At 69.0% G+C, this 53,860-nt stretch carries 65 protein-coding genes and 1 pseudogene (1 of these 66 cut by a window edge); 43 read left to right on the top strand and 23 right to left on the bottom strand.

The window, feature by feature from the left end; all coding sequences use genetic code 11:
* From ABZ453_RS31155 to ABZ453_RS31085, 15 genes are all read left to right on the top strand, one after another.
* Window positions 1–71, top strand: partial view of a phage major capsid protein gene (locus ABZ453_RS31155; RefSeq protein ID WP_359020036.1) — the end only. Its footprint begins 838 nt before the window's first position; the window shows 71 of its 909 coding nt (coding positions 839–909); the start codon falls outside the window, past its left edge; its stop codon occupies window positions 69–71.
* A 62-nt stretch (window positions 72–133) separates the two neighbouring features.
* The gene (locus ABZ453_RS31150; protein ID WP_359020034.1) at window positions 134–538 is read left to right on the top strand and encodes a hypothetical protein; all 405 of its coding nucleotides are present in this window, start codon (window positions 134–136) and stop codon (window positions 536–538) included.
* Between the two features lie 2 nt (window positions 539–540).
* A complete protein-coding gene (locus tag ABZ453_RS31145) occupies window positions 541–984 on the top strand; it encodes a hypothetical protein (RefSeq protein ID WP_359020032.1) in 444 nt (147 codons plus the stop codon).
* Window positions 984–1,313: a hypothetical protein gene (locus ABZ453_RS31140; protein ID WP_359020030.1), complete on the top strand. Its 330-nt coding sequence runs from the start codon at window positions 984–986 to the stop codon at window positions 1,311–1,313. Before ABZ453_RS31145 ends, ABZ453_RS31140 begins: the two co-directional genes overlap by 1 nt.
* Before the next feature lie 72 nt (window positions 1,314–1,385).
* Window positions 1,386–1,757 (top strand): hypothetical protein, encoded by a 372-nt coding sequence (locus ABZ453_RS31135; protein WP_359020028.1) that lies wholly within the window; start codon window positions 1,386–1,388, stop codon window positions 1,755–1,757.
* Entirely contained in the window at window positions 1,754–2,218 is a 465-nt protein-coding gene (locus ABZ453_RS31130; RefSeq protein WP_359020026.1) for a hypothetical protein, read from the top strand. Before ABZ453_RS31135 ends, ABZ453_RS31130 begins: the two co-directional genes overlap by 4 nt.
* Complete coding sequence (locus ABZ453_RS31125; protein WP_359020025.1) at window positions 2,218–2,439, top strand: hypothetical protein; 222 nt, start codon at window positions 2,218–2,220, stop codon at window positions 2,437–2,439. The genes ABZ453_RS31130 and ABZ453_RS31125 overlap by 1 nt, the downstream gene beginning before the upstream one ends.
* The gene (locus ABZ453_RS31120; RefSeq protein WP_359020023.1) at window positions 2,436–2,624 is read left to right on the top strand and encodes a hypothetical protein; all 189 of its coding nucleotides are present in this window, start codon (window positions 2,436–2,438) and stop codon (window positions 2,622–2,624) included. The genes ABZ453_RS31125 and ABZ453_RS31120 overlap by 4 nt, the downstream gene beginning before the upstream one ends.
* A gap of 3 nt (window positions 2,625–2,627) precedes the next feature.
* Window positions 2,628–3,188, top strand: a complete 561-nt coding sequence (locus ABZ453_RS31115; protein ID WP_359020021.1) for a hypothetical protein — start codon at window positions 2,628–2,630, stop codon at window positions 3,186–3,188.
* Window positions 3,189–3,228: 40 nt separating this feature from the next.
* Window positions 3,229–3,636 carry a hypothetical protein gene (locus tag ABZ453_RS31110; protein ID WP_359020019.1) on the top strand — a complete coding sequence of 136 codons (408 nt, stop codon included), beginning with the start codon at window positions 3,229–3,231 and terminating at the stop codon, window positions 3,634–3,636.
* A 68-nt stretch (window positions 3,637–3,704) separates the two neighbouring features.
* On the top strand, window positions 3,705–4,022 hold the full coding sequence (locus ABZ453_RS31105; RefSeq protein WP_359020017.1) for a hypothetical protein: 318 nt from the start codon (window positions 3,705–3,707) through the stop codon (window positions 4,020–4,022).
* Between the two features lie 192 nt (window positions 4,023–4,214).
* Window positions 4,215–8,654 carry a hypothetical protein gene (locus ABZ453_RS31100; protein WP_359020015.1) on the top strand — a complete coding sequence of 1,480 codons (4,440 nt, stop codon included), beginning with the start codon at window positions 4,215–4,217 and terminating at the stop codon, window positions 8,652–8,654.
* Window positions 8,654–9,868, top strand: coding sequence for a hypothetical protein (locus ABZ453_RS31095; protein WP_359020013.1), 1,215 nt, complete (start codon window positions 8,654–8,656; stop codon window positions 9,866–9,868). The genes ABZ453_RS31100 and ABZ453_RS31095 overlap by 1 nt, the downstream gene beginning before the upstream one ends.
* 3 nt (window positions 9,869–9,871) lie before the next feature.
* Window positions 9,872–12,730 (top strand): hypothetical protein, encoded by a 2,859-nt coding sequence (locus tag ABZ453_RS31090; protein WP_359020011.1) that lies wholly within the window; start codon window positions 9,872–9,874, stop codon window positions 12,728–12,730.
* Between the two features lies 1 nt (window position 12,731).
* Entirely contained in the window at window positions 12,732–13,280 is a 549-nt protein-coding gene (locus ABZ453_RS31085; RefSeq protein ID WP_359020009.1) for a hypothetical protein, read from the top strand.
* A gap of 60 nt (window positions 13,281–13,340) precedes the next feature.
* On the opposite strand, the gene ABZ453_RS31080 is transcribed toward ABZ453_RS31085, so the two are convergent.
* A complete protein-coding gene (locus tag ABZ453_RS31080; RefSeq protein WP_359020007.1) occupies window positions 13,341–13,475 on the bottom strand; it encodes a hypothetical protein in 135 nt (44 codons plus the stop codon).
* Window positions 13,476–13,515: 40 nt separating this feature from the next.
* On the opposite strand from ABZ453_RS31080, the gene ABZ453_RS31075 reads away from it, so the two are divergent.
* Both ABZ453_RS31075 and ABZ453_RS31070 read left to right on the top strand, forming a co-directional pair.
* Window positions 13,516–14,346 (top strand): hypothetical protein, encoded by an 831-nt coding sequence (locus tag ABZ453_RS31075; protein ID WP_359020005.1) that lies wholly within the window; start codon window positions 13,516–13,518, stop codon window positions 14,344–14,346.
* A 21-nt stretch (window positions 14,347–14,367) separates the two neighbouring features.
* Window positions 14,368–14,598 carry a hypothetical protein gene (locus ABZ453_RS31070; RefSeq protein WP_359020003.1) on the top strand — a complete coding sequence of 77 codons (231 nt, stop codon included), beginning with the start codon at window positions 14,368–14,370 and terminating at the stop codon, window positions 14,596–14,598.
* A 10-nt stretch (window positions 14,599–14,608) separates the two neighbouring features.
* Here the strand turns inward: ABZ453_RS31070 and ABZ453_RS31065 are convergent, their stop codons facing one another.
* The 11 genes from ABZ453_RS31065 to ABZ453_RS31015 form a co-directional block, all read right to left on the bottom strand.
* Window positions 14,609–14,848, bottom strand: coding sequence for a hypothetical protein (locus tag ABZ453_RS31065; protein ID WP_359020001.1), 240 nt, complete (start codon window positions 14,846–14,848; stop codon window positions 14,609–14,611).
* Entirely contained in the window at window positions 14,845–15,078 is a 234-nt protein-coding gene (locus ABZ453_RS31060; RefSeq protein WP_359019999.1) for a hypothetical protein, read from the bottom strand. Before ABZ453_RS31060 ends, ABZ453_RS31065 begins: the two co-directional genes overlap by 4 nt.
* Window positions 15,075–15,302: a hypothetical protein gene (locus ABZ453_RS31055; protein WP_359019997.1), complete on the bottom strand. Its 228-nt coding sequence runs from the start codon at window positions 15,300–15,302 to the stop codon at window positions 15,075–15,077. Before ABZ453_RS31055 ends, ABZ453_RS31060 begins: the two co-directional genes overlap by 4 nt.
* A gap of 199 nt (window positions 15,303–15,501) precedes the next feature.
* The gene (locus tag ABZ453_RS31050) at window positions 15,502–16,134 is read right to left on the bottom strand and encodes a glycosyltransferase family 2 protein (protein ID WP_359019995.1); all 633 of its coding nucleotides are present in this window, start codon (window positions 16,132–16,134) and stop codon (window positions 15,502–15,504) included.
* Window positions 16,118–16,987: an NAD-dependent epimerase/dehydratase family protein gene (locus ABZ453_RS31045; protein WP_359019993.1), complete on the bottom strand. Its 870-nt coding sequence runs from the start codon at window positions 16,985–16,987 to the stop codon at window positions 16,118–16,120. Before ABZ453_RS31045 ends, ABZ453_RS31050 begins: the two co-directional genes overlap by 17 nt.
* Entirely contained in the window at window positions 16,972–17,634 is a 663-nt protein-coding gene (locus ABZ453_RS31040; protein WP_359019991.1) for a methyltransferase domain-containing protein, read from the bottom strand. Before ABZ453_RS31040 ends, ABZ453_RS31045 begins: the two co-directional genes overlap by 16 nt.
* Window positions 17,627–18,322 carry a hypothetical protein gene (locus tag ABZ453_RS31035; RefSeq protein WP_359019989.1) on the bottom strand — a complete coding sequence of 232 codons (696 nt, stop codon included), beginning with the start codon at window positions 18,320–18,322 and terminating at the stop codon, window positions 17,627–17,629. The genes ABZ453_RS31040 and ABZ453_RS31035 overlap by 8 nt, the downstream gene beginning before the upstream one ends.
* Window positions 18,319–19,395 (bottom strand): glycosyltransferase family 4 protein, encoded by a 1,077-nt coding sequence (locus ABZ453_RS31030; protein ID WP_359019987.1) that lies wholly within the window; start codon window positions 19,393–19,395, stop codon window positions 18,319–18,321. Before ABZ453_RS31030 ends, ABZ453_RS31035 begins: the two co-directional genes overlap by 4 nt.
* Window positions 19,392–19,793: a hypothetical protein gene (locus ABZ453_RS31025; protein WP_359019985.1), complete on the bottom strand. Its 402-nt coding sequence runs from the start codon at window positions 19,791–19,793 to the stop codon at window positions 19,392–19,394. Before ABZ453_RS31025 ends, ABZ453_RS31030 begins: the two co-directional genes overlap by 4 nt.
* Before the next feature lie 100 nt (window positions 19,794–19,893).
* Window positions 19,894–20,682 (bottom strand): hypothetical protein, encoded by a 789-nt coding sequence (locus ABZ453_RS31020; protein WP_359019983.1) that lies wholly within the window; start codon window positions 20,680–20,682, stop codon window positions 19,894–19,896.
* Window position 20,683: 1 nt separating this feature from the next.
* Window positions 20,684–21,706, bottom strand: coding sequence for a hypothetical protein (locus ABZ453_RS31015; RefSeq protein ID WP_359019981.1), 1,023 nt, complete (start codon window positions 21,704–21,706; stop codon window positions 20,684–20,686).
* A 184-nt stretch (window positions 21,707–21,890) separates the two neighbouring features.
* Between ABZ453_RS31015 and ABZ453_RS31010 the strand changes: the two genes are divergently transcribed.
* The 8 genes from ABZ453_RS31010 (at window position 21,891) to ABZ453_RS30975 (ending at window position 28,498) form a co-directional block, all read left to right on the top strand.
* Window positions 21,891–22,832, top strand: coding sequence for a hypothetical protein (locus ABZ453_RS31010; protein ID WP_359019979.1), 942 nt, complete (start codon window positions 21,891–21,893; stop codon window positions 22,830–22,832).
* 2 nt (window positions 22,833–22,834) lie between these two features.
* Window positions 22,835–23,692, top strand: a complete 858-nt coding sequence (locus ABZ453_RS31005; protein WP_359019977.1) for a peptidoglycan-binding protein — start codon at window positions 22,835–22,837, stop codon at window positions 23,690–23,692.
* A gap of 24 nt (window positions 23,693–23,716) precedes the next feature.
* Window positions 23,717–24,073: a hypothetical protein gene (locus tag ABZ453_RS31000; RefSeq protein WP_359019975.1), complete on the top strand. Its 357-nt coding sequence runs from the start codon at window positions 23,717–23,719 to the stop codon at window positions 24,071–24,073.
* A 13-nt stretch (window positions 24,074–24,086) separates the two neighbouring features.
* On the top strand, window positions 24,087–24,431 hold the full coding sequence (locus ABZ453_RS30995; RefSeq protein ID WP_359019973.1) for a hypothetical protein: 345 nt from the start codon (window positions 24,087–24,089) through the stop codon (window positions 24,429–24,431).
* 635 nt (window positions 24,432–25,066) lie between these two features.
* Window positions 25,067–25,516: a hypothetical protein gene (locus ABZ453_RS30990; RefSeq protein WP_359019972.1), complete on the top strand. Its 450-nt coding sequence runs from the start codon at window positions 25,067–25,069 to the stop codon at window positions 25,514–25,516.
* Window positions 25,516–26,763, top strand: coding sequence for a hypothetical protein (locus tag ABZ453_RS30985; RefSeq protein ID WP_359019970.1), 1,248 nt, complete (start codon window positions 25,516–25,518; stop codon window positions 26,761–26,763). Before ABZ453_RS30990 ends, ABZ453_RS30985 begins: the two co-directional genes overlap by 1 nt.
* A gap of 5 nt (window positions 26,764–26,768) precedes the next feature.
* Window positions 26,769–27,047, top strand: a complete 279-nt coding sequence (locus tag ABZ453_RS30980; protein WP_359019968.1) for a hypothetical protein — start codon at window positions 26,769–26,771, stop codon at window positions 27,045–27,047.
* A 545-nt stretch (window positions 27,048–27,592) separates the two neighbouring features.
* Window positions 27,593–28,498: a phage antirepressor KilAC domain-containing protein gene (locus ABZ453_RS30975; RefSeq protein ID WP_359019966.1), complete on the top strand. Its 906-nt coding sequence runs from the start codon at window positions 27,593–27,595 to the stop codon at window positions 28,496–28,498.
* A 593-nt stretch (window positions 28,499–29,091) separates the two neighbouring features.
* Here the strand turns inward: ABZ453_RS30975 and ABZ453_RS30970 are convergent.
* Window positions 29,092–29,289, bottom strand: a complete 198-nt coding sequence (locus ABZ453_RS30970; protein WP_359019964.1) for a hypothetical protein — start codon at window positions 29,287–29,289, stop codon at window positions 29,092–29,094.
* Window positions 29,290–29,417: 128 nt separating this feature from the next.
* Here ABZ453_RS30970 and ABZ453_RS30965 point away from each other — a divergent pair, with 128 nt between their 5' ends.
* The 3 genes from ABZ453_RS30965 to ABZ453_RS30955 all read left to right on the top strand — a co-directional run bounded on the left by ABZ453_RS30965 (window position 29,418) and on the right by ABZ453_RS30955 (window position 31,564).
* Window positions 29,418–30,668 (top strand): helix-turn-helix transcriptional regulator, encoded by a 1,251-nt coding sequence (locus tag ABZ453_RS30965; protein ID WP_359019962.1) that lies wholly within the window; start codon window positions 29,418–29,420, stop codon window positions 30,666–30,668.
* 89 nt (window positions 30,669–30,757) lie between these two features.
* Window positions 30,758–31,108 carry a hypothetical protein gene (locus ABZ453_RS30960; RefSeq protein ID WP_359019960.1) on the top strand — a complete coding sequence of 117 codons (351 nt, stop codon included), beginning with the start codon at window positions 30,758–30,760 and terminating at the stop codon, window positions 31,106–31,108.
* A gap of 300 nt (window positions 31,109–31,408) precedes the next feature.
* Window positions 31,409–31,564 (top strand): hypothetical protein, encoded by a 156-nt coding sequence (locus ABZ453_RS30955; protein ID WP_359019958.1) that lies wholly within the window; start codon window positions 31,409–31,411, stop codon window positions 31,562–31,564.
* 241 nt (window positions 31,565–31,805) lie between these two features.
* On the opposite strand, the gene ABZ453_RS30950 is transcribed toward ABZ453_RS30955, so the two are convergent.
* Complete coding sequence (locus tag ABZ453_RS30950; RefSeq protein WP_359019956.1) at window positions 31,806–32,042, bottom strand: helix-turn-helix transcriptional regulator; 237 nt, start codon at window positions 32,040–32,042, stop codon at window positions 31,806–31,808.
* 657 nt (window positions 32,043–32,699) lie between these two features.
* Between ABZ453_RS30950 and ABZ453_RS30945 the strand changes: the two genes are divergently transcribed.
* The gene (locus tag ABZ453_RS30945; protein WP_359019955.1) at window positions 32,700–32,948 is read left to right on the top strand and encodes a DUF2630 family protein; all 249 of its coding nucleotides are present in this window, start codon (window positions 32,700–32,702) and stop codon (window positions 32,946–32,948) included.
* Between the two features lie 18 nt (window positions 32,949–32,966).
* Here ABZ453_RS30945 and ABZ453_RS30940 read toward each other — a convergent pair whose 3' ends face one another.
* From ABZ453_RS30940 to ABZ453_RS30930, 3 genes are all read right to left on the bottom strand, one after another.
* Complete coding sequence (locus ABZ453_RS30940; RefSeq protein ID WP_359019953.1) at window positions 32,967–33,656, bottom strand: HAD-IA family hydrolase; 690 nt, start codon at window positions 33,654–33,656, stop codon at window positions 32,967–32,969.
* A gap of 122 nt (window positions 33,657–33,778) precedes the next feature.
* Complete coding sequence (locus ABZ453_RS30935) at window positions 33,779–34,456, bottom strand: phosphatase PAP2 family protein (protein ID WP_359019951.1); 678 nt, start codon at window positions 34,454–34,456, stop codon at window positions 33,779–33,781.
* Between the two features lie 67 nt (window positions 34,457–34,523).
* Entirely contained in the window at window positions 34,524–35,066 is a 543-nt protein-coding gene (locus ABZ453_RS30930; protein WP_359020228.1) for a DUF5134 domain-containing protein, read from the bottom strand.
* Between the two features lie 164 nt (window positions 35,067–35,230).
* Between ABZ453_RS30930 and ABZ453_RS30925 the strand changes: the two genes are divergently transcribed.
* From ABZ453_RS30925 to ABZ453_RS30915, 3 genes are all read left to right on the top strand, one after another.
* Window positions 35,231–36,907 (top strand): FUSC family protein, encoded by a 1,677-nt coding sequence (locus tag ABZ453_RS30925; protein WP_359019949.1) that lies wholly within the window; start codon window positions 35,231–35,233, stop codon window positions 36,905–36,907.
* A complete protein-coding gene (locus ABZ453_RS30920; RefSeq protein ID WP_359019946.1) occupies window positions 36,904–37,443 on the top strand; it encodes a MarR family transcriptional regulator in 540 nt (179 codons plus the stop codon). Before ABZ453_RS30925 ends, ABZ453_RS30920 begins: the two co-directional genes overlap by 4 nt.
* Window positions 37,444–37,568: 125 nt before the next feature.
* Window positions 37,569–40,121, top strand: a complete 2,553-nt coding sequence (locus tag ABZ453_RS30915) for a cellulosome protein (protein WP_359019944.1) — start codon at window positions 37,569–37,571, stop codon at window positions 40,119–40,121.
* A 13-nt stretch (window positions 40,122–40,134) separates the two neighbouring features.
* Here ABZ453_RS30915 and ABZ453_RS30910 read toward each other — a convergent pair whose 3' ends face one another.
* Entirely contained in the window at window positions 40,135–40,890 is a 756-nt protein-coding gene (locus tag ABZ453_RS30910) for a VOC family protein (RefSeq protein ID WP_359019943.1), read from the bottom strand.
* Window positions 40,891–41,065: 175 nt separating this feature from the next.
* Between ABZ453_RS30910 and ABZ453_RS30905 the strand changes: the two genes are divergently transcribed.
* A complete protein-coding gene (locus tag ABZ453_RS30905) occupies window positions 41,066–42,019 on the top strand; it encodes an N-acetyltransferase (RefSeq protein WP_359019941.1) in 954 nt (317 codons plus the stop codon).
* On the opposite strand, the gene ABZ453_RS30900 is transcribed toward ABZ453_RS30905, so the two are convergent.
* Window positions 42,001–42,393: a VOC family protein gene (locus ABZ453_RS30900; protein ID WP_359019939.1), complete on the bottom strand. Its 393-nt coding sequence runs from the start codon at window positions 42,391–42,393 to the stop codon at window positions 42,001–42,003. The genes ABZ453_RS30905 and ABZ453_RS30900 overlap by 19 nt on opposite strands.
* A gap of 67 nt (window positions 42,394–42,460) precedes the next feature.
* Between ABZ453_RS30900 and ABZ453_RS30895 the strand changes: the two genes are divergently transcribed.
* Window positions 42,461–43,000 carry a GNAT family N-acetyltransferase gene (locus ABZ453_RS30895; protein ID WP_359019936.1) on the top strand — a complete coding sequence of 180 codons (540 nt, stop codon included), beginning with the start codon at window positions 42,461–42,463 and terminating at the stop codon, window positions 42,998–43,000.
* A 3-nt stretch (window positions 43,001–43,003) separates the two neighbouring features.
* Here the strand turns inward: ABZ453_RS30895 and ABZ453_RS30890 are convergent, their stop codons facing one another.
* The gene (locus ABZ453_RS30890; protein ID WP_359019935.1) at window positions 43,004–43,687 is read right to left on the bottom strand and encodes a glycerophosphodiester phosphodiesterase family protein; all 684 of its coding nucleotides are present in this window, start codon (window positions 43,685–43,687) and stop codon (window positions 43,004–43,006) included.
* A 384-nt stretch (window positions 43,688–44,071) separates the two neighbouring features.
* Here ABZ453_RS30890 and ABZ453_RS30885 point away from each other — a divergent pair, with 384 nt between their 5' ends.
* The 5 genes from ABZ453_RS30885 (at window position 44,072) to ABZ453_RS30865 (ending at window position 48,698) form a co-directional block, all read left to right on the top strand.
* Window positions 44,072–45,469, top strand: a complete 1,398-nt coding sequence (locus ABZ453_RS30885; RefSeq protein WP_359019933.1) for a DUF6421 family protein — start codon at window positions 44,072–44,074, stop codon at window positions 45,467–45,469.
* Between the two features lie 50 nt (window positions 45,470–45,519).
* The gene (locus ABZ453_RS30880) at window positions 45,520–46,269 is read left to right on the top strand and encodes an SDR family oxidoreductase (protein WP_359019931.1); all 750 of its coding nucleotides are present in this window, start codon (window positions 45,520–45,522) and stop codon (window positions 46,267–46,269) included.
* On the top strand, window positions 46,266–47,336 hold the full coding sequence (locus ABZ453_RS30875; protein WP_240868541.1) for a low specificity L-threonine aldolase: 1,071 nt from the start codon (window positions 46,266–46,268) through the stop codon (window positions 47,334–47,336). Before ABZ453_RS30880 ends, ABZ453_RS30875 begins: the two co-directional genes overlap by 4 nt.
* A gap of 78 nt (window positions 47,337–47,414) precedes the next feature.
* On the top strand, window positions 47,415–47,987 hold the full coding sequence (locus ABZ453_RS30870; protein ID WP_359019928.1) for a transglutaminase domain-containing protein: 573 nt from the start codon (window positions 47,415–47,417) through the stop codon (window positions 47,985–47,987).
* A 9-nt stretch (window positions 47,988–47,996) separates the two neighbouring features.
* Window positions 47,997–48,698, top strand: a complete 702-nt coding sequence (locus ABZ453_RS30865) for a phenylalanine--tRNA ligase beta subunit-related protein (protein WP_359019926.1) — start codon at window positions 47,997–47,999, stop codon at window positions 48,696–48,698.
* Between the two features lie 3 nt (window positions 48,699–48,701).
* Here the strand turns inward: ABZ453_RS30865 and ABZ453_RS30860 are convergent, their stop codons facing one another.
* The 3 genes from ABZ453_RS30860 to ABZ453_RS30850 all read right to left on the bottom strand — a co-directional run bounded on the left by ABZ453_RS30860 (window position 48,702) and on the right by ABZ453_RS30850 (window position 50,978).
* On the bottom strand, window positions 48,702–49,433 hold the full coding sequence (locus tag ABZ453_RS30860; RefSeq protein WP_359019924.1) for a class I SAM-dependent methyltransferase: 732 nt from the start codon (window positions 49,431–49,433) through the stop codon (window positions 48,702–48,704).
* A 214-nt stretch (window positions 49,434–49,647) separates the two neighbouring features.
* A complete protein-coding gene (locus ABZ453_RS30855; protein WP_359019922.1) occupies window positions 49,648–50,376 on the bottom strand; it encodes a lysophospholipid acyltransferase family protein in 729 nt (242 codons plus the stop codon).
* A 185-nt stretch (window positions 50,377–50,561) separates the two neighbouring features.
* A complete protein-coding gene (locus ABZ453_RS30850) occupies window positions 50,562–50,978 on the bottom strand; it encodes a DUF4395 domain-containing protein (protein ID WP_359019921.1) in 417 nt (138 codons plus the stop codon).
* Between the two features lie 75 nt (window positions 50,979–51,053).
* Between ABZ453_RS30850 and ABZ453_RS30845 the strand changes: the two genes are divergently transcribed.
* The 4 genes and pseudogenes from ABZ453_RS30845 to ABZ453_RS30830 form a co-directional block, all read left to right on the top strand.
* Complete coding sequence (locus tag ABZ453_RS30845; RefSeq protein WP_359019917.1) at window positions 51,054–51,467, top strand: thioredoxin family protein; 414 nt, start codon at window positions 51,054–51,056, stop codon at window positions 51,465–51,467.
* 208 nt (window positions 51,468–51,675) lie between these two features.
* Window positions 51,676–52,185, top strand: a complete 510-nt coding sequence (locus tag ABZ453_RS30840; RefSeq protein ID WP_359019915.1) for a flavin reductase family protein — start codon at window positions 51,676–51,678, stop codon at window positions 52,183–52,185.
* Window positions 52,186–52,414: 229 nt separating this feature from the next.
* Window positions 52,415–53,203, top strand: a complete 789-nt coding sequence (locus ABZ453_RS30835) for an electron transfer flavoprotein subunit beta/FixA family protein (protein WP_359019913.1) — start codon at window positions 52,415–52,417, stop codon at window positions 53,201–53,203.
* A gap of 65 nt (window positions 53,204–53,268) precedes the next feature.
* A pseudogene (locus tag ABZ453_RS30830) lies at window positions 53,269–53,860 on the top strand (electron transfer flavoprotein subunit alpha/FixB family protein); the annotation flags it as partial.

Genomic DNA, 53,860 nt, shown 5'->3' with positions numbered 1-53,860 from the left:
TCCTCAAGATGCGCTCCCGCCGCGGCTGGGCCTACGGCCACCCGGCCGGCGCGTCCATCCTCGTCGGCTGACCCCACCCAGCTCCCGCGCCGTCCTTGGCTCAGGACGGCGCGGGTCAGCAGGGAGGTGAGCCATGGCGACCACGAAGAAGACAACCAACGCGCGGGCTGAGCAGCACCCGGCCAAGGCGGGTGAGCCTGAGGTCGAGGTCGACAAGCGGTCCGCGGACGGCTCCGAGGGCACTCGGCACGTCAAGGAGTTCGTTGTGTCGTCCGGGAACTGGCCGGATGGTGACGACGCGGCGCACGAGGCGAACAAGGCGGCCGTCCTGAACGAGGCGATCCAGCGCGGCCTCCACCCGCGCGGCGATGTCAGCTTCGACGGGGCTACCGAGCATGTGGACAGCGTGTCCACCGTCCTCACCTACTCGGTCGAGACCGTGCCCGCCTCGGTTGACCACACCCCGCAGGAGACGACCACACCGCGGGACGCCATCGAGGACGCGGGCGGCGACACCAGCACCAAGAGCGGCGACTGACCATGGTCAACGCCTGGTGCACAGCGCAGGACGTCATCAACGCCACGGGCGTGTCGGTGACGGACCAGCAGCTTGCCCAGGCGCAGGCCGACATCGAGATCTTCACCAACCGGATCTACGCCGACACGGACCGGATCCGGCTGCGGGATCTCCACTGGCTGGGCCAGGCCGTCGCCCGGCAGGCAGCGTGGATTGCGGGCCAGTTCGGGCTGGAGACGCGGCTGGATGCCACGCAGATTCAGCAAGACCAGGTCTCCACCAGCCTCAAAGACGACGGCCTGGTCCTCGCACCCATGGCCGCCCGCGCACTGCGCCGGGTGTCGTGGATGCGTTCTCGGACGGTTCACATCAGGTCAGCGATCGAGGGCGCAGGCCCGCTGATCGGCGACCCGATGTCGGACGGAATCGACGAACGCATGACGTGGACCCCGTACGGGGGGGCGTGATGCAGGCCATCGCAACCACAAAGGTGACCATCCTCCGCGGCACCAGCACCGACGCCTACGGCGACGAGCAGGACACCGATACCCCGGTCGCCACCGGCATTCCCGCCTCGCTGATCGAGCAGACCCGGCGGGTCACCACCCGCGACAACCCCACCCCCCGCATCGTCCGGTACGCCGTGGTCCGGCTGCCGGCCGGAACGGACGTCACCGACCAGGACCGGCTCCTCGATGAGCGCACGGGCGTGAAGTACATCGTCGACGCCGACTCCTTCATGACGAATCCGGCGATGGCCGTCGACATCCGGCTCGACGCCCGCCGCACCACCTGACAACCGAACAGGCCACACGCTCGGGGAGACCGGGCGGCCGAGCTCGAGACCACCTTCGGAGAGGAGGCGGCCATGGCGCGATCCGGTGTGCGGATCGACCCGTCCGCGCGCACGCACGTCGACGACGCAATCGGCGACTGGCTGGAGAACGTCATCGGCCGCGACATCCTCGGCGACGCCCAGAACTTCGTGGCGAAGCGCTCCGGCCGCCTGCACGACTCGCTGCGCGCCGAGGTCCACGACAAGGTCCTTCGGGTCGGCTCTCTCGACTGCAACTACGCGACCGACGTGGAACTTGGCACCGCCGCCCACGTCATCACCCCGCGCAACAAGAAGGCACTGTCGTGGCCCGACGCCGACCACCCGGTCGCGCGCGTCAACCACCCCGGCACCCGGGCCCAACCATATTTGCGGCCCGCTCTGTTCCAGCGGAGGATGGCATGACCACGCCCGCCCTGCGCGCCACCCCCGAACTCGTCGCCGAAGCCTGGCTGAAGACCGTGGTCGGCGACATCGTGGCCACCACCCTGCCCAAGCCCGGCGCCGACGGCACCATCTCGTGGGCCGACACCGGCTTCGTCACCCTCGTCACAGCGGGCGGCACCCCGAATTTGTACGTCCCGCTGCGCGAGCCCGTGATGGGCGTGGACTGCTGGGCAGCAAACCCGCAGTCACAGAAGCCCCCATGGCGGAAGGCAGCCTGCCTGGCCGAGGCGATCCAGGCTGCCTGCTACGACCATCCGGCCATCCCCAAGGTGGTCATGCTGCCGACCGGCTACCCGCAGGCACAGGTGAAATCGGCGTACACGACCGGCGATCACCGCCGCATCCCCGACGACCCGTCGTCGTACGCCCGCTACAGCATCCCGGGCCTCGTCATCGCGTGGACGGAGGTGCCGTCGTGATGTGGGCCATCCAAGAGGACACCCCGCACGGGCAGCTCCTCAGCTGGAACGGCAAGACCCTCGTTCACGGCGACAAGGGCGAGCTGGAGTTCCTCCTCACCGGGCCGGTCCGCATCATCCCGTGCCCGCCCAGCCTGCGCCCCGAGGACTGCATGGAGCTCCGCTTCCACCCGCAGTACGCCCACCACACCTTCCCGCTCGTGAGGAGCAACTACCGATGACCCACAAGGTGCGTACCACCATGCAGCCCGACAAGACGCTCGAAGTCGACGACGTCGAATACCTCGACCTGAAACAGCAGGGCCTCCTCCTCGAAGAGGACGCCACCGAGGACGTGCCGCCCGCGACCGCGGCCCCGGCCAACCCCGCCAAGAAGTCCGGTCCGACCGGAAGCAAGGAGAGCTGACCCATGTCGGTGAACACCGGAAACCTCATTCAAGGCCCGGGAACTCTCTACTCCGGCGCGTTCGGCGCGACCGAGCCCGCCGACTCCGCCGTCAACACCACCCCCGCAGCTTCGGCATGGACGGACCTCGGCGGCACCCAGGACGGTGTGAAGTTCGGCGCCGACCAGACCTACGGCGAGCTGGAAGTCGACCAGATCACCCTCCGGGTCGGGTCACGGCTGACGAAGGCTGACTACACGATCGAGACGTCGCTGGCGGAGGCGACGCTGACGAACCTGTCGCTCACCCTGAACGGCGGCACCAGCGCGTCGGGGTCGGGCTGGTCGTCCTACGACCCGAACGTGACCAGTTCGGCGACGCAGCCGAACTACTTCGCGGTGATCCTCGACGGGTATGCGCCGAACCAGTTCCGGCGCCGGATTATCGGCCGCAAGGTCCTCAACATCGACAGCGTGGAACTGGCGTACACGAAGGACAAGCAGACGCTGATCCCGGCGAAGTTCGCGGTCCACTACGTGTCGTCCAGCATCACTCCCATCCACGTGGTCGATCAGACGAGCTGATCGACGCCCTAAACCCTGTCCGTAGCGAGGAGCACCGCCCATGGCATCCACCACCCGTTCCACCCGTCAGGGCACCGCCGCCCGTAAGAAGGCGGCGGCCAAGCCCGTCAACGGCACCGACGGTCTGGACTTCGAGCCGATCCGGATCGCCGCAAACGACGAGGTGCCAGAGGAGCGGGTCCCGCTCTTCTACATCGGCGACGACGAGTACACGATCCCGGAGCACATCCCCAGGGGCGTCGCTCTCCAGTACCTGCGGCACGCCTCTGAGGTGGGTCACGAACTGGCGACTGCACCGCTCCTGATCCGCGTGCTCGGTGAGGACGCGTACACGGCGCTGGAGGAGTCCAAGGCGCTGGAGGACGAGCAGCTGGAGGACATCGTCAACATCATCATCCGTCTGGCGCTCGGCAAGCAGGACCAGAAGGGAAAAGCCCAACGTGGCTGACCCCGCTACTGGACGCGATCCACGGCCAGGACTGGCTGGAGGCCATCGCGGACCGCACGGGGCAGGTCATGTGGGTCCTCGACCACGAAGACGACATCGACGCCGACTTCCTCGCCATCTACCGAATCGACCTTGAGCAAGTCGACCTCAGCGCGCGGCGGTACTTCGCACTCGCCTACCGGCTGACCGCCTACCAAGGCGTCATGGCCGCCCGCCAGGAGGAGGCCAGCGAGAAACGGCCAGCAGCACCCAGCACCACCCCAACCCGCACGAGCACTACCGCCGCCCCGACAACGGGCGGCAGCAGCGAGACGACCGAGGTCTCACTGACGCAGTTCCGGGCCCTGTACCCGGGCTGGGTGAGCGTGGCAGGCGAGGGAGGGTAGATGGCCGGGGCGTTCCGCATCGCGGAGGGATATGTCGAGGTCACCGCCGACGAGTCCGGCTACGACCGGGCCATGGACAAGCTGAAGGCCGCGAAGCACACGGTTAGCGTGGGCGTCGACCTCGACGACAAGGCCGCGATCGCCAAGCTCGACAACCTCGTCAAGCGCCGCACCGTCAACGTCACCGCGGACATGGACACCCGCACGGCGGCCAACGACCTGGCGCTGCTCACCCGCCGCCGCACCATCGCCCTCGCAGCCGACATCGACGAAGGCTCCGCACTGGGCGAACTGACCGCGCTCACCGTCGACCGCGTAGTCCGGCTCTTCGTCAACGTCGACGACGCCGAGGCCATCACCCGGCTCGACGCCCTCACTCGTGACCGCATGGTCAACGTACTCGCCGACATGGACACCCGGGTCGCGGCCGCTGACCTCGCCAACCTCACCCAGCGGCGTACCGTCCGCGTCGATGCTGACGCGGACACGGCTGACGCGGCGGCCCGGCTGGACATCCTCACCCGGGACCGCACCGTTCACGTCCGGGCCAACTTCCTTGGCAGCTTGGGCGGCGCTGGTAGTTCTGCCGGCGGCCTCGGTTCGCTGATTTCCAGCCTGTCCAGCCTCACTGCGCTGGCGATCGGGGCCGCGCCTACGCTGGCGTCGCTCGCGCAGTCGATCCTGCAGATGGGCCCGGCTGCCGCGCTCGCCGCGCCCGCGGTGCTGTCACTGGGGGCGGCGTTCGCCGCGGTGAAGCTCGGCACCAGCGGGATCGGTGACGCGTTCAAGGCTGCGTTCGCGCCGGCCACGAAGGCGGCCGGGTCGGCTGCGACGGCGACCCGGCAGGTGGAGTCGGCGCAGCGCTCTCTCGCTAAAGCGCAGCAAGCCGTGAAGGATGCGGAGGTCAATGCGGCCGCTGCCCGGGTCAAGGCTGCCCGCGACATTCAGGACGCGCAGCAGAACCTGAAGAACACCGTCCAGGACGTCGCCGACGCCAACCGCCGCGCGGCCGAGAGTGTGGCCTCCGCTGAACGGGACCTCGCCGACGCTCAGCGGGCGGCGAAGCAAGCCCAGTTGGACCTCACGCAGGCCCGCAAGGACGCTGCTCAGGAACTCGAAGACCTCAACAACCGGCTCGCGGACGCTCAACTCGACCAGCGGCAGAAGGTCTTGGACCTGCAGGACGCCGAGCAGAACTTGGCCGCGGTCAAGGCGAAGGGCTCGGCCGCCTCCCAGGAGGAGATCGACAAGGCACAGCTGCAGTACGACAAGGCCGTCCAGGCGCTCAACGAGCAGCAGACGGAAACGCAGCGGCTCCAGGACCAGACGGCGGCCGCGAACAAAGCTGGCGTGGAGGGCTCGGACCAGGTCACGAAGGCGAAGCAGAACGTCGCCGACGCCAACCGAAAGGTCTCCGACGAGACGCAGAACCTCAAGGACGCGGAGATCGAGGCGGCCCGAACCCAGACGGACGGGGCGCAGCGGATCGCGAAGGCGCAACGGGACGTCGCCGACGCACAGGCCGCTGCAGCGAAAGCAGCGGCCGATGGGGCGCGGCAGATCGCGGACGCGCAGGAGAACGCGAAGGAAGCGGCGCAGGCGCTCGCGCAGGCGCAGAACTCGGGGGCGCTGGCCACGAACAAGGTCGCGGACGCTCTGTCCCGCCTTGCGCCGAACGCGCAGGCGTTCGTGAATGCGGTCCTCGCGCAGCGGGAGGCGTGGCGCTCGCTGAAGCTGGACGTCCAGAACACGCTGTTCGCCGGGTTGGGCCAGAAGTTCACGCAACTGTCCACCGCGATCCTGCCCTCCCTGCATGCGGGCCTCACGGGCACCGCGACGATCCTCAACCAGACAGCGACGAACGCGGCCAACGCCGTCATTCAGCTCGCGAAGACTGGCGCACTGCGGAAGCTGTTCGACGGCCTCAACGACGGCATGCGGCCCCTCACCCGCATCCCCGGGCAGATCATCACCGGGCTCACCCAGATCAGCATCGCCGCATCCCCAGCATTCGCCCGCCTCACCACGGCCGCGGCCGGGGTCGCCGACAGCATCTCGAAGAAACTCGGGAACGCCTTCAAGTCCGGGGCGATGGACACCGCGATCAACAACGCGGTCACGATCGCCAAGCAGTTCGGAAAGTTGTTCGCGGACGCGTTCGCCACCCTCAACAACATCTTCAAAGCCGCCGCAGCAGGAGGCGGCAACGCCCTCGGCACCCTCGGATCGGTGTTCTCCGAACTACGGCGCATCACCTCCATGCCGGAGGTACAGAAGGCCCTCACGAGCATCTTCACCGCGATCAACTCCATCGCCAAGCTCGTGGCCGGCACCCTGGGCGCGGTCATTCAGGCTGCGCTGCCGCTGCTCGCCGCGCTCGCACCGGTCATCACTGAGTTGGCGACGAAGTTCGGGCCCGTCCTGGCTCAGCTCGCGTCCACGCTGGGGAAGGCACTGACGCCGATCATCGACGCGCTGCTCCCTGTGGTCTCGCAGATCGGCACCATCATCGTCCAGCTCGTGCAGGCCCTGCTGCCGCTGCTGCAGCCCATCGGCGATCTACTCGGCGCGATCATCACGGCGATTGCCCCGGTCATTCAGGTCATCGGCAAGGAACTGGTGACCCTCGTATCAGCCTTGGCGCAGGGCCTCGCACCGATCGTCACAGCACTCGTGCCGATCGTGCAGATGCTCGGGATGTTCCTCGGCCAGCTGGCGCCGATCTTCCCGCAACTCCTGGCGGCGATCGTCCCGCTGATCCCGCCACTGTCGCAGCTGATCGTGTCGCTGCTGCAGCTGGCCATGCAGGTGATCCAGCCGCTGCTGCCGCTGATCGTGACGCTGTCCACGTCTATGGCGACGACTCTTGCAGGCGCGCTGGGAATCCTCGTGCCAGTGGTCACCACCGTTATCGGCTGGATCACAAATCTCGCGGATGCGGCGAAGAAGGTGGTCGGCTGGATCGTCGACGGCTTCCAGTGGCTGTACGACAAGCTCGTCGGCCATTCGATCATCCCCGACATGGTCAATGCCATCGTTACCTGGTTCACGTCGCTGTGGACAGGAACGAAGCAGATCTTCACCACGCTGAAGAAGTGGGTCATCGACCTGTGGAACGGCCTGTGGAACACAGTCCGCTCGAAGTGGGACAGCTTCTACTCCGGCCTCAAGCTGGCAATTTCGCTGGCCTGGACCGGCATCAAGAACATGTTCTCCGGGTTGAAGACGTGGGTCACGAACACGTGGTCGTCGCTGTGGAATGGCGCGAAGAACACCGTCACCGGGATTTTCAACACGATCAGTTCGAAGATCAGCGGCTTCGCCTCCGGCATGAGGACCGCGTTCAGCAACCTCAAAAACGCCTTGGGGACGATCTGGGACGGCGTCCGCTCGAAGATCGGCAACCCGATCAAGTTCGTCGTCGGCACCGTCTACAACAACGGCCTCCGCAAAATGTGGAACACCATCGCAGGGAAGATCTCCAGCAGCCTCACCCTCCCCGCGATCTCTCTCGGCTTCAACCGCGGTGGCGTCGTCCCTGGCAGCGGCAACAGCGACACCGTCCCCGCGATGCTCACCCCCGGCGAGCGGATCCTGTCCAAGCAGCAGGTGGCTCAGCTCGGAGGCCACCGCGGCATCGACGCCATGCTCGGCCAGGACAAGCCCACCCGCACCGGCGGCAACCCTTCCCAGTCGGAGGAACGCCGCCGCTACCAGGGTCCGACGCAGCATTACGCGTCCGGTGGCATCGTCGGCACCGTCACCTCGGGCATCGGCAACGCGATCGGCGGCGCGGTCGACTGGGCCAAGGACCTCGTGATCGGCGGGCTGAAGGCGGCCGCGCAGAAGGCGCTCAGCAGCCTGGTCCGGCCGCTCATCGCCCGTATCCCCGGCGGCGGGTTCGGCAGCCTCCTGAAGGGCCTGTCGAACAAAGCCGTCGACGGCATGCTCGCCTTCCTCGGCAACGAGGACAAGAAGGCCAAGGGCGGCCCCGCCGTACAGCGGGCCCTGGCATGGGCGAAGACGCAGAACGGCCTGCCGTACCAGTGGGCGGGCAACGGCAACCCCAGCTGGGACTGCTCCGGGTTCATGAGCGCCATCGAGAGCGTCATCCGGGGGGAACGCCCGCACCGCCGCTGGGCGACCGGGGCGTTCGTCGGGAACAACGGGCCCGCCGGCTGGGTGCGGAACCTGAAGAGTCCATTCATGATCGGCATCACCAACGCGGGTGTGGGCCACACCGCGGGCACCCTGGCCGGCGTGAACTTCGAGTCGTCGGGCGGCCGTGGCGTCCACTACGGCAAGAGCGCCCGCGGCTACAACGACAGCTTGTTCACCAGCCAGTGGGGCTTCGCGCCGGCCGCGAAGTACGACAGCGGCGGCCTGCTCCGGCCGGGGGCGACGATGGCCGTCAACGCCACCGGCCGGCCGGAGCGCGTGCTGTCCGCCTCTCAGACGGACGCCTTCGAGCGGCTCGTCAACGGCAGCGGGGCGCGCAGCATCACGATCGAGAACATCACCATCAGCGGCACCTTTGACTTCTCTTCCCCGAACGCGCGCCGCGCTGCCGCGAACGCGCTGGTGAAGGACATGAAGGAAGCCCTCCGCCGATTTGACCGGGAGCGCGCCTGATGGCTCAGTACAACTGGGGTGACCTGACCGTCGGGCGGATCCCACTGAGGGAGACGCTCGACGCGACCGAGTCCGGCGGGGACCGCAGCCTCGACCTCGACGGGCAGGAGTCGTACCCGCCGCTCACCCGGGCGCAGGTCATCGCCCGCCACGACGGAATCAACTCCCTGACCGTCGGGCAGGTGTTGCCGGTAACGTTCACCGACAAGCCCGAACGCAACGGCTATTACGCCGTCAAGGCGTGCAGCAGCACGTACACCGAGTACCGCACCGAGATGGTCACCGCGGACTGGAAAGTCTCGTTGGACCGAATCGGCTCGGAAGCAGAGACCGACCTCCAGTCCCGCCTCACCGGCGCGGTCCGCCTCAACGACTTCAGCTTGTCGGGGGAGCGCTGGCACGCCCCGCCGATCGGCCACTACGGCTACACCACCGGCGGCACCAACCCCACCACGATGACCCGCACCGGCGCCGATGGCACCATCACCGTCTACCGCGGCGTGCCCGCCAACATCAGCCCCCGCTGGGCCTGCGCACCGACCAGCTATCTCACCGGGCGCGTCAAGGTGACCACCACCGGCGGCCAGGAGGTGTACGGCTCCGACGTATCCCTGGCTGCGACTGGCTGGTCCCTGACCAACGGCCTCGTCAATGTCACCTGGTCCACCACCGGCGGCGGGAGCTTCGACATCCAGGCCTACACCGGCGGCGCCTACCACTCAAAACTGTGGACGCCGTTCACTTCGTCCGGCGGCCAGATCGGCAACACCTGGGACACCGCCACCCTGCTCCGCAACGACCCCGAGATGGTCATCCTGCGCCTGTCGAAGAGCCTCAGCCCCGGGAGGTTCACTACCGACCTCACCCTGCGGCGTGGCTCCCGCATCATCGAGGGCTACATGCAGCGCAACACCGCCGCCGACCAGTTGAAGATCCGCCTCAACACCGCCGAGGGCTTCGTCGACACCTCGGCATCCGGCTACCTGACAGCCACGGCGAACGACGCGGACGGCAACCGGTTCGCGTGCGGATCGGCCCGCTCCTTCATTGCCCACGCCAACGGTGGTGTTCAGAAGAACACGACCACCACGCTGGACTTCTGGATCGGCGTGGCGGCCGGCGGGGGTTCGGCCGTGTCCGGGGATGCGGCCACCGACCTGCGGAACCAGTACATCGCCAGCATGCCAGAAGCCGTCTACGGCGTAAGGAGGTAGGCGGTGGCTGTCCAAGAGGTCCTGAAGGCGCTCGGCTCGTGGGAGGTCAAGCTTCAGCCGAACACCCCGCGCGAAATCCTCGACGCCCTCGACTACTTCGGGCACGTCGCGATCGTGCCCGGCCGCCTCGACCCCCAGCAGTACGGCGACAACCTCCTCACCACGGCCCGCTATGTCGGTGTCCTGCGCACCCGCACCATCGGTGACGATGGCCGCACCAGCACGCCCCAGGACGATCTGTCCGTGGGCGGCGTGGGCATGGCCATGTGGCTGGGCGACGAGGACAACAAGGGATCGGTGTACGAGAACGCCGTCGAGCCCGCGTCCGCGTCGTTTGCGACGGCCATCACCATGCTCCTGCCGGCCTCAGGCGCGGTCACCGCGGGCACCATCTACTCGGTGGCCGGCCTGTACTCGGGCCACCACCAGTACGAGAGCCCTCGCGAGGCCATCAACTACGTCTGCGACACCATGTCCACGGCCAGCGTCCCCGTCTCCTGGCGGGTCAATGGGAACGGCACGCTGGACGCCGGCCCCGACAGCAGTCTCTTCGTGACGAGTCCGACGTGCGTCATCATGGCCGTCGGCTCCGGTGAGGACATGGCGTTGCGGGCGCTGCCCGGGTCGATGGACGTCACCCGGGACGTGGAGGACTACTCCACGCGTGTGGTGCTGCTCGCCGAGGGCGAGGGCACGAGCATCGCCACGGGTACCGCGGACATCTCCCCGGCCACGTCGTACAAGGACATCCACGGCAACGCGCTGAAGATGACCCGGCTGGTCAGCGAGTCGGACACGTCGACGGGGAACGCGGACACGCGCGCCCAGCTGGCGCTCAGCCAGTTCACGTCGACCCGCAATGCCCTCCAGCTCAGCACGTCTGACTACGACATCCACGGCACCTTCCAGGTCGGCGACCGGGTGTGGGTGTACGACCCGGACTCCGGCCTCGTCGACCTGACCACGGAGATCACTTTCCGGGGCCTGCGAATCAACCCGATCAAACTCCAGGTGACCGAGGCGAACTGGGCCGTCACCGACCAGTACACGGTCGCCTACCGGGCGGCCGACGGCACGTGGACGGATCTCACCCAGTACGTCGAGTGGGAGACCGACTCGACCAGCACGGTGACGGTCGGGGACTTCTCCCGCCAGCTCACCAACAGCAGCGTGGAGCCGGTCGGGTCCCGGCCCAACGCCGACACGAGCGTGCCCGGCCAGCCCACCTTCGTCACCCCGTTCACCGGCGTCGCCTACCTCGACAACAGAGGCTTCACCCGGGCCCGGGTCATTCTCAACTGGAACGCCCCCCTCAACGTCGACGGCTCCACCGTCCTGGACGGCGACCACTACGAGATCCGCTACGCCGTCGACACCGACATGATCTACCCGGCTACTTGGGCATCCGTCTCCCAAGTGCGCTGGCAGGACCTGCAGATCTGGGCTCAGCCGTTCGCCGCTCCGACGGCCAAATGGCAGACCATGGTCGTCAACTGGGACACCACCACCGCCCAACTCCAGGACCTGTCCCCGGGCATTGGCTACGACATCCAGATCCGGGCCGTCGACAAGACCGGCAACACCGGCGCCTGGTCCGGCACGACGACGTTCGTGGCGAGCGCCGACAACATCCCGCCCAGCACGCCGGCCGCTCCGTCGGTGGCGGGGTCGCGGATCGCGGTGCAGGTCACGCACCAGCTCGGCAAGTCGAGCGGCGGCACCTTCAACCTGGAGTCGGACCTTGACCACCTGGAGATCCATGTCTCCTACGAGCCGACGTTCACCCCGGACGCGACCACGCTGAAGGGCAAGGCGGTCGCGAATGCTGGCATGATCCAGGCGCAGATTCCGGTGGTGTTCACGGCGCAGGTCGAGGAGACCAGCGCGCGGTACGTGCGGGTCGTCGCGGTCGACAAGACCGGCAACAAGTCGGGCCCCTCGGATGCGGCCACCGCCACGGCGCTCCTCATCGACGACGCCCACATCTCCGACCTCACCGTCTCCAAGGTCACCGCCGGGCAGATCAACGCGGACTGGATCGTCGGCGCCCGCATCAAAACGGCCGACACCGGGCCCCGTGTCGAGCTCAACTCGGCTGGCTTGCAGACCTACAGCGCCGACGGCACGCAGACCGTGAACATCGCCAGCGCGGACGGATCCGTCTCAATCGTCGGCACGCTGAAATCGGGCACCTCCGGTAAGCGGCTAGAGATCAATCCCACATCCACCTACCTGCCCGAGATCCGGTTCTACGCCAACAACGGCACCGACTACGGCTACATCAACGCCACTTCGTCCGGCTCCGACGTCAGCCTCGGCCTGAACTCCAGCTCCTATGACGATGGCGGCGGGACCCAGGTCACCTCCCGCTCCTTCCTCAACACCGCTTACGCAGAATTGGCCGTGGTGCGCTCCGACACCCAGGCCCGCTATGGGGGGTACGTGTGGGCCAGCGTGGGTGCCCTGTTCGGCGGCTTCATCCGCGCTGGAGTGCCGGGCGGCATACTCTACGCCGACCCCAATCAGGGCAAGTTCGGCTATGACGACGGCACAAACGTCAACGAGTGGATCCACACCAGCTCGGTCACAAGCCATGTCGGCAAGTGGAACAACTACATCTCCGCAGGTCACAGTGATGGACTCTTCACCGGAAGTATCAGTTCTGCTTCATCGATTTCCGGCATGACGATTTCCTGGGGCGCCACCCTCGACAGCCCCATGTATCCAGTCGCCACTATCCGCGACAGCCCTGCGAATTACGTTTACGAGTCTGCGACGCCAACTACAACAAGCGCAGTTCTCGACTTTTCGATCGCCACTACCGGCGCAAGCGCCGTGCATTTTTGGTGCTGGAGGATGTGACATGGCAGACGAGCACACCATCATTGACATCCTCGCAGGGGAGATCAGCCCCGGCGTGCAAGGGTGGAGCGTCATCACGCTGCGCCCGGGTAGTATTCGCTGGCAGCACACTTTTCCCGCAGAGACCATGGAATGGCGGGCTGCTGAGTATGGGCTGACGGATCCGGTGGAGATCGTCGACGTGATTCTCCACGAGCCCTACCAGGAGACAGACGCCCCGGTACTGCCGCCATCGGTGAAGCAGCCCCCCGGCAAGGCTGCCGGGGCGACCGTCGCCAAGGCGAAGGACCCACATGGGCCGATCCTCCTGGAGGCCACGTCGACGAGGGCGGCGCGAGACGCGCACCGCTCACGAATCGCCGCAGTGAAGAAGCAGCGCGTGCGGATCACCGACCCGGATGGCCTCCTCGCGCACATCCACCGCAGCCACGGCATGGACCCCGACCGGGTCCGCGCCAAACGCGAGGCGGTGGATGTGCACCGCTGGAACCGCCTGTACGGGGGCCTGCCCGTGCCTGTGACCGACACCTCGGAGGTGCCCCGTGCCTGATCCGTCTACCACTCGGATCTCGCTGTACAAGTCCAAGTCGGACGGGTCCGAGCTTGTCAACTACACCCAGGACCTGGGCCAGAACTGGGACAAGGTCGACGCTGCCGTCGGTTTCCAGTCGGCGACGTCCAGCACGCGTCCGTCTTCCCCGTACTCCGGGAAGCCGATCTTCGAGACCGATACCTCGTACCGCACCTACTTTTCCAACGGCACCTCGCCGGCGTCCGGCTCCTGGGTGGAAATCCCCAACGGCAGCGCGAGCTTCAACAGCACCCTGCGCCTCGCATCCGGCAAGCAGATCAACGTCAACAGCAGCGCGTCCGGCGCCACCCTTGCCGTCGTCAACGCTGCAGCCGGCACCGACCTCATCTCCGGCCGTGTCACCGGCGACACCGTCGACCGGTTCCTCGTTGACACCGACGGCACCCTCAACTGGGGAGCTGGCGGCAGCACTGCCCCCGACGTCGTCCTCGCCCGCACAGCCGCCGATACCCTCGGCACCGCGTCAGGCGACCACTTCAAGGTGGGCGGCGACTTGAAGTTGGTCAACGGCACCACCATCTACCGCAACAAACTCAGCGCCTCGACAACCGTTGCGAACACGGCCTCTGAGACCGTCATCGCAACGCTCACGATCCCCGCAGGAGACGCGGTCGCGGGCGCGGTCTACCGCATCAAGGCGTGGGGTGTGGCGTCGGTGACGGGCACGCCGACGCTGACGCTGCGGTCCCGGCTTGGTGGTGTGGCCGGCACGGCCCTCGGATCCAGCGGCGGCCGCACGGCGTCGTCGGGTGTGTCGAACCGGGCCTGGCAGGTCACCGCGGATCTGACATGCCTGACCACGGGCGCGAGCGGAACGTGGTTCGCGAGCCAGGTCACCTACGAGGCGGTCACATTGTCGGCGTCGCCGCCGTTCGCGTCGCCGGGCCTGATCCTGGACGGGACGACGTCGGTAACTGTCGACAGTACGGTCTCGGAGGACTTCGTGATCACAGCGACGTGGGGTACGGCTTCGGCATCGAACACGCTGACGTGCCGCGGCTACAGCGCTGAACGCGTCGCCTAACTCTGGAAGGAAACAGCAACCATGGCTTACCCCCACTACCTGTTCAACGTCGTCAAGGGCTCCTACGGCTTCTCGCTGGACATCACCCCCAGCGGTGATGCGTCCGACGTCGAGGGCGGCTCTGCACAGGACGTCATGGAAACCTACGGCCTGCTCACCGACCTTGCCGCGTTCCTCCGTGCCCGCAACGGTGTCGACTCGGTCAATGTGCACCGATACACCGAAACCGACACTACCCTCGTCGAACAGTGAGCCGAACCGCCTAGCTGTCGGCCTCGCCCGGGTACGGGGGGACGGCCGCGAGGTCGGGGCCGCCGCACGGGCCCGCCTCGGCGGTGCCCTGGTCGGCCTGCGTGAGCCGCGCGTTCTCTTCCAGGGCGGCGGACAGTTGGCGTTCGAGGGTGTCGGCGCGGGCCTCGAGGAGAAGGTTGGCTTCGAAGAGTTCCGTGCACCGCCGCTTGAAGGTGGGGAAGGCATCCTCGTAGCTGATCTTCTGGGTCACGTCTGGTCCTCCTTGCTGATGGTGCGCTGTGCTTGGGGGTCAATAAGGTCGGGCAGCGAGTGAAGCTGATCGCCGTCGTAGAGCCCGCTATAGCTGTCCAGAGTGTTGGCGTGGGCTCGTTGTTTCTGGGCGAGTTCGTGGGCGAAGCGGTCGAGGAGGTCCGAGAGGTTCTCTCGGTTGTCCTCGTCGTAGGAGAGGATTGCTTCCCTGGTGCTTTCCAAGGGCGTCACGACTGTTCCGTTCCGTTGATGGCGTGGTCCCAGGCGAGGCTGTCGGGGTGGGCGTGGGTGGCGTGGCTGGCCGTGAGGGCGGCGGCGAAGTGGGCGGTGGCGGTGAGGACGTCCATCTTGCTGGGCGGGTCGTGGCGGGCACCCATGCCCTGTTCGGGGTCGGCGGGAACGTCGGTCCCGACGAGGAGGCGTTCGCCTTCGCGGTAGTGGTCGGGGCCGGTCACAGTTGCTGCCCTCTGGTCTCAATGACCTTCAGCCGTCCAGTCTTTGGCCACGACCTTAGAAAGCCGTAGCGGTCGTCCAGGCTGTATCCCCACCTCGACACCCGTTGGACTGTGCGTGGAGCGCCTGGCCGAGGGCCCTTCAGAACGTCCCCAGGTTGGACCTTGCGCCAGGACAGGCGGACGTACCGCTCGTCGTTTGTCACGGCCGCCGCCTCGCTGCTGCATCGCCGCGCCCGGGTTGCCCCGAGCTGTTCGCGCCATGGTGGCACCAGGCCCATGTGCGCCTCGGCACGTGCACGATCTTCGCCCCCGCCCGTGCACACTCCACCGTGTACTGAAAGTCCTCGCCATAGCGCTCCCCGTTGATCAGCGCACCCTCGGGGGGCTCGCGGAAGCCGATGCTCTTCGCCAGCTCTGTGCGCACGAGGTGGGTGATCGTGGTCTGGTGCGGCTTGGCCGGGTTGAACTGGCGCCCGAAGTGGCCGAGTGGGTCGTTCGCAGGCCACGGCTTTCCGTCGGGGAAGTGGACCATGAAGTAACTGAAGATGTAGTCGGCCTTGAAGATCCGCGCCCCAGCGGCGAGGACACGCAGGTGCTCGGGGTAGAACCAGTCGTCCGAGTCGAGGAACGCAACCCACTCCGTCTTCACCGCGTCGAGGGCGCGTTGGCGGGTGACCGCCGCGCCGTCGACGTCCTCGTCGATGGCGATGCTGATGTCGGCGGCGGGGAGGAGTTGGTTCTTCACGCTGGCGACGGCGCGGTCGAGCATGCCGTTCGCGACCCGGGCCGGGTGCGCTGGTATGGCTACGGTGATCTCAAGCGGCGATGGCACGACGCACCCCTTCCTCCAGGCTGATCTTCGGCTCGTAGAAGCCGAGCATCAGCGACGGGTCACACACCCGTGTATGCACCCCCTGCGGCGCCCCGGCCTCGTACCGCAGCTCGGGCGCGTATCCGGCCTCGGCCGTCATCAGCCGGGCCAGCTCGTCGAAGGTGGTCGCCCGGCCCGTGCCCAGGTTCACCGGCCCCGTCACGCCCGCGTCGAGCAGGGCCAGCGTCGCGCCCACCAGGTCGTCGATGTGGATCCAATCGCGCACCGAGCTCCCGTCACCCCAGATCGTGAACGGATCCTCCCGCCGGCGGGCGCGGGCCGCGAACGCCGGGAAGGGGTAGCACGGGTCCTGATCCTCGCCGTACCCGGAGAATGGACGGGCCACGAGGATCTGACAGCCCTCCGACGCCGCATACCGGGCCAGCCGTTCGCCGGTGAGCTTCGCCCAGCCGTAGGAGGCGTCCGGCAACTCCGGCTCGTCGAGGTTGATGAACGACTCGTGCAACGCCCAGTGCGCGGTCTCGCCCTGCAGAGCGACGGGGTACGCCGCAGACGAACTGAAGTACACCGCCCGCGGCGTACCGGTGCGGACCAGCCAGCGCATGTACCAGCTGTCCAACGCCAGGTTGGTGGCCACGCCGAGCGGGCTGCCGTCGATGCTGGCCCGGCCGCCGACCATCGCAGCGCAGTGGAGGGCGACGTCGTGCCGAGTGTCGTCCGTCCGGAAGAAGTCGAGGGCGTCGCCGCTACCGTCGCGGATATCGATGCCCGTGACGTCCCAGCCTCGTTCGTCCATGACCGACCACAGATGCCAGCCAACGAACCCCTTCGCGCCTGTTAGGAGGATACGCACGGCTTGGCCTCCTTCTGCTCGGCGAGCACGACCTGGAATTGGCCGACGGTCTCGTGGCGGAGCACGGTGAACCCGCCCTGCTCGATGAGCGCTCGGTAGCCGTCCTGGTCCCAGCTCCAGCAATGGCACTCGTCGTGGGACTCGGGCGTCTCGTTCCATGGCGAGGAGGCGACGAGGTAGCGGGAGTGGGCGCCGATCCAGCGGACCGCGTCATGGGGGTCCCGGACGTGTTCGAGGACTTCGGTGGTCACCGCGATGTCGCCGAGCTGGATAGCGTCCCGGTCCGTGCCGAACACGTCGGCCTGCTCGGCGGTTACGCCGCGCTCGCGCCAGCCCGCCTCATTGGACGGCTGGAAGTCGTAGCCCCACGCGCTGAAGGTGACGTACTGGCTGTCCCGGGCGGCGATCGTCTGGTGGACCAGTTGAAGGAGACCGCCGTCGCCGCAGCCCAGATCAGAGAGGGTGATCTGTTGCTGTCCCTCGTTGGCCAGCTGGACGTAGGCGGTGGCGATGAACTCCAGCGCCTTCTCTAGCCGGGGCCGATGGACGGGCTGTTCGAGGTGTGGAGCGCGCTCCCGATGGGCGTGGAACGCGGCCGTCGACACGTGCGGCGTCTCGCCTTCGGGGAAGAGACGGTACTCAGCCACGCTCGTACTCCTTGATCTGCTGCACCCAGCGGGGCAGGTCGTTCGTCTGCCACTGCTCGAACACGGCCCGGTCGGCGTCCGATCGCTCGTCGGTGTTGGCCTCGGCGTAGCCGGCATCCCACTCCGCGCGCCCGGCGATCGGGTGCAGGTGCTCGACGACGACGTCCGGCAGGTAGGTGATGGCGTCCAACGCGTGGCCGAGCGCGAGCCATGCGTTGTCGATCCACAGGTGGACCAGACCGGCCGGCACCATGCGCCCGGTCGCCCGGATGATGTCCGACGTCATCGCCACCTGCGTCGGCAGCGCGGCCCCTTGGATACGGTCGTTGCCGTACACCAGGCCCGTGCCGAGGCGCTCCAGCGCAGCGAGGTAGCGGCCGTCCCAGCCGACCGTCCGCGGCAGGTGGTCGTCGCCCATGAAGCCGACCGCGTCCGAGCGGGTGGCCCACTTCGGTGCCGCATCGTTGAGGGTGGGGCCCAGCCGCAGGCGGGGGCCGATACCCATACGGAAGAACGGCTCATCCCGCAGCCGGTCGGCGACGTCCTGGTAGCCGCGCAGCTCGGGGTCGTCGTTGTCGACGAGGGCGACGAGCCTGGTCGGCTCGACGCACGTGTCGACGAAGGCTTGCCAGAGCCGGGCCAGGTTCGCGGGCCGGCCCCGGGTGGGGACGAGGATCGTGAGGCTCATCGGAGGATCGCTTTCTCCCAGAGTGGCGCCATGGCGGTGACGGTGTAGCGGCGGGCGTGCTCCCGGGCCGCGACGCCTATTTCCTGCCGCATTGCGGGCTCGTAGACGAGGGCGCGCAGGTGCTGGGCCCATTCGTGGTCGCGGTGGACGAGGAAGCCGGTGACGCCGTGCTGCACGAAGTCCTCGTAGGGGCGGACGGCGCTCGCGACGACTGGGATGCCGAGGGCCGCCGCCTCCAGGGCCTTGACCGGGGACTTCCCGGTGTTAAAGACGTGCGGCAGCAGGGGGCAGAGCCCGATCGTGTAGTCGATGACCCGGAAGTAGTTCTCGACGGAGGGAAGCCATCGTGTGAAGCGCCGGCGGGGCGCTTTGAGGTAGGTGCCGTAGTCGTTGCCGATGCAGTGGAGTTCGGCGTTCGGGTTGCGGGTGAGGAACCGTCGGATCTGCTGCCCCGTGTGGTCCCAGTCCATCTGGTGGGTGGCGCTGCCGCCCCAGCCGATGGTGATGGTGCCGTCGGCCGGCTGCGGGGGCTGGTGGTCGAGGAGCCAGTCGGGGACGGCGTTGGGGATGACGTGGACGGTGGGGTTCCAGCGGCGGACGATGTCGGCGAGGGGTTCGGTGGTGACGGTGACGGCGGCGGCGGCTTCGATGTTCCGGATGATGTTGTCGCGGATCTCAGGGCGCGCGTAGTACTGGTGGGCGGCGGGGCTGCGGTGGTCGATGTTGAAGAGATCGTCGTCGATCTCGTAGATCAGCTTGCGGCCTTCGCTGGCGAGGAGTTGCCACATCATCGACGGGTTGGGGTCGCAGACGCGTTGCCCGATGATGATGGTGTCTCGGTTGTGGCGGACGGGTTGGGGGAGCCGGGTGGCGTGGCGGGTGGCGTAGCCGAGGTTGGCGAGGGCCCGCATGGGGAGTTCGGCTCTGTAGTAGCCGCACCCGGCGTTGTCGGCTGCCCAGGCGAACACGTCGAGCTGGGGGATGGCGGCGTAGGGGTCGTGCCAGTCGGGGCCGCGTAGGGCTGGGGGGATGGTGTACGCGGGGTGGAGTGGGGCGATGCTCTGCTCGGTCACGGCGCCGCCTTGCCGCTGGTGCCTTCGAGCGCCCGAATGGTCGGGCAGGGGTACGGCACGGCGTGGACGCTGGTGCATTCGGCGCAGCATCCGTACTCCTCCTTGTGGAGGGCTTGGACGCGGGCGATGGCCTGCTCAGCGCGACGGCGGGCCTCACCGACGGTCTTCAGTTCCCGCTCGCGCCGCTTGCCGATGGCCTGCCAGTCGACGGGCGCCGACTGCTCTGCTGTCTGCTCGGCGACGTACAGCGGGTGATCGGTCGGGATGATGCCTGACTCGGATCCCCACGCGGGTGCGAGGAGCGCGGACACTGCGTCGTTCAGCTTCGCCGTGCGGTCGAACAGCATCTTGAACTGCTCGTCGACGGTGAGCGGGCGGTTCTGCTGCATGCTGCTCATCGGCTGCTCCGGGCGGTGGGCTGGTAGGTGTAGCGGGCGGGCTGGTGCGGGCCGAGGACGAGAACTGCGAACAGGAACGCCAGACCCGCGCAGACGGCGCTCACGAGCCCTCTCCCTGTGCGGCAGCGTGCGCGGCGCGGATGCCTGCCGCGTAGCCGTCCATGTAGGCGTTGGGCTGCTCCGGGTTGACGGCCATGACCTCCGGCCGCTCGGGCAGCGCCCGCACCCGGCTCAGCGCCTCGTCGTAGGCGGCCGCCTGCTTCAGGTGCTCGCAGGAGTCGAAGCTGTTCGGCCAGCCCTCCGTCAGCCACGCGGGTGCGACGCCGTGGTCGGTCCAGCCGCAGTGCTTCTGACCGATCTCGTAGCCGTGGCGCGCCCACTGGCGGGCCTCGCTGAGTTCCTTGTCGCGGGCTTCGGCGTTGGTGCTGCTGACGCTGCTGACCTCCATGTCGCCGAGGTAGACGCGGACGTCGGACTTGGCCTTCACCTCGTCGAGCTTCCGATAGACGTCGGCGAGTTCCCGCTGCCGCAACCTGACGTGCCCGATCAACTGCCGCCACGTCGTGTCGCGGGAGACCAGCAGCGCGTCGCAGAGTTCGAGGCGGGTCCGCTCATGCGCGTACACGATCTCCGTCGTTCCCGCGTGCTCCTCAACGACCTCAGTCACGACCTGCGGAGCGTTCTCTGGGATCTCGATGGTGTCCTCGAAGACGAGGACGGCGCGGGCGCCGAGGCGTTCGACGAACTCCCTGTGGTCGCCAAGGTCGCGGCGGAGCGTTTCGAACGAGGCCTCATCCGTGGGGACCTGGTCGACGACGAGAACCCAGGGCGTGACCATGTCGTCGCCGTGGTGCTCCGTGGGGAGTTCGAGGATCTGCAAACGGGCCACGTCAGTCCACCTCCACGTCGTAGTCGCTGCCATCCGCCACGACGGGCAGCCGGTAGCCGTACCGCGTCCGGTCCTTCGTCATCTGCGCGGCGATCCCCGCCGCCGCCTCGGCAGGCCACGCGCCCTCGGTGACGGACCGCGCGCTGACGTCGACCGCCGAGCCCAGCACCTCACCGCCGTGCAGCTTCGTGGGGATGCCCGGGCGCGTTGACCAGTCGACCGTCCAGGAGTCGAAGCGCCGCCGGTTCCGGCCTTCCGTGCGTCGCTGGAGTTGCAGCTTGACCTCGTGGTCGTCGCCGTGCGGCATGCGCACCGTGGCGGTCACCGGCTCGCCGACATTCTCGTAGTCGTAGCGGCTGCGGCCGAACAGCTTGTCGCGCGGGTCGAGTTTGATGGTGCCGCGCATCCACCACGGGTCGGACTTGGACCACTCGTCGCGCTTGGCCCACAGCTTCCAGTCGATACCACCGTGCTGGATACCGATCGAGATGACGCGGGACTGGTAGCCAGTCGGGTTGAGGCGCCGCTGCAGCCAGGTCCCGAACCGCTCGGTGTGCAGGTAGATGGCGCCGAAGGGGTGGAGCCGGAGGTGGGCGGCGAGGGTGTGTTCGCTGCCCGCGTTACCGACCTTCAGCTCGACGTCCCAACCGGGGAACGACTTCCCGATGATGACCTGGGCGCCGACCTCGCCGGTGGGCTGCTTCGGCCACGGGCCGGGGTTGCGGATCTGGTTGACCACGTCGACCGCGCCGTCGAAGGGGCCGCAGTAGCGGTCGCCGACGGCGGACACGTCCGGGCTGAGATGGCCTTGCTGATCCGGTCGCACGCCGCATCGGTCGCAGCACACCCAACGCGATGGCCTGCTAGTGCCTATGCCTTGGGTTTCGTCCACGACGGGCCGGTGGCCGAACAGGCGGCACAAGAGGATCAGGCGCGGCAGGCCGCTTACGAAGTAGCCCCGGTTCAGCAGGGCGTTGCGGCGGTCGCCGTCGCGCTCGCGATAGTCGACCGTGAAGCGATGCATACGGGCTCCTGTGCGGGTTGTGCGGGTGGGTGCGGGTCCTGGCGCGGTGAGTCCGCGACCCGCACGGACACGGACCCACCGCCATCCCCTGAGCCAGGGATGCCCGAACGATACCTTGGATTCATAGGTCAATGCGGTACACCAAGCTACGATTCGAAGGAACCTAGCTGTGGGAGGAACCCGCATGCCCGCACAACGCGCCTACGGCCGACGGACACCGAAACGCGCCCGCGCCATCCCCTTCTCCCGCATCTTCACCGGCGTCATCCCGGACCACCCGGCATCCGCCGACTACGCCGCAGCCCTCAACGGCGGCTGGAAGATGCTCGGCAACGACACCGCCGGAGTGTGCGGCCCCGTCACCTGGGCCAACTTCCGCCGCCTCGTCACCGCCATCGCAGGCGAGGAGAAGTACCCCGACCAGGAAGCCGTCTGGGAGCTGTACCGCACACAGAACCCCGACTTCGACCCCAACGGCGACCCGAACGTCAACGGGCCCGGCAGCAGCGCCGACGGCGGCGTTGACCTGCAGACCCTGCTGGAGTACCTCGTCAAGCACGGCGGCCCCGACGGCGTGAAAGCCCTCGCGTTCGCCCGGGTCAACCCGTCGGACCCAGAAGAGGTCAAGGCCGCCATCGCCATCTTCGGCGGCGTGTGGACCGGCATCATCGTCCAGGAGGCCAACCAGGAAGAGTTCGCCGAGGGTAAGCCGTGGGACTACCACCGCAACTCCCCGGACGACGGCGCCCACTCGGTCCTAACCGTCGGCTACGCCCCACAGGGCAGTGCGGCAGGCGCGCTCAGCGGCGACGAACGGTTCCTGACCTGGGCCGAAGAAACCAGCTTCACCGACCGGTACTTCGGCCGGAAGGTCGAGGAGCTGTACGTCGTGATCTGGCCCGAGCACCTGGAACACCCAAACTTCCTCATCGGCATCGACCAGGCCGCGCTCGCCGAGGCGTACCAGGAGATCACGAACCGAAAGTTCCCGGTCGCCCCGCAGCCGGTGCCGTCCCCTCCTCCAGCGCCCACTCCTCCTCCGGCTCCTGACCTGGATCCTCGACTTGTTCAAGCGGCACAGCTGATGGGCGAGTGGGCGCACGACAACAACGTGACGGGAGCCTGACCATGCCCGATCTGTGGATGCCGGGTGCCCAGCGCCTGGACATAGGCGACCACGCGCCCACTGACGGTGGACCCGCTAAGGCGATTGCCCACATCACGTGGGACCGCTCAGCCAGCGCGGCGAAGCCGGTCGACTTGGTCCCGTACACCGCACTTCGCTCGTACTTCGCTGGTGGTGGCGCCGGGGTGGCCCCGCACATCCTGTGGGACCCGTTCGAGGGACACTTCACCCAGTTCGTGCCCGCCAACTCCCGCTCCAAGTCCCTCGTCGACCAGGCCGGCGGCACCCGCACCAACCGCGCCGGCTCCGTCGTCATCCAGGTCGAGGCGCTCTTCTTCCCGTACTGCCGGGTCGGGACCACGGTGTACGCCAAGCTATCCGACACCCCCTGCAAGGGCTGGTCGGACCTGCAGGCATGGGTGCACTCCTGGGGCGTGCCGAACGAGTGGCCGATGGGACAGCCGAACGGCTACAACTCCCGCCGCTCCGCCTCCACCTGGGCCACCAAGCCCGGCTGGTACGCCCACGGCGACGTCCCCGAAAACAACCACACCGACCCCGGCTACTGGCCCGCATTCGTCGGCGCCACCCCGAGTACGCCAACGTCAAAGTACGAGCCGTTCCCCGGGGCTTCGTTCTTCAAGACAGGCCGCCGCAGCCCGATCATCGCCGCCATGCACAAACGGCTCGTCGAGGTCGGATGCAACCGCTACCAGTCCAGCTCGAACGCCGACGTCTGGGGCAGCGGCGACGAGCGCTCCTACGCAGCCTGGCAGCGCCACCTCGGCTACAGCGGCAGCGCCGCCGACGGCATCCCCGGTCCCACCTCATGGGCCAAACTCCACGTCCCCAACGTCTGACCCGCCAGTAGAAACGAGAACACCATGAAGATCTTCGGAAGAGAACCGGCTGTCGTGCTGGGCATCGTCTCGGCCGCCCTGTCGCTGCTGGTCACCTTCAACGTCGGCCTCTCCACCGAGCAGGCCGGAGCGATCGTCGCGGTCATCTCCGGGGTCTTCGCCGCGATCACCGCGGCCCTGACCCGGCCGATCGCCCCGTCCGCGTTCACCGGACTCGTCACCGTCGTCGTCGCCCTGCTCGCCGCATTCCACTTCAACGTGGCCCCCGAGACCGTCGGTTCACTGAACGCCCTCGTCGTCGCCATCCTCGTGTTCCTGACCCGCGGGCAGGTCTCTCCGGCCAGTCCGACCGCCCCCGCGAACCAGCCGTCGCGGGTCTGATCGGGAACCACGCGTGGATGACCCGTCGAACGCTGAGCTCGCTCACCGCCTGGAGGCCATGCGCATAGACCTCAAGGAGGACTTCCGTGAGCTCGTCGGTCTGCTCGAGAAGAAGGTCTCCGTTGAGCGGTACGAGATCGAGCGGAAAAACCGAGACGAAGTCCACGTGGCAATCATGGAACGCATTCAGGCGATCGAGACGGCCCGCGAGAAGGAACGCCAGGATGCCGCGCTGGCCAGGCAGAAAGCAGAGGACCAGCGTCGAGCAGACCGGCGGCTGATCTTCTCGGCACTGATAGTGCCCGTCCTGATCGTCCTCCTCCAGGCGTACCTGGCGGCCAAGGGGGCGGGATCGTGAGTAGTCACAGCTCCCATGCCCAGGCGCGGCGCCGCGGCGACCTGTGGTTTGCCCTCGGCGCCGTCATAGCGTTGGCGGTCCTTGCGTGGCTGGTCATTACTGTCCAGCAGCTAAGCAACGATCTGCGTACCGCTAACACCGCCCGCGACGCCCTGGCCGCGCAGGTACAGAAGCTGGGCGGGAAGCCTGTCGCTGGCCCGCCGGGGAGTCGCGGCGAGGCCGGCCAGTCCATCGTCGGCCCTCGCGGTCTACGTGGCGAACAGGGTGAGCAGGGCGTCCCGGGGCCGTCAGGGTCGCCTGGCAAGAACGGCGCCGATGGCTCCGACGGAAAGGCTGGGGAGCCCGGTGCCGTCGGCGCCACCGGGCCAGTCGGACCAACCGGCGCCACCGGGCCGCAGGGAGAGACAGGGCCCCAGGGCCCGCAGGGCGAGAAGGGCGACACGGGCGACACGGGCGATACAGGCCCGGCCGGCCCAACGTGCCCCGACGGCTACTCCCTCCAGGCCCCCTCATACGACCCGGATGCGTTGGTGTGCCGTAAGGACGGCGCCCCACAGCCCGGCGACAGCAACACCCCGTCCCCGCAGGCCCTGGCGCTGGACCCGCAGCGCCGCCAGTACGCATAGGAGGCCAGCATGGCCAACATCGTCTTCAACATCGCCCTCGGCAAGGTCAAGTACTACGCCGAGCAGGTCGGCACCGGCAACGCCGCACTCATCCTCGTCCCCATCGAAACCTCCGGGCTGGAGACGGACGCCGTCCTGCGCGACAAGCACGACCTCGCAGCGGTCCTGGCCGGCAGCACCAACGAGCAGACCACCATGGGCAGGAAGACGGTCACCGCCTGCACCGTCACCGTCGACGACACCAACGACCGTGTCGCCCTGGACTTCGCCGATCAGACCTGGACGGCACCCACGGGTAACGCGATCTCGAAGCTGGTGATCTGCTTCGACTCGGACACGACGTCGGGCACCGACTCCAACATCGTGCCGCTGACCATGCACGATCTGGTCCTCACTCCGGACGGCAACAACTTCACGGTCACGGTTGCGGACTTCTTCCGGGCCAGCTCCGGCGCGTAATGACGAGCTTCAGCGACGACTTCAACCGGGCGAACGGCGCCGTCGGCGCCAACTGGGTTGATCCGACGGGACTGTGGGTTGTCACCTCCCAGCAGCTCGGCCCCGGCTCGGCGGGCGGCACGATCTACCTGCGTGCCGCCACAGCGATGGCGACGAATGATCACTATGCCCAGATCACCATCACTGCGACCGCGGCAGCAAGTCACGGCATCTGGATCCGCGGCAACACGACCATCACCCAGGGCTACCTGGTCCGCAACAACGGCTCAAGCTGGGATCTCTTCTACGTCGTCGGCGGCAGCTTCACCGTCATCGGCACCTACGCGGCCGCAGCCGCCGCAAACGACGTCGTCAAGCTCCAGGCCATCGGCAGCGCCATCAAGGTCTACATCAACGAGACCCAGCGGATCTCGGTCACCGACACCGTCGTCCCCACGGGAACAAACGTCGGCGTCCGCAGCGACTCCACCTCCGCGATCCGCTTCGATGACTTCTCCGCCGCTGACATCAGCTCGGGCACGACCGTCGCCCTCACTCTCGCATCCGCAACCGAGACAGCTCAGGCGCTCACGGGGGCGAAAGTACTCGCGCTCGCCGCCTCTACTGAAGCCGATGGCGCCCAGGCTCTCGCTGGCGCCAAAGCAGGCACCCTCACTCTCGCCGCCGCCACAGAATCTGCTCAGTCACTCACCGGCGGCAAGGCGACAACGCTCAGCCCTGCAGCGTCCATCGACGCAGCGCAGCTGGTCACGGGCTCGAAAGCCGCGAGCCTGGGCGTGGCAGCGGCATCCGATACGGCGCAGCCACTGGTGGGCACCAAGACGGTCACCCTAGGAATCGCCACAGAGGTCGACGGCGCGCAGGCTGTAGCCGGCACCAAGACCGCCCTTCTCACGCCAGCTGTCGAGCAGAGTGCCGCGCAGGCCTTCAACGGGGTGAAGGCGGCCTCGCTCGGCATCGCCGGATCTGTCGAGGCCGCCGAGCCGATCACTTCCACCGTCCCGGGAACACTGGCTGCGGCTGAGGCTGTCGAGATGGCGCTGCCGCTCGTAGGTGCCAAGACCGCAACGCTGGTTCCCGCGGTGGAAGTCGAAGCGGCACATCTGATCACTGTGCCGTCCATCACGGAACACAGCCCGGAACAGACCTTCCGGATTCCCGCTGGGCGGCGGAAGTTGACCGTGGTCGCCGAGCGGCGGCGTTTCACCGTGGCGGCCGAGCGCCGCACCTCGACCGTCCGGAGGTAGTCCGTATGCCCCAGAACTTCACGAAGGACCCGGTGGCGAAGCTGCCCTACACCTGGGACTGGGCGGACTGGCTCGCCGAGGTGACCGACACGATCAGCACGGCGACGGTCACGGTTCCTGAAGGGCTCACCGCCGACGGGGCGCCGACGGTTGGCGAGAGCAGCGTCACTCAGCGGATCACGGGCGGCACCGTCGACGAGACGTACACAGTGTCGTGTCAGATCACCACGGCCGGGGGACTCGTCGACAAGTGGTCGATCTACCTCACCATTCGTGACCAGTGAGGAGGGGAGTGTGTCTGTCGAATCGATTCCGTTGGATGACCGTCTGGCGTACGCCGGTGAGTCGTCGCGCTTTGAGGCGCCGCACCCTCAGTGGCAGGGCCTGTTCCGGGAGCCGGACTGGCCCCCGGAGGAGGAGGCGGACTGATGGCGCGGATGTTGGGCCGTCGAGTGTGGCGTGGCCAGACGCGGGAGGACGCGACTCTGCCTCACAAGCAGTGGCGCACCCGGGAGAAGCGCGCCTGGCGGCGGGAGGCTCGTGTGGAGGCCGCCTTGTAGACCACCGGCCAGCCCCCACAAGGCCGGTTGCCCCTGTCCGTTCTCGTAGGGGAGGGGGTGAAGTCTGGTGCTCGAACTCCTCGTTCACCTCATGGTGAACCTGTCCGTCCTGCTCTGACCGGTGCGACTGCGCCCCCGCTGCTACCCGTCTGGGTGGCGGTGGGGGCGTGTTCGTTTTTGGCCGCTTGGTGAGGGTTCAACGCGCGCCACTGTGGGGGTTTTTGACGGATTGCGGGGTCAGTGCGGCAGCTGTGATGCAGGCGTAATCTGTGTCGATCGGACCGGTATTCGACCGGCCCAGACACGTGTTTGCCCCCGCGCGGGTACCACCGCCGGGGGCATGGACTGTGGAGGAAGAATCTCCAGTGAGTCGTTCCCAACATAACGCGCCAGTCCCTGCAGGCAACAGCGGGGGGTCCTTCGAAATCGGATCGTTCGACTTCCACGGGAAGCCCGTCATCGTCCTTTCGAACGAGACCGGAAGCTGGGCAGTGCTTGGTCAGCTCTGCCAGAACCTCACCCTTGACTCGGAGGCGCAGCGTAGGGCAGTCCTTCGAAAGGCCTGGTCACGAGGCAAGACCGACGTTAGGGAGGTCATGCTTCCGGGTCAGAACCGGGCCTACCCCCAGTTCCTGGTCCATGAGCGGATCGTTCCGATGTGGCTCGCCAACATCACCAGCAGCCGCATCGAAGATCCATCTACTCGGGCGAACGTCGAACAGGCGCAAGTCGAACTCGCCGACGCCCTTCACGCCTACGTCACCAGCCGGCACACCGTTCGCGAGCCCACGAAGCTTGAGCTCGCGCGGGACCTGGTCGTCGCACTGGAGGCGAGGGAAGCCCTGGAGGCCGAGAACAAGGTCCTCGCGCCGAAAGCAGGCAAGTGGGACGCCTTCATGAACTCCGAGGGCCTCATCGGCATGACCGCCATCGCCGATATGCTCGGCGTCCCCGTGGTCGACATGACCAACTGGCTCGTCACGGAGGGCGTCTTCCGTAAGCAGGTCTCCCGGTTCGGCTCGAACAAGAACATGCCGCGTCGCACCTACCAGTCCTCCGGGCACTTCGCGGTGAAGCTGGAGACGAATGGCAAGGTGTCCTACGAGGTGGCGTACGCGACTGTGGTCGGCGCCGACTTCGTGTTCGACCGCTGGCAGGCGCACGCCGCCGCCTGACGGAGCATCTGCGGCCCCGTCTCTCTTCGGAGGGCGGGGCCGCTTTCGTGCATCGAGGGGTGTGGGATTCGCGGTAATAAAATTACGCCGATTCGCACACCCGCTCTGACCTGCGGCCCTGCTTGAAGCGACGCCCTGTGTCGTACGGCCGCGCTATCCTCCCCTCAGGCGCTTGTCGCCGTAGGACTCCCACCACACACAGGTGGGGATGTCTGGGATGGGATGCCGGACCAGCCCTTGGGGCGGAACCCGGCGAGGCTGCCGCAGTAGGGCCTGAACGCGGTCCCGGCTCCCCGGTGGTTGGCCCCGTCGCCTTTGTGCGGCGGGGCCTTCTGCTGCGCTCGGGCAGCGCCATGTGCCATAGTTGGCTTGTCCGGCAGGGCGTACCTTGTTGACCGCGATCGGGACTCAGGGAAGAACGGCACCCACCCCCCGACTCAGCCTCCTTGGGGCTGCGGCGCTCGATGGTGCAGGGGTCTGCCACCGATGGATGAGGTCCGGCAACGCGACCGGGTAGCCAAGATGCCAGAGGTTGAAAGCGCCACTCTTTCCCGAGGCCCCGCCGAGCTGATACCGATGGGGCTTCGGCGCGTCTACGCCGCTTCGACGATCTCCGGCCGCCCGCCGTCGCTGTTGGTTGCGGCGACCCATTCGGCGACCAGCTCCTCGTACGCGGCCCGGTCCGCCCCGTACAGCTTGCCGCTGCCCGCCCGCCGGAACAGCGCGCGGATCGCCTCGTTGACGACGTGCGCAGGCCGCACGGAACCAGAGCCACGGTCGTCTGGGGTCATGCGGGAAAGCCTATCGGCCACCTCTGACAGTCGCCCAGGACGGTTACAGCCCTGCAGACCCCGCACACGAAAAGGGCCCCGCCCCATACCCTGGCAGTGCGACCTGTACAGAGTGGAGGGGCGAGACCGTGCCTACTGATGCTACCCCGGACCCGTACGCTGACCCACTGCGCTTCGGCCAGCGGGTGCAAGTCCTTCGCGAGCGCCGGGGCATGACCCAAGCGCAACTCGCCGATCTGATCGGCATCTCCGAACACACCCTCCGGAAGATCGAGAACGGGCAGCGCAAAGCGCCCGACCTGGAGCGGGTGATGCGGATCGCCGAAGCGCTGCGGGTACGGGACCTCGCCGACCTCACAGGACGACCCGACGCACACGTGGACCTCTTCATCGGGCCCGGTCACCCGCGGCTCGCCGCGGTCAAGGCCGCCATCGACAGCTTCCCTCTCTCCACCAGCACCGAGCCGCCGCCCGTACGCCACGTCGAGGCCCGACTGCACGCCGCATGGTCGGCCCGGCACGCGTCCGGCAACCACCGGGAAGAGATCGGGAAGCTCCTGCCGGACCTCATCCGCGACTCACAGGCCCTCGTCCGCAACGCCGACACGGGCAACGAACGACGCCGGGCGCAGGCGCTCCTCGCCGAGACGTACAGCCTCAGCCAGTTCTTCATCGCCTACCAGCCCGACAGTGCACTGCTGTGGAGAGTCGCCGAGCGCGGCATGGTCGCCGCCCAGGACTCCGGCGACCCACACGCGATCGGTGTCGCCGCGTGGCTGCTGGCGCAGGCGCACCGCGACTCCGGCCGCCAGCACTTCGACGCCGCGGACGCCATCAACCTGGAGGCCGTCCGCTTCCTCGAACCGCTGCTGCCGGACGCCTCCGACGACGTCCTCGCGATCGCCGGCGCCCTGCAGTTCGAGCTCGGCTATACCGCGGCGCGCCGCAGGCAGACGGGTACGGCGTGGCGGCACTGGGACAAGGCCAACGACATGGCCGGTCGCCTACCCGCCGACTACTACCACCCGATCACGTCGTTCTCGCAGGCCATCATGGGCGCCCACGCCGTCACGGTCGCAGTGGAGCTCCACCAGGGCGGCGAGTCGGTACGGCAGGCCGCGCGTGCGGACGAGGTCGTCATCAAGTCGAAGCCGCGCCGAGCCCGCCACCGCATCGAGGAGGCACGCGCGTTCCAGCTGGACGCACAGCCGGACGTCGCGATCGCCACGCTGGAGAAGGCGGCCCGGACCGCCCCGGAGACGATCAAGTACAACGGGTACGCGCGCGCCATCATCCTGGAGGAGGTCGAGTCGACGCAGGCGGCCCGGCGTCGGCGGGCGTCGGAACTGGCGATGGAGATTGGTCTGCTGGCGGCCTGAGGGTACCGACCCAATCTGGGTCGGCGGTCGGCTCGGAGCGGTCTTACGGTCTCGGTGTGACGGATCATCGCACGCGGGGAGGCGTGACCATGCCGAGCGACAATACGGCCGGCGTCGAAACCATTGACGCGCTCGCCCTTCTGGCGCTGCCGTCCCTGGACAAGCTGACCGACGAGCAGACCAAGGGTCGGGCCTGTGTGCGGGACGGCGTGCCGTTGCTGCCGGGGCAGCCTGTCGACCTCGGTGAGCGGATGAGTGAGCTGTCGGGGTCGTCCTCGCCGATGCGCTGGTTCCCGCGTGCCTGCCGTACCTGCGTGCACGGCCTCGCGTACTCGACTCTGCTGGACCACGCCCCGTCGTGTGAGCAGTGCGTCGACAACGCAGCCGGATGCGAGACCGGGGCCGCGCTGCACCGCCTGATGAGGGAGTACCGGCGGTGACCGCGGCTGTGGAGTCGACCGCGGTGGAGTTGCTGCCGTTGCCGCGTCTGTCGGCGCTTGATGCTCCGCGCCGTCAGGGGATGGTGTGCGTATGGTGTAGGGGTGTTCCCTCGGTGGATCTCGGCCCGCGGGTGGGTGTGGCGCTGGCCGCGTTGCCGCGCGCCTGCCGGTCGTGTGTGGCTCGGGAGGCTGGGCGCGTGTACGGCGTTCACAGGCGGCAGTGCCGCCGGTGCGGTAGCCGCTCGTACTGCGTTGACGGGCGCGCCCTGTGCGCCCTCATGGACTGGAGGGGAGACACCCATGGGTAAGGCGAAGCCGCCCACGGGCCCGCGCGGGCACGGCTACTGCTGGGTGGAGCATCCGGGGAAGGGCGTCCACTGCACGGAGCCGATAGGCCACCCGCCCGGGAAGAGCGACGGCGGGCATTGGCATCCGTACAGCAAGACAGCGTGGTGACTCCCCGCTGCCGGCCGGGCGCCGATCGGGCCGGTGGCGGGTGAAGCGGCGGCCGTCCCCTGCAACCCCTGACGGGGGGCGGCCGCCCCCGGGGCCCGTTCCCAGTGTCGAACCACCGTTGGCCAGGGGTTTTACGGTAGGTGAGATGTCCACTGGGCGACTACAAGGCCTACTTGGATATATGCAGTGCGCAGTCTTCCGTAACCGCCAGTACGTGTGTTGACTGCAAGTCAGCTAGCGGTTACCGAAGGAGATCGGCGACATGCACACCCAGGACGTGGGCAATCCGCAGAAGCGTCGACACCCGGGCATCGACGTTGCCGGCCTCGACGTCCTGATAGGTCTTCCGGCCCATCTGGGCGGCGAGGTAGACGCTCTCCTGGGTGCGGTCCTGCCGGAGGCGCTCGACACGGATGCGGTCTCCGATACCGCGCCGGCGTTCGAGGAGCCAGGTGTCATCGTCGGGCAGGTGGGGCACCCGTCAGACCCTTGACCCTAGATGATCTTTCGTCAGCCTGGAAAACCACGCATTTTCTGATCATGCTCGGCACGCGCCTGGACCCCGTACGCGCCGCCCGCCCGCCCCCTCGCGGGTGGGCGGGTGTCCTCAGCCCTGCGGCGATCTGGCATATGCCGCAGGGCTCCATGTAGTGTCCCGATATCGAACGCGTGTTCACTCGAATGAGTGAACAACCGCATTGACCTGCATCCGTTGAGGTAAGTGGAAGGTCGAACCCCACAAGACGTGCCGACGGGCCGAAAGAGGGCGCCCCCCTTTGTGGCCGTCGGCACGAGCGCCCCCCAGTTGACGGACTGGGGGGCGCTTCCGTCCCCGCCGAAGGCCGTTTTGGGAGACGGATGGGAGATGATCTATCAGTCGCAACCCGGACCAACACCCAATGAACCCGGACCAACGCGGGGTGACGGTGACGGAATCCTGGTCACAGGCTGGGATATCGCTGATCCCCGGACCGCCCCCGTCCGTCTGGGGCGACGCGGGGGATCGTCTCAGGCGGGCGGTCTCTTCGTCCGATGGTTACCTCAGGCGACTTACCAGGGCTTTCGCGCATCCACCACACGGGCGCCGCACCGTCCCTAGAGTGGTCACGAGCGTCGACCGGAGGAGCGTGCGGAGATGGAACAGGACCAGCGGATCCTGGGGAGGATCACGGAAATGGTCGAGGACGAGCGCAAGCTCCGTGAGTCCCTCGCGGCCGGCGAGATCGACAGCTCGACGGAACACCAGCGGCTCGCCCAGCTCGAGGTCGAGCTCGACCGGTGCTGGGACCTGCTGCGACAGCGGCGCGCCAAGGCGGAGTTCGGGGAGAACCCGGACGACGCGCAGGTGCGGCCGCCCTCGCAGGTGGAGGGCTACATCGAGTAGGGGAGCACGGCCGGCCGGTCAGTCCACCAGGTCGAGCACACGGCGCAGCGCGTCAGGGCGCTCGTGCGCCGGCAGATGCTCGACGAAGTGCACCTGGCAGCCCAGGTCGGCGGCCCCGCCGTCGGCCTCCCGGCTGTCGCCGACCATCAGCGCCTCGTGCGGTTCGACCTCCAGCGCTTCGCAGGCGACCGCGAACAGCCGGGTGTCGGGTTTCTGGATGCCGTGCTCGTAGGACAGCACGTACGCGTCCACGAACCGGTCGAGGTTGTACGCGTCGAAGATCGGCCGCAGATCCCACCCGATGTTGCTGACCACGCCGATCCCCAGCCCGCGCTCGCACAGTGCGTACAGCACCTCGGCGGCATCGGGATACGGCGTCCACGCGGCCGGCGTCATGTGCCGGTCGTACAGCGCGTCGTACAACGCCGGATCGGGCAGCGGCACTTGGCGGGCGAGCCCGGTGTACGCGGCCCGGTGCGACTCGGCGCTCTCGTCCCGGACCCGCCACAGCTCGGCGAGTTCACCGGGCAGCCGCTGCGGAGCCGCTCCGCCCGGCAACGCCCCCGCCACCTCCAGCGCCTTCGCCGCCTGCGCCAACTCCGCCTCCGGCAGGGCGACTCCGACCTCGTCCGACGTGGCCCGCAGCCAGGATTCCGTGGACTCGATACGGAAGAGGGTGCCGGAGAAGTCGAACAGAACAGCAAGCATGAGTGGATCTTACCGGGACTCTTGCAGGAGGCCCGGGGGTTCGCGCGGGGGATGAATGCGCCCCAAGGCTCCCGCCTTCGGCCGCAGTTCGTCCGGCCCGATGTAGCCGTAGCTCCGCGTGCTCACGGAGCCCATCGCCGATGTGCCAGGGCGGCCAGTACCACCAGCAGCGCGCCCAGCAGCCAGCCACCCAGTACGTCCGACGGCCAGTGAACGCCCAGCCATACGCGGGTCAGGCCGACGCCGGCCACCGAGACGACGGCGACCGTCAGGGCCGTACGCCACAGGGTGCGGCCCGCGCCGTGGCGGTGCAGGAGCCACAGGAGGAGGCCGCAGACGACCGTGGCCGTCATCGCGTGGCCCGAGGGGAAGGCCGCGTAGTGGGCCGAGTCGACGGGGTCCGGCCACACCGGGCGCGGGCGGTCGATCGCGGCCTTGAGGGACTGCTGAACCAGGGAACCCACCGCGACCGTGACCGCCAGCCACAGCGCCGTCCAGCGTGCGGAGCGGCGCCAGACCAGCCACACCACGACGACCGCGGTGACCAGGCGCATCGTCCACGGGTCCCAGACCCAGTCCGTGAGGACGCGGAAGACGTGCGTGAGGCCGGGTTCGTCGACGGCCCAGCGGTGCGTGGTGCGGGCGATGCCGGCGTCGGCGTCGATCAGGGGGCGCCACTTCTGCGCCACCGAGATGAGCAGGATGACGGAGGACAGGGCCAGGGTGAGCAGGAGTGCGGCGCGCGGGGCCACGCGTTGGGCCGGCGCGCGGGGTGGGGCGTCGACGGGCGGATGGTGCATAAGACGATCCTCGCCGCCGGGTCGTGCCTGAAACCCGCTCCGGTGGTGCGGGCTCCGCCCCCGCCACTCACAGCGTGATCAGCATCGCCACCATCGCGATCCCCATCGACAGCCGGCACGCCCGTGCGACCTCCGGCCGGTCACCCCATCCCACCGAGCCGCCCCCCGCGGCGACCGGGACGAGTCGGACGCCGGAGAGCAGGACGTATCCCATGAAGTAGAGCAGCAACACCCCGGTCACCAGCGGCACTCCGGACGGTCCTCCATGGCCGGCGTGGTGCTGGGGCGTGGCCGCCATGACCAGTGCCATGTAGACCATGGCCGACGCGCCCACCAGATGGTGCAGATGGTGCGCGCTGGTCCGCGCCGCCCAGAGTGCGCGCAGCGCCGCGGCGCCGAACACGGCCGCGTAGACGGGCCAGGCCCACGGCGGCGGGCTGAACACCGCCACCGGTACCGCCATCGCGGCCATGCCGAACCCCATCAGCGCCTCGCCGCCCGCGGCCCGGCGCTGCTCCTCGACGGTGCTGCGCATCCGCAGCAGACAGTAGGCCCCGGTCGCCGCACACAGCGCGACCAGCAGCCAGCCGGGCGAAGCCGGTCCGTGCACGCGCACCTCCCTGCTCGACGGTGTCGACAGTCCGTCGATGCCCGGGCCGTCCGGCGCGCACACGAGCGCAAGGATGTACACGGGGGGCATTCGAGGGAGCACGGTGGGTGAGCGGTGGCGCCCAAATTCGTTCACGAGTAAAACGCCTGCTAATGTTATGTCACATGCCATCCGCGACCGCCCCCTCCACCCCACGCCCCCGCCGCCTCCCGTTGGCCGACATCCTGCGTCTCGGCCGGCCTTCGGACATCTGGTTCAAGCCGGCCCTCAGCGTGATCGCCTCGGTCGCACCGCCCAACCTCACGCTCCTGGCCCTCGGCCGCCTCGACCTGGCGATGTACACCATGGCCGGGTCCCTGTGCGCCCTCTACGCCCACAACCGCCCCTACGCCGCCCGGGCCCGCACCCTCGCCTGGGTCGTCCTCGGCATGGTCGGCGGCCTCGCCGTCGCCCTGGTCACCGCGTCCCTCACCGCCAGTGCCGTCGTGCTCGTCACCGTCGGCGCGCTGCTGGCCGCCGTGCAGAAGGCGCTGTGCGACGCGACCCGGATCGGCCCGCCCGGCCATGTCGTACCGACCTTCATCAGCTCCGCCGCCCTCTTCGCCCCGCAGACCCTCGCCCAGGTTCCCGGCCATCTCGCCCTGGCCCTCGCGGCGGGCGTCTGGGCCTGGCTCGTCGGCATGGCGCCCGGCCTGCTGCGCCCGCACGGCCCGGAACGCCGGGCCACCGCCCAGGCGCTGAACGCTGCCGCCGCCCACGCGACCGCCGCCCATGCCACCGCCGCGCACTCCACCGGTGAGGCCGACCCCCGTTCCCGTGCCGTCGCGGCCGCCGCCGTCCAGGCCGCCTGGCAGACCCTCCTCGCCACCGACGACACCCGCACCCGGCGTGCTCTGGAACGCCTCGTCGTCCGAGCGGAGGTCGCCCTCGCCGCCCCTGACGACACCGACCCGCGGCGACTGCGGGCGTGGGCCCGCGAGCTGTGCGGCACCGGACCCGTCCCCGACCTCGACGACCAGCAGTCCGCCGACGAACTCCTCGGTGTGGAGGCCGAACTGGCCGTCCCTGCCCGCCCGTTGTGGGCGAGGCTCGGCCCGCTCGCCCCCATCGCCGTCCGTACCGCCCTGGGCTGCGCCCTCGCCGGTTACGTCTCCCTCGCCCTCGGCGTCGGCCGCCCCTACTGGGCGCTGGTCACCGCCGCCTCCCTCTACCAGGCCAACCTCGCTCTCACTTGGAGCCGGGGCATCCAGCGCGTCGTCGGCAACCTCCTCGGCGTGCTCCTCTTCGCGGCCGTGGCCCCGCTCGCCCATGCCGGTCAGGTCTTCCTGGTCCTGTGCTGCCTGGCCTTCAACTTCGGTGCCGAGGCGCTGATGGGCCGCAACTACTGGCTCGGCACCGTCTGTGTGACCCCGATGGCGCTGCTCATCACCGAGTTCGCCCACACCCAGCAGCCCGGGCGGCTGATCACCGAGCGGGTCGTGGACACGGTCGTCGGCGCACTGGTCGGCTTCCTCGCCGCCGTCGCCGTCACCAACCGGCGCGCGGGCGACCGCGTCGAACACGCGCTGACCGCCGCCGAGCGCGCCCGGGAGCACGCCGCCCGGCTGCTCGCCGAGCCCGCGCCCGCACCCGCCGACCTGGAGGCCGCCCGCCGCGGTCTCGCCGCCGCGCTGGCCGACCTGCGTGCCACGGCCGACGCCGCCGCCGGCGAGTGGTGGCAGCGCGCCCTGCCCCAGGAGCGGGTCGTGCGCGCCGAGCGGACCGGGCACCGTACGCTCGCCGCGACGGTACGGCACCCGGGGCGGCACGGGACGACGAGCGCGGAGGGCACACGGCCATGACGGCACCGAACGGACGGCAGTCGGGCGCGACCAGGGGCGACACCGTCTCCACGGTGGTCCGGCAGTGGCGTGCCGTCCACCCGGACCTGGACACCGGCCCGATGGAGGTGATCGGCCGGATCAACCGCTGTGCCGCCCTCCTCCAGCAGGCCGAGGACGCCCCGCTGCGCCGTGCGGGCCTCAGCCGCCCCGAGTTCGACCTGCTGGGCGCCCTGCGCCGCACCGGCCATGAGCTGACCCCCGGCGAACTGGCCCGGGAGACCTTCTCGTCCGGCGCCGCCGTCACCAAGCGCCTCAAGCAGCTCACCGAGCGCGGCCTGGTCGAGCGCCGCGGTGACACCCGTGACCGCCGCGTCGCCCACGTCCGCCTCACGGACGCCGGACGCGCCCTGGTCGACGGGCTCCTGCCGGAGCAACTCGCCTACGAGACCGCCGTACTGTCCGTGCTCGCTCCGCAGGGACAGGGCGAACTCGCCGACCTCCTGGGGGAGTTGCTGGCCAGGCTGGAGGGGGGCCTCGGCGTCCTGCGCGCCTGATCGGCGGTCTCGCAACTTTCGGTGGCCTGACACCCGTTGACGTGATCGCCGTGAACTCCCTACGTTCGATCCGACCGGTTCGAAGACTCGACTGGCGTACGATATGTCGAACGAAAGAGGATGCCGTGGCAGCCGAGACCCTCACGGTCGATCTGGGCACGGAGACCGGCCCCCTGCACGGCGGCGCGAGCGGCACGCTCTACGGCCTGTACGGCGACGGTGTGCCCAGCCGCGCGGTCGTCGAGGGCATGTACGTCCGCACGGTCGCCACCAAGGCCCAGGACGGCATCCAGCATCCGGGCGCCGACGCCCTGGAGATCCTTCCCCCCTTCGTCGCGGCCGGAGGCAAGGACGTGTACGTCTATGTCACCGACTTCCACCGCGGTTTCCCCTACGAATGGCCGGGGGCCACCGGAGCGGAGAAGCTCGCCACCCATCTGGAGATCGTCCGCCGCCAGGTCGAGCAGGCCATGACCCTGGGCGGGCTCAGGTCCCATCTGGTGTGGGTGCCGTTCAACGAGCCCGAGGGCAACATGTTCGGCACCGGCGAGTGGAGCTACGACCAGGTCTCCTGGCACACCGAGCCGGGCCCCTACTTCGCCGCCTGGCAGCGGGCGTACCGCCTCATCAAGGGCATCGACCCGGAGGCACGGATCGCCGGTCCCAACACCTGCATCCTCTACCCGGAGGTGCGCGGCTTCCTCGAGTTCGCGCGCGACCACGACGTACTGCCCGACGTGATCACCTGGCACGAGCTGTCCTCGCCGGACGAGGTCCGCACGAACGTGGCCAAGTACCGGCGGATGGAGCGGGAGTTGGGCATCGGCCCGCTGCCCGTCAACCTCAACGAGTACGCGCACAACTACCACCTGTCCGTCCCCGGGCAGATGATCCAGTGGATCGCCGCGCTCGAGGAGTGCAAGGTCGACGCCGACATGGCGTACTGGAACATCGCCGGAAACCTCAACGACTCCTCGGTGGAGGCGAACAAGGGCAACGGTCAGTGGTGGCTGTTCAACGCCTACGGACAGCTGACCGGGAACACCGTCCAGGTCAGGGCGCCACATCCCAACGCGCAGTACACGCTTCAGGGCGTCGCCGCGCTCGACCGCGACAAACGGCAGGCGCGGCTGCTGTTCGGCGGTGCGAGCGGCGCCGCGGACCTGGTCTTCGAAGGCGTCTCCGCCGAGGTCTTCGGCAATCGCGTCCATCTGCGGCTGCAGGAGATCCCCTGGACCGGCCAAGTCGGCTCCAGCGCACAGCCCTTGCGGCTGCGGGACGTCGAACTGCCCGTCCTGGACGGCCGGGTGCGGCTGCCCCTGACCGACCTGGACGAGATGTCCGCCTACCAGCTGACCCTGGCGCCCGGCGGCAACGGAGCCACCCTCCTTCCTCCGTCGGTGGGTTGGCGGCACACCTACGAGGCCGAGGACGCGGCCCACACGGGCGGCGGCCACTCGGTCAACGGTCCCGAGGGCTCCCCGTCCGACGTCGACAAGTTCGCCACCTCCGGCGGCTATCACGTCGGCGGCCTGCGCACCGGCTCCGACCTCGTCCTCGCCTTCGACGTCGAGGTCCCGCAGGACGGGACGTACGACCTCCGCGTGTTCGCCAACTCCCACAACCTGGCCGACCTGGTGAGGGAACAGGGGCCGACCAACGTCTTCCTGCGCGTCGACGGCGGGCAGCCCCGCGAACTCCGGCTGCCGCTCGGCTACAAGTGGGCCGTCTGGGGCCACACCGACACCCGGGTCGAGCTGACGGCCGGCCCCCACCGCATCACCCTCGCCGCCCAGGACCCCGACCTCGGCGTGACCAAGGGCGACGCGGTCGTCGACAAGCTGGATCTCGCCCTGCGCCAGGACCGTCAACAGGACGTCTACGAAGCCGAGTTCGCGGCCCTCGGTGGCGCGGCGCGGGTGAGTTACGACGAGCCGGGAGCCTCGGGCCCCGGTGCCGCCGTCCTCCCGCACAGCGCCGGCGTGACCTTCTGGGTGCACGCCGATGACGACGGCGAGGCGACGGTGACGGTCGATCTGCTCGGCCCCGGAGAGGGCCTGCTCTCGGTGAACGGCGAGGATGTCGGTCCCGTGGCGCACGGCCCCGTCCCCCTCTTCCTGGCCGGTGGCATCAACAAGGTCACGGTGACCGGCACTTCGGAGCGCCTGGTCGTCGACCGGCTGCTGGTGGAGCCCTCGCGCGGCCTGCTGCCCAGCACGCGAGTCCCCGCCGCGGAAGGCACCCTGACCGGCACCGCGAAGGTGGCCGCGTACCCGTACGCGACGGGCGGGAAGGCGGTCGACGGCATCGGAGCGGGCGCCGCGAACGCCCTCACGGTCACCGTCACCGTCGACCGCCCCGGCCGCCATGCGCTCACGATCCGCTACTCCAACGGCGAGCAGGCACCGGCCACCCACTACAACCCGGACCCGGTCTGCCGTCACGCCGACATCTCGGTCAACGGAGCCACCCAGCAGCGCGTCCTGTTCCCGACCACCTTCCACTTCGGCAACTTCTGGAACCTCTCCATGCCCGTCACCCTGGACCGGGGGCCCAACACCATCACCTTCACCGCCGACGAACTGCCCGACTTCGACGGCCGCACCAAGAACGCCCACGGACAGCGCTCCGCCCACGCCCCGGTCGTCGACCGGATCACCGTGACACCGCTGGCCTGAGCGTGCCGGCGGCTCAGGCCTCCGCGTACACCCCGAACATCGCCCCCTGCGGATCCCGCAGCACCCCGATCCGCCGGACGTCCCCTACGGACCTGGGTTCCATCAGGACGGTGCCGCCGGCCGCGGTCGCCGTGGCCGCGGCGCCGTCCACGTCGGCCACCGCGAAGTACGGCAGCCAGTGCGGCGGCACCTCGTGCGGGAACGTGTCGTCCATCGCCGTCATGCCGCCGAAGTCGGCGCCGTCGACGCCCCACTGGGTGTAGTGCTCCGAGGCGTTGACGCTCCAGCCGAAGACCGTGGTGTAGAAGTCCACCGCCCGCTCCGGGGCCCTGGTCAGCAGTTCGACCCAGCCCAGCGAGCCGGGCGCGTTGAACAGCCCGGCGCCCGGGAAGGACCGCGCCTGCCACATCTGGAAGACCGCGCCCGTCGGATCGATCGCCACCGTGAAACGGCCCACGTCGAACACGTCCATCGGTCCGAGCAGCACCGTTCCGCCCGCCGCGGTGACCTTCCCGGCCGACTCGTCCGCGTCCCGCACCGCGAAGGACACGTTCCAGGCGACGGGCTGCGACTCCTGGTACAGCGGGGACAGCGCGGCCACCGCCACCTCTCCGAGATGCGCGACCGAGTAGCCGCCCGCCTCCTGCCGGGGATCCGTCTCGGCACGCCAGCCGAACAGCTCCGCGTAGAACCGCTTCGCGCCCTCCAGGTCGCTGGTCCCCAACTCGGTCCAGCAGGGGCCACCGGTCACCGGTTCGTCGAGCTTCATGGCGTTCCCTCCGCAGTGGATCCGAGGCCGGTCCTCTCCAGCACGCTAGTGCCGGGCCCGGTCCCCGGCCATCCGGACAAACCCCTCGCGCCCGGCGCCACCGTCGCCGTACGCTCGGCCCCGTACCGCACCGCATGGCGGCCTCCAGTCCACCACCCCTGCCCGGAGGTCCCGCATGTCCGCGCCACTGGTGCGCCCCTTCCGCCGCGACGACCGAGACCAGCTCACCGAACTGATCAACGCGCATGTCGCCGCCGTCGTCCCCGGCGTCTCGGTCTCGGTGAACACCGTCCTGAGCGACCTGGAACGGCAGCCCGACGAGTTCATCACCGACCCCTGGGTCGCCGAGCGCACGACACTCGTCGCCGAGCAGCGCCGGTACGTGGTCGCCGCCGCGCATCTGCTGCGCTACCGCGCCGACGCCGAGGTCGGCGAGACGTACCGGGACGCCGGTGAGATCGACTGGTTCGTGTACCGGCCGCCGGCGTCCTTCTGGCCGGACTCCGAAGCGGCCGCCGACCAGCTGATGGCCGCCTGCCTGGCCCAGCTCGCCCGCTGGAGGGTCCGCGTCCGCTACGCGGGCGGCGCACTGCCCGCGCCCGTCGTCTACGGCCTGCCCCGCACCTGGCCGCACATCCGCGCCCTGTACGAACGCTCCGGCTTCCGGAACACCGGGAACACCGAATTGATCCTCATCGCGCGGGTCGCCGACCTGCCGGCGCCCGAACCGCGGGCCGAGCTCCGCTTCGAGCGCGCACTGGGGGAGTGCGGCACCCGTTTCACGGCGTACGACGACACCGGAGGCGCCCTCGGCTTCATCGAGATCGACACGTCCCTGGCCCGCCCGGAACGGCACACCCGAGCCCCGGGCCTCGCCGACGTCGGCAACCTCCACATCGCCCCGGCGGCGAGGGGCACGGCCCTGGAGCCCCATCTCCTCGCCCAGGCCGCCGCCTGGCTCCGCCTCTGCGACGTCGACCGTCTCCTCGCCTACGAGCCGTCCGACGACGAAGCGTCGATCGCCCTGCTCCTGGACGCCGGCTTCCGCGAACTGACCCGAACCGACCGCCAGTGGGAGCACCGACCGGGCTCCTGCGGCTCGGATCCGGCTCAGATCCCCGGGCGGTAGCGGATCGGATGGTCCGGTGGCACCTCCACCAGCACGATCCGCGTTCCGTCCGGGTCCCTGATCCACAGTTCGACCAGACCCCACGGCTCCTTCACCGGGGGCCGGTCGATCTCGACGCCCTTGGCGCGCAGCTCCTCGTGGGCCGCGCCCGCGTCCTCGACCTGGAGCCACAGCCGTACCGAGGGGGAGCGCGCCGCATCCGAGCGGCCCGAGACTTCCAGGAAGCCGCCGCCGAGGAAGTAGACCGTGCCGCGATCCGGCCCCGTGCCGAACTCGCGGTAGACGGGGAGGCCCAGCTGCTCGCCGTAGAAGCGGCGGGAGCGCTCGGGATCGGCGGGCTGGAGAAGGACCCGGCTGCTGAGAACGTGCACCATGCGCCCCCAGGCTAGGGCGTTACCCTCGTCCTTGCCCGCGCCGCGCCACAGATCGGAGAGCCGCCCCATGGACACCGCCACCGCTGGACTGACCTTTCGCGATGCCACGGACGCCGACGTGGACGCCCTGGTCGAGCTGATCGAGTCGGCCTACCGCGGGGACTCCAGCCGCGTCGGGTGGACCACTGAGGCGGACATCCTGGAGGGCCAGCGCACCGACCCGGAGGGCGTGCTCGCGGTCGTCAAGTCGCCGGACAGCCGACTGCTGACGGTCGAGCGGGACGGCGGGGTCATCGCCTGCTGTCAGCTCGAACACCGCGGCGACCACGCCTACTTCGGGATGTTCGCGGTCAGCCCGGAACTCCAGGGCGGCGGCCTCGGCAAGGTGATCATCGCCGAGGCGGAGCGCGCGGCCCGGGAGAGCTGGGGCGTGCGCGAGATGCACATGACCGTGATCTCGGTACGCGAGGACCTGATCGCCTGGTACGAGCGGCGCGGCTACCGTCGTACGGGAAGGATGACACCCTTCCCGTACGGCGACGAGCGCTTCGGCATCCCGCAGCGCGACGACCTGCGGTTCGAGCTGCTGGTCAAGGAACTGGTGTGACGCTCACGCGGTGAAGCGGGCGGTGCGCTTGATCTCCGGGTAGTCGGTGGTCGCGCCGTCCAGCTGCAGCGCCCGTACGAGCCGCAGGTCGTCCTGGGTGTTCACCACCCAGCCGATGACCCTCAGGTCCGCCTTGCGGGCCTGCTCCACCACCTCCAGCGTGAGCCGGCGGATGTTGAGGCAGACCGTCGTCGCGCCCACCTCCACCGCACGGTCGACGATGTCGGTGCCGAACCGGCTGCCGACCAGCGCGGTCCGTGCGCCCGGCACCAGCCGGGCGATCTCGGCGACGGCCTCGTCGTGGAAGGAGGACACCTCGACGCGGGGGACCAGGTCCCGGTCCAGCATCACCTCGGCGAGTGCCCTGGCCGCCTGCACGTCCTTGATCTCGGCCTGCAGCGGAGCCTTCACGGCGTCCAGGACCTCCTCGAAGACGGGGACCCGTTCGCCGCGGCCCGCGTCCAGGGCGCGCAGCTCCTCGAGGGTCTTGTCGGCGATCGCCCCGGTGCCGTCGGTCGTGCGGTCCACGTCGCTGTCGTGCATGACGACGAGGGCGCCGTCCTTGCTCAGGTGGAGATCGAGTTCGATGACGTCGAGGCCCGCCTGCTGGGCGGCGACGAAGGAACGGAGGGTGTTCTCGGGTTCGACACCCATGACTCCGCGGTGACCGATGGTAAGGAAGTTCAAGGTTCAACTCGCTTCCGTCGACGGCGGCTCGGACCCGCGTGGACCGGAGCGGACGGTTCACGTGGGCAGAGCCGCAGCCTAACGGCCCGGCCTGCCGATGAACCCGCTCGTACACGGGGGATTGGGGTGACGCACGGGGCGGACCTGGCCGGTACCGGTGGGACCGGTCACCCGGGCGTGGGCGAGTTGCGCGGGTATTGACCGGTGGCCGGTATCCGCCGGAGGCGCATGTATACCCCGCTCCATCGCATCCACGGCATCCGGCAGGAAAAAATTCTGTGACGATGCGGGTGGGCAGGATAATTTCCCGAGGCTCCCCTTGCTGGGAGAAAGCTCGTATGTATACGGTCTCCTTACGCAAGCTTCTCCCGTGGAGGATGGGACATGACGGAAATTCTTGTGCAGGCGGCTTCGGAGGAGCAGGTTCCTCCCGCGACCAGGGTGGTCGAGCACCCGGCGTGGCCGGTGCTCAAGGATGCCGTGGAGCAGATTCGGCCATGGCAGTCCAAGGACGGGTCGATCGACTTCGAGGCCGAGACGGCACCCGGACGGGCGGACGCCGAAGCCGCCGTCCGGCGTGTCGTGGAGGCGGTGGAGGAGCTCTCCCCGCTGCTGCCGCACGACGGCGCCTACCATGAGGCCCTGGTCAAGGACCTGCGCCGGTGGGCCGAGGGCGGCTTCGAGGTGCCGGACTTCCTGGACTCGCTGCTGGCCTTCCAGCCCGCCGCCAACCGCGCGGACGGCCTGCAGCACCTGGTCGTCTTCCCGATGTACACGCAGAACGGCAACCCCGACCGCAACCTCGAGGCGGTCGTGCTGCGCATGGTCTGGCCCGACTGGCTGGCCGAGCTGGAGCGCACCCGCTACGACAACCCGCTGTTCTGCGGCATCAAGTTCGAGGACTTCACGGCCGGGTACGACACCAACTCCGCCGTCCTCTTCCCGGAGACCATCGCCGTGCGCGAGGCGCCGGAACGGTTCTCCTGGGGTGGCATCTTCTGTGACCGCGAGGCCGCCCGCTTCCGCCGCGTCACCGACGCCGCCGTCGACATCCTGGGCCTGGAGCTGCCCGAGGACATCGCCGCGATGGTCCACGACCAGAAGCGCTGCGAGGAGGCCTTCGTCCTGTGGGACATGGTCCACGACCGCACCCACAGCCACGGAGACCTGCCCTTCGACCCGTTCATGATCAAGCAGCGGCAGCCGTTCTGGATGTACGGCCTGGAGGAACTGCGCTGCGACCTCACCGCCTTCAAGGAGGCCGTGAAGCTCGAGGCCGACGGCGTCCCGCAGGCCCGTGACGTGCAGTACGCGGTCCTGTTCGACCGCATGTTCCGCTTCCCCGTCACCGGCGAGCGCGTACGCAACTACGACGGCCTCGGCGGCCAGCTGCTCTTCGCCTACCTGCACAAGCATGACGTCGTGCGGTGGACCGACAACAAGCTCCACATCGACTGGCAGCGCGCCCCGCAGGTGACGAACGAGCTCTGCGCCGAGATCGAGAAGCTCTACCGCGACGGCATCGACCGCCCCAAGCTCGTCCACTGGTTCGCCGGGTACGAGCTGGTCTCCACCTATCTCGCCCCGCACCCCGGCTCCCGCTGGGCCAAGGGCCCCGACGCCCTCGACCTGAGCCAGCCGCCCCGGAAACTCGTCGATGACGTGCTTCCGGACGAGTTTCCGCTGAGCATGTTCTATGAGGCCCTCTCCAAGAAGCTCAAGAACGTGATCGCCTCCACCAAGGGCATCACCGCGGAGAGCGCCGAGCGAGTCGCCGCGTGAGCGGCGCCGTCGCGCGCAAGCCCGGGAACACTGCTCAGGAGGCGAAGAACATGGTGGGGAACGGAGCTCTCAGCGGTGCGGTGATCGCGGTCGCGGGTGCGGGCGGGCCCGCGGGCCGGGCCACCCTGATGCGGCTGGCCGAGTCCGGGGCGACCGTCGTCGCCGCGGACAACGACCCCGAGCGGCTCGCCGAGGCCGTGGACGCGGCCCGGTACGCCTCGGGCGGCGCCACCGTCACCGGGGAACCCGTCGACCTGCTGGACCTGGAGTCCACCCGCGACTGGGCCACCCACATCGAGAAGGACTTCGGCCGAGTCGACGGGCTGGTCCACCTCGTCGGTGGCTGGCGCGGCAGCGAGGCCTTCATCAAGACCAGCCTGGACGACTGGGACTTCCTGGAGCTGCTGCTCATCCGCACCGTGCAGCACACCTCCCTGGCCTTCTCCGAGGCCCTCCAGCACAGCGACCGCGGCCGGTACGTCCTGATCAGCGCGGCCGGCGCCTCCAACCCGACCGCCGGGAACGCCGCGTACGCCGCCGCCAAGGCCGCGGCCGAGGCGTGGACGCTCGCCATGGCGGACTACTTCCGCAAGGCCGGGGGCCCCGACGGGCCGACCTCCGCGGCTGCGATCCTGGTCGTCAAGGCGTTGGTGCACGAGGCGATGCGCGCCGAGCGCCCCAACGCGAAGTTCGCGGGCTTCACCGACGTCAAGGACCTGGCGGAGGCCATCGCCGACGTCTGGAGCAAGCCCGCCGCCGAAGTGAACGGAAAGCGCCTGTGGCTGACCGAGAAGCCGTGAACCCCCCGAAGACCGACGCCCGCCGCCATCACGACCCGGACGTCCGCGGTTTCGCCAGCGACAACTACGCGGGGGCGCATCCCGAGGTGCTCGCCGCGCTGGCCGTGGCCAACGGCGGGCATCAGGTCGCGTACGGCGAGGACGAGTACACCGACAACCTCCAGCGGATCATCCGCAGCCACTTCGGCGCCACGGCGGAGGCCTTCCCGGTCTTCAACGGCACCGGCGCCAACGTCGTCGCGCTCCAGGCGGTCACCGACCGCTGGGGAGCGGTGATCTGCGCCGAGAGCGCGCACATCCACGTCGACGAGGGCGGCGCGCCGGAGCGCATGGGCGGTCTGAAGCTGCTCACCGTCCCCACCCCGGACGGCAAGCTCACCCCCGAGCTGATCGACCGGCAGGCGTACGGCTGGGACGACGAGCACCGCGCCATGCCGCAGGTGGTGTCCATCACGCAGAGCACGGAGCTCGGCACCCTCTACACACCGGACGAGATCCGCGCGATCTGCGAGCACGCCCACGCTCACGGCATGAAGGTGCACCTGGACGGCTCCCGCATAGCCAACGCGGCTGCCTCCCTCGACGTGCCCATGCGGACGTTCACCAACGCGGTCGGTGTCGACATCCTCTCCCTCGGCGGGACGAAGAACGGCGCGCTGTTCGGCGAGGCGGTCGTGGTGATCAACCAGGACGCCGTGAGCCATATGAAGCACCTGCGCAAGCTGTCCATGCAGCTCGCCTCCAAGATGCGGTTCGTGTCGGTGCAGCTGGAGGCACTTCTCGCCAAGGACCTCTGGCTGCGCAACGCACGGCACGCCAACGAGATGGCCCAGCGGCTGGCCGAGGGCGTGCGCGCGGTGCACGGCGTGGAGATCCTCTACCCGGTGCAGGCCAACGGCGTGTTCGCCCGGCTGCCGCACGACGTCAGCGAGCGGCTGCAGAAGCGGTTCCGGTTCTACTTCTGGGACGAGGCGGCCGGCGTCGTGCGCTGGATGTGCGCGTTCGACACGACCGAGGAGGACGTGGACGCGTTCGTGGCGGCGCTGAAGGAGGAGATGGCCCGGTAGAGGCGCGTTCTGCATAGATATACGGTCACCTGAAAAGTCATTGACTCTCGGGTGATCGCATTCCTATGCTCTGCGGGCATGGAGCTGATCCAGAACACCCCTGACCTGTCCGCCTACCTGGCTGCCGACGAGGTCATCGACCATCATCACCCACTCGTCCGGAAGACGGCCGCGCGTCTCGCTCGGGATGCGGCACACTCGTATGACTATGCACGGCTCGCCTTCGAGTTCGTCCGCGACGCGATCCCCCACTCGCAGGACTCCGGCGATGCGCGGGTCACCTGGCGTGCCTCAGACGTCCTGGCGCAGGGCACCGGTATCTGCTACGCCAAGGCGCACGCCCTCGCCGCCCTGTTGCGGGCCGAGGACATCCCGACCGCGTTCTGCTACCAGCAGTTCGACGTGGTGCACGGCCTGGTCGCCGTCCGCTTCAACGGCGCCTGGCACCGGCAGGACCCGCGCGGGAACAAGCCGGGGGTCGATGCCCGGTTCTCCCTGGACGGCGAGCGGCTGGCCTTCACGCCGGACCCTGAGTCCAATGAGCTGGACTATCCGGTGTTGTACGCTGAACCTCATCCGGCCGTGCTGAAGGCCCTCCGGGCCGCGCCCGACCGGCCGTACCTCTGGAAGACCCTCCCCACCGCACTCTGAGGCAAGGCGATGACACTCTCCCTGACCGTCTCCGACGAGGTGCGTGTTCTCGCGCCCGGTTTCACCCATGTCGCGATCGAGGCGCACGGTCTGGTCAACGGGCCCAGCACCGAGGCCGGTTCGGCGCTGCTCGACGACGCGGCCCGCCGCCTCGCCGCACGTCTGGACGGCCGCGCCCCGCACGAGGACCCGCACATGGCGGCCTGGCGCGAGGTCTACACGGCGTTCGGCTCCAAGCCGTCGCGCACCCGCAACTCCGCGGAGGCGCTGGCCAAGAGGGCGCTGTCCGACGCCGGTCTGCCCCGGATCAACCTCCTCGTAGACCTCTACAACGCTATCAGCGTCGCCCATCTGATCCCCGTCGGCGGCGAGGACACCGACCGTATCCGGGGCGGCATGACGCTCGGCCGGGCCACCGGCGACGAGGACTTCGTGACCGTCGCGGGAGGCGGGGAGGTCATCGAGCACCCCGACGCGGGCGAGGTGGTCTGGCGTGACGAGGCGGGTGTCACCTGCCGCCGCTGGAACTGGCGCCAGGGTCCGCGCACCCGCCTCACCGAGGAGAGCGTCTCCGCGATCTTCCTCCTGGAGAGCCTGGCCCCGATGCCGGTGGCCGAGGTGGAGGCGGCGGGCGCCGAACTCGCCGAACTCCTGGAGAAGTTCAGTCCGGGCGCGCGGATCGAGGTACGGGCCGCGGAGTCCGCGAGCTGAGGGTCAGTACGCCCGGCGGAACAGGGCGGTCCAGAGGAAGGGTTCGCCGAAGTGCGGGGAGTCGGCCGGCTCGTCGCGCATCCGCCGTATCTCGACCTCCGTCATTCCACCGAACAGCCCGCGCAACGCCTCGGGGGTGTACGCCAGTCCGCCCTCGAGCCGGCCGCGTTCGTAGAACGCCGCGTCCGGCAGTTCGGGCCCCATGGCGCCGGCGGCGAAACAGGTGAGCCCGAACAGGCCGCCGGGGGCGAGGAGTTGATCGATCAGCGCCAGGTAGCTGATCCGGCGATGCGGCGGCAGGTGGTGGAGACACCCGGAGTCGTAGACCAGGTCGTACGGCCCCCGCAACTCGGTCCCGGCCAGGGCGAAGGCGTCTCCCGCAAGGAAGCGGACCTCGGCACCCGCCCCGGCCGCCCGCTCCCCGGCCCACGCGACGGCCTCGGACGACAGGTCGACGGCATCCACTTCGAAACCCTGGGACGCGAGGTACAGCGCGTTGCGGCCGGGGCCGCATCCCAGGTCGAGGGCGCGTCCGTGGGTGAGCAGTCCAGCCTCGACATGGGAGACCAGGTTTTCGTCAGGCTTCGCGGCGAAGAACGGAATCTGGCGTGAGCGGTCCGCGTAGAAGTCGTCCCACCACGAGCCGGCGTCCGTCGTCCATCGATCGCCTCCGGCGGCGAACAGGCCGTCCAGGAGCCGCAGTACGTCCTCGACTGTGCGTATGTGCCGGTCCATCGGATCCCCTTCCCGAAGGTGGAATCCTAGGTCCGTCCGAGAAGAAAGCCCAGGTCAGGCCGTGGCTGCGGAGAGCGCGTATGACCGTGTGCCCGACTGCCGGGCGGCCGCGAGGAACCTCGGGCGGTACCTCGGCCAAACTCCGTCCACGGATGCGTCAGGCGTACTCAAGGGGCCGTTGCCGCCAAGGCGTGGGCGGGTTTTCCGGCAGCCCTCAATGGGCCTCCGCCGCCCGGACTTCCTCCGGGGTCGGTGCCGTGCCGCCCAGGTGGGCCGGCATCCACCACGTGTCGTTCGCGTCCTTCGGGCGGACCGGGTAGGCGCGCTGGGCGGCCTCCAGCAGTTCCTGGACGCGCTCGCGGAGTTGCCGGGTGATGGCGCCCGCGTACTTGTCCTTGGAAGCCTCGATGGCCTCGCCGACGCGAATCGTGATCGGCGTGTGGCTGCGCTTGAAGTTGCGCGGGTGGCCCTTCGTCCACAGCCGCTGCGTGCCCCACAACGCCACGGGGACGAGCGGAACCCCTGCCTCCTGGGCCATGCGCGCGGCACCGGACTTGAAGCTCTTCAGGGTGAAGGACTGCGAGATGGTCGCCTCCGGGAAGACCCCGACGACCTCACCGGAGCGCAGCGACTCCAACGCGTGCTGGTAAGCCGCCTCGCCGTTCTTCCGGTCCACCGGGATGTGCTTCATGCCGCGCATCAGGGGGCCCGAGATCCGGTGCCGGAACACCGACTCCTTCGCCATGAAACGCACGAGGCGCTTCTGCGGCAGAGCGGCCAGACCGTCGAAGACGAAGTCCAGGTAGCTGATGTGATTGCTCACCAGAACGGCACCGCCCGAGCGCGGAATGTTCTCCGACCCCTTGCAGTCGATCTTCAGGTCCCAGACCTTGAACAACGCTTGGGCGAAACCGATGACGGGGCGGTAGACAAGCTCAGCCATGGACGGGGTGGACCCTTCTCTCTGCCAGGGAAGGGGTTCTCCCGGCGGGAAGTTACGCAGCCGTAGGTTTACGGCATTGCGCAGATCGTGCCCGAAGAACGAACGGCTGGCCAGTCCTGGTGCCGTACGGCGGCGAGATTCTCGTCACGTCCGTCACGTGATCCACCTGGGGTTTTAGTGCGCCTTTACTCGGCGCGCACCGCCACCCGCCGCGCCAGCAGGTACATCTCGCAGCCCAGGCAGTACCCGAACGCCGCATTCAGGAAGGCCGCCGCGAGCGCCGCCCCGGTCGCGGCCAACCCCAGCCAGTCCGGACCCAGCGCGAAGCCCACGAGCCCCACGCCCGCGAAGACGAGCCCCACCGCCTGCGCGAACCGCGGCGGCTCCGGCGACTCGAACTCGGTCGGCGGCCCGATCCGGGGCCGTACGACCCTGCGGAACAGCCAGCCGTACGGTGACCGGCCCACCCCGCCCGCGGCGCCCAGCGCGAACGCCAGCGTCTGCCAGGCCAGTAGCCAGACGTTCCCGGTGATCAGCACAATGGCCAGTACCAGGGTCGTCAGGGCCGCCCCGAAGCGAGGGCCCCTCACATCGATGTCCATGAATCAAGCATTCCGCATGGGACACGATTCCTGGGACCGGGAATCTTTGCAGTCTCGTGAACGCTGGAGCAGTCGATGGCCGGACTCGTGGTGTGCGTGGTGGTGCTCGTGGTGGCGGGTGCCTATGGAGTGCTGCATCGGCAGCGGAGCGGGAGAGTACGCGTGCGTGGGCGCGACGACGGAAAGCGGCTCGGCGTGGCCGAGTTGGGCGAGGAACTGGGCGAGCGGGCCACCCTCGTGCAGTTCTCCAGTGCCTTCTGCGCCCCCTGCCGGGCCACCCGGCGCGTCCTGGGCGAGGTCGTCGGCATGGTGCCGGGCGTGACCCATGTGGAGATCGACGCCGAGGACCACCTGGACCTCGTACGCGAACTCGACATCCTCAAGACGCCGACCGTGCTCGTCCTGGACGCCGACGGCCGGGTGGTGCGGCGGGCGACCGGGCAGCCACGCAAGGCGGACGTCATCGCGGCACTGGGGGAGGCGGTTTGACGGATGTGATGCGGACGGTGAGGCATCTCCCATATGCCGGAACGTACTTGACTGGGCGCACCACCTATCGTCAGCCTGACCCCATGCCGACCGAACTCCTTCTGTACGGGCGGGTCCACGTCGACCTCGTCCGCAACGCGAGCGCGCGCTGTCCGGGCTGTTGAGCAGCCACGACCCCGCTCGCCCCCTCTCGCAGAAGGACAACTCCATGACGGCCACGTCCGACCTCGGTACCCCTCAGTTCGCTTCGCCCGACCTGCTGCGCTCCGTCTTCCGCCGACACGCGGCGGGAGTCGCCGTGATCACCGCGCGTGGCGACGCCGGCCCGGTCGGCTTCACCGCCACCTCCCTCGCCTCCGTCTCCGCCGAACCCCCGATGCTCTCCTTCGGCATCAGTCCGGGCGCCTCCTCCTGGCCCGCGATAGCCACGACCGACCACATCGGCGTCCACATCCTCGGCGACCACCAGCAGGAACTCGCCGCCACCTTCGCGAAGAGCGGCGCCGACCGCTTCGGGGCGCCCACCGCCTGGCGCGAGGGGCCCGAGGGCGTCCCCGTCCTCGACGACGTCCTGGCCTGGCTGGTGTGCCGCATCGTCGCCCGTGTGCCCGCGGGTGATCACCGCATCGTCCTGGCCGAGGTCGCCCTCGGCGACCCCACCGGCCCCGGCCGCCCGCTCCTCTATCACCAGGGGCGCTTCAACGGCCTGCGGGACTGACACGGCGCCGGCTCCCTCCGCGTCCCTCTGCGAAGCGGTCGAGTTCCGATTACGCTGCGTTGCACAGGTCACAGTTCAAAGCGCTTGCTTAGCGGGAACGAACTGGGTGTACTGGCGAGTAATATTTCGCTCGGAGCGCGGGGTCGCCCCGATCGGGATCGGCCGCTTGAGGCGCCTATGCTGCCTGAAAGAGGCAGCACCGAAATGACGATGCAGTAGGAGAGCCGGCGTGAGCTTGAGGATCGTTGTCACTGTGAAGTACGTGCCCGACGCCACTGGCGACCGGCACTTCGCCGATGACCTGACCGTCGACCGGGACGACGTCGACGGTCTGCTCTCCGAGCTGGACGAGTACGCGGTCGAGCAGGCGCTGCAGATTGCCGAGAACTCCGATGACGACGTCGAGGTCACGGTCCTGACCGTGGGTCCGGAGGATGCCAAGGACGCGCTGCGCAAGGCGCTGTCGATGGGCGCGGACAAGGCGATCCACGTCGAGGACGACGACCTGCACGGCACGGACGCGATCGGCACGTCGCTGGTTTTGGCGAAGGCGATCGAGAAGGCCGGCTTCGACCTGGTGGTCTCCGGCATGGCCTCCACGGACGGCACGATGGGCGTGGTGCCGGCGCTGGTCGCGGAGCGGCTGGGGGTGCCGCAGGTGACGCTGCTGTCCGAGGTGAGCGTCGAGGACGGCACCGTCAGGGGCCGTCGTGACGGGGATGCCGCGTCCGAGCAGCTTCAGGCCACGCTGCCGGCGGTGGTGTCGGTGACCGACCAGTCGGGTGAGGCGCGTTACCCGTCCTTCAAGGGCATCATGGCGGCGAAGAAGAAGCCGGTCGAGTCCTGGGACCTGTCGGATTTGGAGATCGACGCGGACGAGGTCGGACTGGGCGGGGCGTACACGGTCGTGGACGGTGCCGCGGCGCGTCCGGCCCGCACGGCCGGGACGATCGTCAAGGACGAGGGCGAGGGCGGCAAGCAGCTCGCCGAGTTCCTCGCGAGCCAGAAGTTCATCTAAGGGCCTCGCGGCTCACCTCCCTTTTCCGCCCCTGAAGACTTCGCAATTCGCAGGAGAGCAATCCCATGGCTGAAGTTCTCGTCTACGTCGATCACGTGGACGGTGCCGTCCGCAAGCCCACGCTGGAGCTGCTGACGCTGGCCCGCCGTATCGGCGAGCCCGTCGCCGTCGCCCTCGGTAACGGCGCGGGCGACACCGCCGCCACCCTCGCCGAGCACGGCGCCGTCAGGGTGCTGACGCACGAGGCGCCGGAGTACGCCGACTACCTGGTGGTGCCGAAGGTCGACGCGCTGCAGGCCGCCGTCGCCGCCGTGTCCCCGGCCGCCGTGCTGGTGCCCTCCTCCGCCGAGGGCAAGGAGATCGCCGCCCGGCTCGCGCTGCGCATCGGCTCGGGCATCATCACCGACGCCGTCGACCTGGAGGCCGGCGATGCGGGCCCGGTGGCGACCCAGTCGGTGTTCGCCGCGTCCTTCACCACCAAGTCCCGTATCAGCAAGGGCACCCCGGTGATCACGGTCAAGCCCAACTCCGCCGCGGTGGAGCCGGCCGCGGCCGCCGGTAGGGTCGAGGCCCTCGCCGTCACCTTCTCGGAGCAGGCGAGGGGGACGAAGGTCACCGGCCGTACCCCCCGGGAGTCGACGGGGCGTCCGGAGCTGA

This window comes from Streptomyces sp. NPDC005799, from assembly GCF_040630525.1.
In the GTDB taxonomy this organism is placed as follows: Bacteria; Actinomycetota; Actinomycetes; order Streptomycetales; family Streptomycetaceae; genus Streptomyces; species Streptomyces griseorubiginosus_B.
This window is presented reverse-complemented; position numbering and strand designations above follow the sequence as displayed.

What these genes read in the sequence shown, in the direction of transcription:
- ABZ453_RS31150 (WP_359020034.1), top strand. Translation starts at nt 134, where the DNA reads ATGGCGACCACGAAGAAGACAACCAACGCGCGGGCTGAGCAGCACCCG.
- ABZ453_RS31145 (WP_359020032.1), top strand. Translation starts at nt 541, where the DNA reads ATGGTCAACGCCTGGTGCACAGCGCAGGACGTCATCAACGCCACGGGC.
- ABZ453_RS31140 (WP_359020030.1), top strand. Translation starts at nt 984, where the DNA reads ATGCAGGCCATCGCAACCACAAAGGTGACCATCCTCCGCGGCACCAGC.
- ABZ453_RS31135 (WP_359020028.1), top strand. Translation starts at nt 1,386, where the DNA reads ATGGCGCGATCCGGTGTGCGGATCGACCCGTCCGCGCGCACGCACGTC.
- ABZ453_RS31130 (WP_359020026.1), top strand. Translation starts at nt 1,754, where the DNA reads ATGACCACGCCCGCCCTGCGCGCCACCCCCGAACTCGTCGCCGAAGCC.
- ABZ453_RS31125 (WP_359020025.1), top strand. Translation starts at nt 2,218, where the DNA reads ATGTGGGCCATCCAAGAGGACACCCCGCACGGGCAGCTCCTCAGCTGG.
- ABZ453_RS31120 (WP_359020023.1), top strand. Translation starts at nt 2,436, where the DNA reads ATGACCCACAAGGTGCGTACCACCATGCAGCCCGACAAGACGCTCGAA.
- ABZ453_RS31115 (WP_359020021.1), top strand. Translation starts at nt 2,628, where the DNA reads ATGTCGGTGAACACCGGAAACCTCATTCAAGGCCCGGGAACTCTCTAC.
- ABZ453_RS31110 (WP_359020019.1), top strand. Translation starts at nt 3,229, where the DNA reads ATGGCATCCACCACCCGTTCCACCCGTCAGGGCACCGCCGCCCGTAAG.
- ABZ453_RS31105 (WP_359020017.1), top strand. Translation starts at nt 3,705, where the DNA reads ATGTGGGTCCTCGACCACGAAGACGACATCGACGCCGACTTCCTCGCC.
- ABZ453_RS31100 (WP_359020015.1), top strand. Translation starts at nt 4,215, where the DNA reads ATGGACACCCGCACGGCGGCCAACGACCTGGCGCTGCTCACCCGCCGC.
- ABZ453_RS31095 (WP_359020013.1), top strand. Translation starts at nt 8,654, where the DNA reads ATGGCTCAGTACAACTGGGGTGACCTGACCGTCGGGCGGATCCCACTG.
- ABZ453_RS31085 (WP_359020009.1), top strand. Translation starts at nt 12,732, where the DNA reads ATGGCAGACGAGCACACCATCATTGACATCCTCGCAGGGGAGATCAGC.
- ABZ453_RS31070 (WP_359020003.1), top strand. Translation starts at nt 14,368, where the DNA reads ATGGCTTACCCCCACTACCTGTTCAACGTCGTCAAGGGCTCCTACGGC.
- ABZ453_RS31035 (WP_359019989.1), bottom strand. Translation starts at nt 18,322, where the DNA reads ATGAGCCTCACGATCCTCGTCCCCACCCGGGGCCGGCCCGCGAACCTG.
- ABZ453_RS31025 (WP_359019985.1), bottom strand. Translation starts at nt 19,793, where the DNA reads ATGAGCAGCATGCAGCAGAACCGCCCGCTCACCGTCGACGAGCAGTTC.
- ABZ453_RS31015 (WP_359019981.1), bottom strand. Translation starts at nt 21,706, where the DNA reads ATGCATCGCTTCACGGTCGACTATCGCGAGCGCGACGGCGACCGCCGC.
- ABZ453_RS31010 (WP_359019979.1), top strand. Translation starts at nt 21,891, where the DNA reads ATGCCCGCACAACGCGCCTACGGCCGACGGACACCGAAACGCGCCCGC.
- ABZ453_RS31005 (WP_359019977.1), top strand. Translation starts at nt 22,835, where the DNA reads ATGCCCGATCTGTGGATGCCGGGTGCCCAGCGCCTGGACATAGGCGAC.
- ABZ453_RS31000 (WP_359019975.1), top strand. Translation starts at nt 23,717, where the DNA reads ATGAAGATCTTCGGAAGAGAACCGGCTGTCGTGCTGGGCATCGTCTCG.
- ABZ453_RS30990 (WP_359019972.1), top strand. Translation starts at nt 25,067, where the DNA reads ATGGCCAACATCGTCTTCAACATCGCCCTCGGCAAGGTCAAGTACTAC.
- ABZ453_RS30985 (WP_359019970.1), top strand. Translation starts at nt 25,516, where the DNA reads ATGACGAGCTTCAGCGACGACTTCAACCGGGCGAACGGCGCCGTCGGC.
- ABZ453_RS30980 (WP_359019968.1), top strand. Translation starts at nt 26,769, where the DNA reads ATGCCCCAGAACTTCACGAAGGACCCGGTGGCGAAGCTGCCCTACACC.
- ABZ453_RS30970 (WP_359019964.1), bottom strand. Translation starts at nt 29,289, where the DNA reads ATGACCCCAGACGACCGTGGCTCTGGTTCCGTGCGGCCTGCGCACGTC.
- ABZ453_RS30960 (WP_359019960.1), top strand. Translation starts at nt 30,758, where the DNA reads ATGCCGAGCGACAATACGGCCGGCGTCGAAACCATTGACGCGCTCGCC.
- ABZ453_RS30955 (WP_359019958.1), top strand. Translation starts at nt 31,409, where the DNA reads ATGGGTAAGGCGAAGCCGCCCACGGGCCCGCGCGGGCACGGCTACTGC.
- ABZ453_RS30945 (WP_359019955.1), top strand. Translation starts at nt 32,700, where the DNA reads ATGGAACAGGACCAGCGGATCCTGGGGAGGATCACGGAAATGGTCGAG.
- ABZ453_RS30940 (WP_359019953.1), bottom strand. Translation starts at nt 33,656, where the DNA reads ATGCTTGCTGTTCTGTTCGACTTCTCCGGCACCCTCTTCCGTATCGAG.
- ABZ453_RS30935 (WP_359019951.1), bottom strand. Translation starts at nt 34,456, where the DNA reads ATGCACCATCCGCCCGTCGACGCCCCACCCCGCGCGCCGGCCCAACGC.
- ABZ453_RS30925 (WP_359019949.1), top strand. Translation starts at nt 35,231, where the DNA reads ATGCCATCCGCGACCGCCCCCTCCACCCCACGCCCCCGCCGCCTCCCG.
- ABZ453_RS30920 (WP_359019946.1), top strand. Translation starts at nt 36,904, where the DNA reads ATGACGGCACCGAACGGACGGCAGTCGGGCGCGACCAGGGGCGACACC.
- ABZ453_RS30910 (WP_359019943.1), bottom strand. Translation starts at nt 40,890, where the DNA reads ATGAAGCTCGACGAACCGGTGACCGGTGGCCCCTGCTGGACCGAGTTG.
- ABZ453_RS30905 (WP_359019941.1), top strand. Translation starts at nt 41,066, where the DNA reads ATGTCCGCGCCACTGGTGCGCCCCTTCCGCCGCGACGACCGAGACCAG.
- ABZ453_RS30900 (WP_359019939.1), bottom strand. Translation starts at nt 42,393, where the DNA reads ATGGTGCACGTTCTCAGCAGCCGGGTCCTTCTCCAGCCCGCCGATCCC.
- ABZ453_RS30895 (WP_359019936.1), top strand. Translation starts at nt 42,461, where the DNA reads ATGGACACCGCCACCGCTGGACTGACCTTTCGCGATGCCACGGACGCC.
- ABZ453_RS30885 (WP_359019933.1), top strand. Translation starts at nt 44,072, where the DNA reads ATGACGGAAATTCTTGTGCAGGCGGCTTCGGAGGAGCAGGTTCCTCCC.
- ABZ453_RS30880 (WP_359019931.1), top strand. Translation starts at nt 45,520, where the DNA reads ATGGTGGGGAACGGAGCTCTCAGCGGTGCGGTGATCGCGGTCGCGGGT.
- ABZ453_RS30870 (WP_359019928.1), top strand. Translation starts at nt 47,415, where the DNA reads ATGGAGCTGATCCAGAACACCCCTGACCTGTCCGCCTACCTGGCTGCC.
- ABZ453_RS30865 (WP_359019926.1), top strand. Translation starts at nt 47,997, where the DNA reads ATGACACTCTCCCTGACCGTCTCCGACGAGGTGCGTGTTCTCGCGCCC.
- ABZ453_RS30860 (WP_359019924.1), bottom strand. Translation starts at nt 49,433, where the DNA reads ATGGACCGGCACATACGCACAGTCGAGGACGTACTGCGGCTCCTGGAC.
- ABZ453_RS30855 (WP_359019922.1), bottom strand. Translation starts at nt 50,376, where the DNA reads ATGGCTGAGCTTGTCTACCGCCCCGTCATCGGTTTCGCCCAAGCGTTG.
- ABZ453_RS30850 (WP_359019921.1), bottom strand. Translation starts at nt 50,978, where the DNA reads ATGGACATCGATGTGAGGGGCCCTCGCTTCGGGGCGGCCCTGACGACC.
- ABZ453_RS30845 (WP_359019917.1), top strand. Translation starts at nt 51,054, where the DNA reads ATGGCCGGACTCGTGGTGTGCGTGGTGGTGCTCGTGGTGGCGGGTGCC.
- ABZ453_RS30840 (WP_359019915.1), top strand. Translation starts at nt 51,676, where the DNA reads ATGACGGCCACGTCCGACCTCGGTACCCCTCAGTTCGCTTCGCCCGAC.